Raw genomic sequence first — 57,671 nt, forward strand, 5'->3', positions numbered from 1 at the left:
GATAATAACAACGAAATCCCGCTTCCGGCAGAAGCGGGATTTTTTTATAATATATATACGAATGAAAAAGATAGCAATACAAGGTGTACCGGGCTCATATCACGACATCGCCGCCCACAAGTTCTTCCCCGGGGAAGAAATCGAACTAATCTGCTGTTCCACGTTCGAAGAAATCTTTGCGAACATGAAGCAGGATAGTAATGTGATTGGTATGCTCGCCATCGAGAACACCATTGCAGGCAGCTTGCTGCACAACTACGAGTTACTGCGCGAAAGCGGAATGACCATTGTCGGCGAACATAAACTGCGCATCAAACACAGCTTCATGTGCTTGCCGGACGACAATTGGGAAACACTGATAGAAGTCAACTCACACCCCGTCGCCTTAGCGCAATGCCGCGAATTCCTGATGCAACATCCCAAGCTGAAAATTGTGGAAACGGAAGATACGGCAGGAAGTGCGGAAGCCATCAAACGGGAAAATCTGAAAGGACATGCCGCCATCTGCTCCAGATATGCCGCCGATTTGTACGGAATGAAGGTATTGGAAGAAGGCATCGAAACAAACAAACACAACTTCACCCGTTTCCTGGTAGTGGCCGACCCATGGAAAGCCGATGACCTGCGTGAACGTTCGAAAGTGAACAAAGCCAACATCGTTTTCTCCCTCCCTCATAACGAAGGAAGTCTGTCGCAAGTGCTCTCTATCTTTTCTTTCTATAAAATAAACCTGACCAAAATTCAATCATTACCGATTATAGGCCGCGAATGGGAATATCTGTTCTATGTAGACGTGCTCTTCAATGATTATTTGAGATACAAGCAGTCTATCGACGCCGTTTCACCATTAACAAAAGAACTTAAAATATTAGGAGAATATGCAGAAGGAACATCAACCATATAATATTCAGCCGGCAGACCGCCTGGCGAATGTTAGCGAATACTACTTCAGCCGTAAACTGAAAGAAGTGGCACAGATGAATGCCGAAGGTAAAAACGTAATCAGCCTGGGTATCGGAAGCCCTGATATGCCTCCTTCGGAAGAAACCGTCAATGTGTTGTGCGAACAGGCAAAGCGTCCTGATGTGCACGGATACCAACCCACTGTCGGCATTCCCGAACTACGCAAAGCCATGGCCGACTGGTACAAACGATGGTATAATGTAGAGCTTAATCCGGCAACCGAAATCCAACCCCTGATTGGTTCGAAAGAAGGCATCCTGCATGTTACGCTGGCATTAGTCAATCCGGGTGACCAAGTGTTGGTTCCAAATCCGGGCTATCCCACTTACACCTCTTTAAATAAGATACTGGGAAGTGAGATTGTGAACTATAACCTGCGCGAAGACAACCATTGGCAACCCGACTTTGAGGAACTGGAACAGATGGACTTGAGCCGTGTCAAGATTATGTGGACCAACTATCCCAATATGCCGACCGGAGCGAACGCCACCATGGAACTATATGAAAAGCTGGTTGACTTTGCACGCCGCCACAACATCGTGATTGTAAACGACAACCCATACAGTTTTATCCTGAACAAGAAACCGTTGAGCATCCTCAATGTACCCGGCGCCAAAGAATGTTGTATCGAATTCAACTCTATGAGCAAGAGCCACAATATGCCCGGCTGGCGTGTAGGAATGCTCGCCACCAATGCACAGTTCGTACAATGGATATTGAAAATCAAGAGCAATATAGACTCTGGCACTTTCCGTCCCATGCAACTGGCAGCCGCACAAGCTTACAACAACAGCGTGGAATGGCACGAAGAAGCCAACATCAATGTATATAGCCGCCGCCGTCGGCTGGCAGAAGAGATAATGAAAGTGCTCGGCTGTACTTTTGACTCCAACCAAGTAGGCATGTTCCTCTGGGGACGCATCCCCGATTCCTACAATGATGTGGAAGAGCTGACCGAGAAGGTATTGCACGAAGCACGTGTGTTCATCACTCCGGGCTTTATCTTCGGAAGCAACGGCAAACGCTATATCCGCATCTCGCTTTGCGCCAAAGAAGAAAAGCTGGCCGAAGCGCTGGAAAGAATTAAAAAGATAATGTAATAATACCAATCAAATCCTGTCATTCCGAATGAAATGAACAACTTGAATACGGCCGCTATGTGTTTACAGATTCTTTTCTAATTATTCAGAATGACAAAGACATAGAAGAAACAACAAAACAAGATAACCTTATGGAACTAGAATTAAAACCTATCGAACTTCCGGGAATTGAAAAGAAACGCCCGATGATTATCGCCGGCCCATGCAGTGCCGAAACAGAACAACAAGTTATGGATACAGCCGTCATGCTGGCCAATAAAGGTATTAAGATTTTCCGTGCCGGCATCTGGAAGCCGCGTACCAAGCCAGGTGGCTTCGAGGGTATCGGCGTGGACGGTCTTGCATGGCTGAAACGCGTGAAACAAGAAACCGGTATGTATGTTGCCACCGAAGTGGCTACTGCCAAGCACGTTTATGAATGTCTGAAGGCCGGTATCGACGTGCTTTGGATTGGTGCACGCACCACTGCCAACCCATTCGCTGTGCAGGAAATAGCCGATGCACTGAAAGGTGTGGATATTCCTATCTTGATAAAAAACCCGGTCAACCCTGACCTTGAATTATGGATTGGTGCTTTAGAGCGTATCAACAATGCAGGTTTGAAGCAATTGGGTGCTATCCACCGCGGATTCTCTTCTTACGATAAAAAGATTTACCGTAACCTACCGCAGTGGCATATTCCTATCGAGTTGCGCCGCCGCATTCCCGAACTACCTATTTTCTGTGACCCCAGCCATATCGGTGGCAAGCGCGAGCTGGTGGCTCCCCTCTGCCAACAGGCGATGGACTTGGGTTTTGACGGTTTAATAGTAGAGTCACACTGCAATCCCGACTGTGCATGGAGCGACGCTTCACAGCAGGTAACCCCCGATGTGCTGGACTATATCCTGAATCTGCTGGTTATCCGCAAAGAAACACAGACAACCGAAAATCTGGGTGAGCTGCGTAACCAAATCGATGATTGCGACAATGAGATTATCGAGGTATTGGCCAAACGTATGCGTGTCTGCCGCGAAATCGGTACATTCAAGAAAGAACATGATATGACCATCCTGCAGACAGGCCGTTACAATGAAATTCTGGACAAGCGCGGCGCACAAGGCTCACTGTGCGGCATGGACTCAGACTTCATTAAAAAAGTATTCGAAGCCATCCACGAAGAAAGTGTAAGGCAACAAATGGAAATCATAAATAAATAAACCGATGAGAATATTAATCTTAGGAGCCGGCAAAATGGGCTCCTTCTTTACCGATGTATTAAGCTTCCAGCACGAAACTGCCGTATTTGATGTTGACCCGAAACGTCTTCGTTTCGTTTACAACACCTACCGATATACCACACTCGAAGAGATTGAAGAATTCAAGCCCGAACTGGTTATCAATGCGGCTACCGTAAAATATACATTGGATGCTTTTCATCAAGTATTGCCCGCTCTCCCCAAGGATTGCATTATCAGCGATATTGCTTCGGTAAAAACCGGACTGAAGGAGTTCTATGACCAATGCGGTTTCCGCTACGTGTCTACCCACCCCATGTTCGGCCCTACATTTGCCAACCTTGACAAACTAAGTACCGAAAATGCCATCATCATCAGCGAAGGCGACCATCTGGGTAAAATCTTCTTCAAAGACTTGTACCAGAACCTCGGCCTGAACATCTTCGAATATACCTTCGACGAGCACGATGAGACTGTGGCCTATTCGCTGTCCATCCCATTTGTTTCCACTTTCGTTTTTGCGGCAGTGATGAAGCATCAGGATGCTCCGGGAACGACTTTCAAGCGTCACATGAAGATAGCCAAAGGAGTATTGAGCGAAGACGACTATTTGTTGCAGGAAATTTTATTCAATCCCCGCACCCCTGCACAAGTAGAAGGTATCCGTACAGAGCTGAACGAGCTGTTGGATATCATCAACAACAAAGATGCTGCGGGGATGCGTGCCTATCTTAGCAAGATTCGAGAGAAGATTAAATAACGCATCTGTATAGATGGAAGGGGGTGCCACAGTTCCAACCAAACTTCTGGCATCCCCCTTTCTTATTTCATCAATACAAATAACTTATCAACATACGGCACAACACATCACCGCCCAAAATGCCGACAAGAGCCACTGCCCACAAATGCCAGCGCTTCAAGTTGCACGACACTTTCAGAGCGTTAAACAGCCACACAAGGGTAAGCAGCAGAAACGGAATACCCAACAATGACAGAATCATAGCCGGCAGGATAAAAGGCTGCGCCAGCAGTTCCTGAGGAGACATGCTCATGTCCATGTTTGCCATCATCTGCATGGGAGGTGCCAAATAAATTAAAGTCATCCCGAGCAAAGGCAGCTCTGCAAACAATACGGTCCCCAACACATCGATGGGCCGAATGCGGGAACGCGAGAATATTTTGCCGCCCAGATAAAACAACAAAGCAGGTATCAGCCACACTATCAGATGCTCTGCCAGATAACACCACCAGGCAGGGTTGGGCGCCTGACCGAAATGAAGCAACCCATGATAATGATAGCCGGCATAATAACATATTACAGTAGAAACCACCAGCCCCAACGCTCCCCATGCCAATGCCCGCGCACCGGCAATCTGTATAAACGGATTCACCGCTTTGTCTATCATTTTATTTCCCATTATTCATTCATTTTAGAAAGTTTGTCAATTAAATCGTCCAAGATATTTCTCACCGTGGGATAACTGACGCCCATGCTTTTCGCCATGTCCTTCAAGCTTCCGCTCGATTTGACAAAGTCAAGAATAAACTGTTGCTCTTTATCCGAAAGCCGCGCCAGCACAGGCAGTTCAAAGTCTCCGCACACCTCCGTATGGCACTCCTCGCAAAAAAGTCTTCCCACCCTCAACGGCGCATCGCACGCAGGGCATTGCAACGGCAGACGTTTCTTCATTTCTCCCATATCATTTCAGACCTTTCACAAATGTGCTGACAGAAGTTATCAAAGTACTGTTCACCGGCAGAGAAGGATTTCCGTAAGTCGGCATCTGCTGCTGCATGGCCTTCGACTCACAGTCTTTCAACACATGGTTCATCTTGTCAATCAAAACCACCTCGGCAGTCGGGCAACCCTTCTTCAGAAGTTCGGCATCTTCCACCGCTACCTGAATATCATTTTTACCCTGAACGATGAGAACCGGCACTTTGACAGAAGCAATCACCGTCTGGGGATTATACTTGAACCAGGAAATCATGTAGGGCTGGACAGAAGCCCGATATAATGATTGCAGATAAGCCGGCACGTCACTCACTTCCTTACCGTTTTTCAAGGCCTCGTTGATGGATGCCACCTCTTTCTGCACCGTTTCCGGAGTCTGTTGAGCGGCCACTTGCGCCTCTATTATCTCGTAGGCAGGACGGCCCGCACCGGCAATCGAGATATAGCCTTTCACCTTCGGCCGGTTCTGACAGGCCAGCATTCCAATCAACGCCCCTTCACTGTGCCCCGCCACCGTGATTGTAGTAAAACGTTTCTCTTTCGACAGGTAATCAATCCAGCCCGTCACATCATTCACGTAATCTTCAAAACGAAGTTTCGCTTCCTCCTTACCTGCCGACGCACTGGTTCCTATCCCGCGCTTGTCAAAGCGCAAAGAAGCGATGCCGTTTGCCGCCAAACCTTCTGCAAGGAACTTCAAGGAATTATTTCTCAAGTTGCCAACGGCTGAGTTACCGTCCATATCCGTAGGTCCGGAACCGGCTATGACAAGCACCACCGGACAGGTTTTCACCCCACCGGGAAAAAGCAGTTTCCCTTTGATTTGTCCTTCCTTGGTGTTCAGCACCACATTTTCTTCCAAAGGAAGCACCTGCGCCCGACCATAAAGGACGCACAAGAGAAACAGACCAGCTAAAATTAAATTCAACTGTTTCATATATTTCACATTTAAAGATGATTCATTGGACAAATGTACCTATTATATTGAATAAAACAAATTAATAATTGAATATTATTAACCACCAGTTTAATTATATTCAACACGGTCCGAATTTATCTTCAGTATGAACTGACAATTATATCTGCGCGACTAAGCTGTCAAGACGAAGACATCTTATCGTTTCAGCCGGGTGACACTGTCGTTCCACCCGGCTGAAATTATCATGTCACCAAGGTGAAACGGCAGTTCTACCCGGCTGAAACGGCGAAGACATCCTAATAAACCGAGAAAGGCTTATTATTAGACTGCCAAAAACTTGTATATATCCCATTTTATTACGAATATTGCAACCGCAAAAGAACTTGATAAGACTATGATTACACCTCGAAAGACCCGTATCCCCTATTTGGATTTCTTAAAATTCTTCGCCATTGCCAGTGTATTGTTGGGACACTCCGTGGAACAAACCACCGGAAATGATTTTTGGGACAACCCCATCTGGAGTTTCATTTACACCTATCACATGCCCTTGTTCATGTTGCTGTGCGGGTATTTCTTCGGTTCCTCGCTCAACTTATCTTTCGGTGAGTTGGTGAAGAAAAAGTTTGTCCAACTGGTCATCCCTTCCCTTTCCGCTTTCGTCATCATGTATGTGTTTGTCACACTCAGCGGATACAATCCCTGCCCCGAACTGATGGACTTCAGTTGGCTCGGCTTCTTCAACACGATATGGTTCCTCAAGTGCGTCTTTTTCTGCTACCTTATCGGCTACATTGCCCTCAAATCCTTACGCCGCTTATGGGCGGCAGTCCTGGTTTCCGTTGTCCTTTTCACCATCCTGCCCTTGGGCAATGTAGATAACATCAACTTCATGCTGCCCATGTTTTGGCTCGGTTACTTCTGCCAGAAAGAACAAGAAGTGATTAACCGGCATCGCAGCCGGTTGCTGATTGCAAGCCTCATCTCCTTTGCCGCCCTGCTTCCTTTCTGGTCGGGCAGACTCACTGTATATATGGTTCCCATCCAAGTGGTGGACTGGGCTAACGGCACTGTGGACTGGACAAACTTAAATATCACCGTCTACCGCATGGTTATCGGCATGGCGGGCAGTATGGTCTTCTTTTTATCGGCACCGTGGGTGTACAGCAAGATAGAACACGGGCGCCTCACCCCTACATTGAACAACGTAGGAAAATGCACTTTGGGAATCTACTGGGTACAAACCTTCCTGCTGGAGTGCACGCTGCACGGACTGGGCTTCTACATCGGCACCGCCGGAAGCTTTATTGTAGGTCCCACGGTAGCGACACTAGAACTGATTCTTTGTTATCAAGTAGTTTTGCTGCTGAAAAAGAACCGTTACACCCGCCTGCTCTTGCTGGGGGAGAAATAAACCTGCAACGGATTAATTCATAAGAAAGCAAATTTTCATCATTTTCCTTTTCTTATTCATCCAAACAAACTATCTTTGCCACGTTTTGTTCCGCATACCTCCGACCGATGCGAGGAAGCGGATGAAAAGGGAATCAGGTGCAAGTCCTGAACAGTCCCGCTGCTGTAAGCTCCATCTACCCTGAAAAGATAGGTTTACTTATCACTCACGCCACTGCTTGTATATATAATAAGGTGGGAAGGCAAGTAAACAGGAGTAAGTCAGAAGACCTGCAAAACGTAAAGTCATCGACCGTCGCTTTCGAGGAAAGAGCAGCGGTAAGAATGCGGTATTTATTCATTAATACTTTTTTAAAATGAGAGAAAACAACCAGGCTTATAAGCTATGGCTTTGTCTATTTTGCAGCTTTCTCCTATTGCCGTTTGATATGCAGGCACAGGAGAAAAGAGATTCCATTACCGGAAAGGTGCATAAAATAGATGAAGTCACGGTAACTGCCAAACGTCCGCCTGCCAAAATAACAACCGGCAGCCCTGTACAACTTATCAACAAGGAAGATATAAAGAACCTGGGATTACAGAACATGGCAGATGCCGTAAGGCGTTTTGCCGGAACCAACGTCCGCGATTACGGAGGCATAGGCGGTCTGAAGACCGTTTCCGTCCGCAATTTAGGGGCTGCACACACAGCTGTCAGCTACGACGGAGTAGTTGTCAGCAACAGTCAGGCAGGACAAATCGATATAGGGCGTTTCTCCCTCGACAATGTATCCTCTCTGTCATTAGCAATCGGACAAGATGAGAATCTGCTGCAACCGGCCCGTCTGTATGCTTCGGCAGGAGTACTCAGCATTGAAACAGAGAAACCCGTCTTCGAGAACGGGAAATCCTCTCTGTCACAAATACAAATCCGGGGAGGAGCCTTCGGCCACATAGCCCCATCCATACGCAGATGGCAAAAGTTGGGAGAACACACCAGCCTGTCGGCCGATGCATCCTTTATGCGTGCCGACGGTAATTATCCCTTCACACTAGAAAACGGAAAATACATCACTCAAGAGAAAAGAAACAATTCGGATATTAATACATGGCAGGGAGAGGCCAATCTGTTTCATACTTTCCATGACGAAAGTACGTTGGATGTGAAAGCCTATTATTTTTATTCCAAACGAGGACTGCCCGGTGCCGTCATTCTATACAACCCAAAGGCAGAAGAACGCTTGTGGGACGAGAATTTCTTTACCCAAGCCCGCTATAAGAAAAGCTTCTCGCCCAAATGGACTTTGCAGGCGCAAGCCAAGTTCAACCATTCATGGAACAAATACGAAGATACAGATGTGAAGTATGAAAACGGGAAGCAGACCGACATCAACCGTCAGGATGAATATTATCTGTCCGCCGCCGTACTTTATCGTCCCGTCAAAGGTCTGGAATTATCGCTCGCGCAAGACGGATTCATCAATACCCTTCACACCAATATCAACGACAGCCCCAACCCGGTGAGATACTCCTCACTCACAGCCCTCAATGCACGTTACCAATGGAGACGTATCAAGCTATCGGGAACATTGGTGGGGACTTTCATTACGGAAGAAGTAAAAGCAGGGAATACTCCCGACGACCGGAAACGCCTGTCGCCCACCCTGTCTGTTTCCATTCAGCCATGGAAAGAAGAACAATTATACGTCCGCGCAATGTATAAGAATACGTTCCGCGTACCTACCTTCAATGACCTTTATTATCTACGCATAGGAAATACCTCCTTACGCCCGGAAAAGGCACGCGAATATAATATAGGTGTCACTTGGAACGGCAAGCCGTTTTCGTTCACCGATTTCCTTTCTGTCACTCTCGACGGATATTATAATGAAGTAACCGATAAAATAGTGGCCTTTCCCAGCACTTATGTATGGAAAATGCAGAATTACGGCACGGTACATATCACCGGACTCGATGCGACAATTGCCACCTCCATACCGGTCTGCCCTCACATAAACGTAGGATTAAGCGGCAATTACTCTTGGCAAAAAGCAATAGATATGACAAATCCTGATGCCAAGAATTATAAAGACCAACTGCCCTATACGCCTCAGCATAGCGGCAATGCTTCGGCTACTATCGAAACTCCCTGGATTAATGTGGGATACAGTCTGACAGGAGTGAGCGAACGCTATTACATGGCACAGAATATTCCGGTGAATAAGATAGACGGTTATGTAGAGCACACAGCCACTTTATGGCGGGAGTTCCCGATGAAAGGCTGTCACCTCCGCCTTCAGGCAGAAGTTATCAACCTCACTGACAAACAATATGATGTTATCAAATATTATCCCATGCCCGGACGTTCCTGGCGCATAACGGGAGTATTAAGATTTTAAACAATATAAATGTCTAACTTTTAAATATTAATTATGAAACTAAGAAGTCTATTTTTTGGTACACTGTGTATGTTAATGCTGGGTGTTTCATTCACCTCATGTAGTGATGATGACGATGACAGCAAAAAAAACGATGAAGGTTCGAAGGTGGAATTGCCTGAAAACCGTGTCTATATTTTGAATATGGGATCTTATCAAAAAAACAATGCCGGCATCACATTCTATGCTCCGAACAAATCCCTAGATGTCATTGATGACATTTTCTTCAAGCAAAACAATGCCAAATTGGGCGATACGGGACAAGATATGATAAGCTACAATAACCATATCTACGTGGCTGTGTATGGTTCAAAATACATCACCAAACTGAATGAGGCTTGTGTAGAACTGAAACGCTATGAATTTACAGATGAACAAGGGCAGCCACGCTGCATGGTTGCCGAGAATGGAAAAATCTATGTAACCCTGACTAGCGGAAATGTAGCGCGTTTGGATGCCAATACATTAGCCTTCGAAAAGATGGTTGCTGTCGGTAAAAATCCGGAAGGCATTATTGAAGAAGATGGAAAACTGTATCTGGTAAATTCAGGATTCGGCTATGACAACCGTTTGTCTATTATTGATATCAATACATTTGATAAAGCAGAAAACATTGAAATATTCCAAAATCCGAAAAAGATTCTGGAAGCAGGAGACAAACTGTTTATTCAAGGTTACGGTAGCAATGACTATAACAATTATCCTTATCCTGTGGTTCTCTTCGACCCGATAACCAAGACGTATAAAGAAATAGGTAAAGGCGTCTATATGGCAGAACATGACGATATAGTATATGTCATCTATTCTGAAACGAACTATGCAGACAACACTTCCACACACACATTATACTCTTACAATGCCAAGACCAACGAGAAAGTAGAAAAAGCATTCGTGCAAATGCCCGATAAGCTAAAGACAAGCATCATCACCATGTTGAGCATTAATCCTGAAAATGGAGATTTCTACATTGGCGCAGGAGACTATACCACCAACGGAGACATCTACCGTTTCAAAAAAGATGGTACTTTCATTGAAAAGTTCGAATGTGGCATAGCTCCTAAAGCAGCCTTATTTATTGACTAACCAATGAAACAATATTCTCTCTTTATTCACCTGATGCTTTCGGTCTTGCTTCTTTCCGCCTGCGGCGGAAGAAGCAAGACTTCTTCTGCTTCTATTACAGAAGAAGCAATTCCTTTGCGTTATGCAGAGAACCTCAGCCTGTCTGCAACCGAAGACTATACCATCGCCCGGCTGCGTAATCCATGGGATACGACCCGCATACTGCATACCTACGTCTTGGTTGACAAAGAAAAGCCCCTGCCTGCCGACTTGCCGGAAGGGACGCTTGTCCGCACTCCATTGAGCAAGGCCGTTGTTTACTCATCCGTACATTGCGGATTGCTCAATCAGATTGGCGCTTTGAAAAGTATCGGAGGAGTCTGTGATTTGAAGTATATCAAACTGCAAGAAGTGCAGGATGGCTGCCGCACAGGAAGCATCGCCGATGTAGGGGACGGCATGAACCCGGATATAGAAAAGATGATTGACCTGCACCCCGATGCCATTATGCTCTCCCCCTTTGAGAACAGCGGCGGATACGGACGAGTGGAGAAACTCAACATTCCCATTATCGAATGTGCAGACTATATGGAAACTTCGGCATTGGGACGTGCCGAATGGACACGCTTTTACGGACTTCTGTTCGGGCGGACGCAACAAGCAGACAGCTTGTTTGCGGAAGTGGAAAAGAACTATCAGGAGCTGAAAGCATTGGTTGCCCCCCTTTCATCCGCACCGAGTGTAATCAGCGAACTGAAAAACGGTTCGGCATGGTATGTTCCGGGAGGGAAAAGCACTTCGGCGCAGCTATATGCAGATGCAGGAGCCAATTATGTGTTTGCTGCAGACGAACATAGCGGTTCCGTTCCTCTTGCTTTCGAAACGGTATTTGATAAAGGCCAGAATGCTGACTTTTGGCTCATCAAATATAATCAGGCCATTGACAAGACTTATAAAGAATTGAAACAGGATTATGCTCCATACGCCGGCTTCCGTGCTTACAAGGAACGGAAGATTTACGGATGCAACACCAATAAAGTCTCCCTTTATGAAGATTATCCTTTCCATCCCGACTGGTTGCTGAAAGATTTGATAAAAATCTTCCATCCTACGCTTTTAGAAGGGTATGAATTAAAATATTTCACTAAATTAGCGGAGTAAACTTCTGTGGAGCAGGTTTTGCCTGTCCGAATGCATTCCCGAATGTATCTTTCTGTATGCATTCGGGAATGCATTCGGACACATGGGTCCGCCCCTACGGTAACAAAACAAAATGAGAAATAAAGGAACGAAATACGGCATCATACTGCTGCTCCTTATCCTTGCATTGATAGGAGCTAACCTGCTGTTCGGCTCGGTGAACATCCCTGCCGAAGCGGTGGGACACATCCTTTTGGGTAATGAAGTAGAAAAGGCAAGTTGGAGTTTCATTGTCTGGGAATCCCGCCTGCCACAAGCCATCACTGCCCTGCTTTGTGGAATGGCACTCGCTACATCGGGACTGATGTTGCAAACCACCTTCAATAATCCATTGGCCGATCCTTCCATTTTGGGTATCAGTTCGGGAGCCAGCCTGGGAGTAGCGTTGGTCATGCTGGCGGGAGCCGGTACAATCACTGCCGGCGCGTTTACCCTCTCCGGTTTCATTTCTGTCATTATCGGCGCATTCATCGGTTCCATGATAGTGATGGGGATTATTCTTTTCTTCTCCACCTTGATAAAGAACAGCATCATGCTGCTTATTATAGGAATTATGATTGGCTATATCACCTCGTCTGCCATTTCCCTGCTCAATTTCTTCGCCACGGCAGAAGGAGTACACTCTTATATGATTTGGGGGATGGGCAACTTCGGAGGAGTATCCTTACAGCAACTTCCCTTCTTTTCCGTAGTCACCGCAGCGGGGCTGCTGATTACCATCCTCTTGATTAAACCCCTGAATGCCCTGTTGCTGGGCACCCGATATGCCGAAAACCTGGGAATCAACATCCGTCGCACCCGCAACCTGCTGCTTATCGCCACCGGACTGCTGACAGCCATCACCACCGCTTTCTGTGGGCCTATCTCTTTTATCGGACTAGCTGTGCCGCATATTGCCCGCCTGATGCTGGGAACATCCAACCACAACTCGCTGCTGCCTGTCACCATGCTGACAGGAGGAGCCATTGCACTGCTCTGCAACTTCATCTGTATTCTGCCGGGCGAAGCCGGTATCATTCCGCTGAATGCCGTGACTCCTGTCATCGGTGCGCCCATTATCATTTATGTTATCGTAAACCAACGTAAAATTCAATATTTCAATTAATGAAGAAGCATGCAGTCATCACCGCAACGGATTTATGTATCGGTTATCGCACCCATAAAGAAGAAAAGAAAGTGCACGAACATCTTTCTTTCCGACTCTATCCGGGCGAACTGACCAGCCTGCTTGGAGCGAACGGAGCCGGCAAATCAACTTTACTCCGTACATTGTCTGCCTCGCAACCCTCATTGGCAGGAGATTTGCAATTACTGGACAAACCTTTACACCACTATTCAGAAAAAGAACGTTCACGCACCATTGGCGTGGTTTTGACAGACAAGACACAGGCCGGAGGATTGACCGTATATGAACTGGTAGCCTTGGGACGCCAACCGCATACAGGCTTCTTCGGACGCTTGCATCGGCATGACCATCTCATTATCAAAGAAGCATTGGAAGCCGTAGGCATTGCCCACAAAGCCGAAAGCTATACTGCGGAGCTTTCGGACGGGGAACGGCAAAAGGTAATGATAGCCAAGGCATTGGTACAAGAGTGTCCGCTGATTATATTGGATGAGCCGACTGCTTTTCTGGATGTGGTAAGCCGTATTGAAATTATGACCTTGCTGCACAAACTGGCTGTAGAGCAGAACAAAGCGATTCTGCTGTCTACCCATGACATTGAACAAGCCTTGGTGCTGTCCGACAAACTTTGGCTGCTGTCCAAGGAACAAGGATTGCAATGTGGAACGACGGAAGATGTGATTCTCAGCCATCGAATGGAGACTTTATTCTCACATGAGAATATTCTGTTTGATTACAATCACGGCATCTACTATCCAAGAGTGGATGGGAAGAAAGGAATCAGGGTAGAAGCCAGGAATGATACTCTGCTGCATTGGACAATCAATGCACTGAACCGCCACGGTTATACCTGTCTGCTATCCAAAGAAAAGAACCCGAACACGCCTCACCTCCTTGCATTATCGCCTGACAAGCTGGTACTTACATGGGAAGGGGAAACACAAACGTATTCCTCCTTCGAAAGTTTATTGACACAGTTCTATTAAAAGATTCAAATTCTTCAGACTGCCTGAGGTATTCCAACAGGCAGACCAAGCCTTTTCTGACTAAAGATTAAGGGATTACTTGCAGTCACCTACTATGTGTCCCACTACAGCATAACATACGTCCTGCTACAGTGGGATGTACGTCCTGATGCAATGGAACGTAGTAATCTTCCGTATAAGAATCCTTAGCCCACCTATAAGAATCCCTTAACCTGACCGGCACAGGAACTAATCCAACTCATCATCCAACGCTTCCCGCATTGCTTTTATTTCTCCCTTGATTCGTCTGCGGACTCTAAATCCTATATACAGACCGATTAGCAAGCCACAAAAAGCACCATAAAGGGCATAGACTTCATGTAACAAATACAACTCTACTATAAAGCAGACCAGCACCGGAACAGCCAGGGATATTCCAAAAAGCATGCCCGTCTTTTGATATTTCTCTAATTTATAGGTGGCAATCAAAGCCTCTTTCACCGTCATCCGTTTGTAATCCAAGCGGGCGAGTTTCCACCATATAAAGCCTTTGTGGGCAGCCATGACCATAAAGAACACAAAGAACATATATACTGTCCAGTCCGGAAATCCTTCCACATTTCGTTGTATCATCACTATCCAGAATGGAGTCATCAGGCATATACTTGTCATCATCTGATATTCCCTTATCAACCGTTGCTGTGAAGAGACTGCACGATTCTGTGTAATCCGACTCACCGGCGCCTCGTTCTCCGATTCCAGTTTATCCATCTGTTTATCCATCATTTTCCAACCTTTTTTCAATTCTTCCAGTTCCATAGTTACTCCTTTCTATTGATTTGCCAATCCATTTAATTTTTCCTTAATCCGCTTCAATTTCGAAGCAATATTATTGCGCGAGATACCGGTGATTTCGGCAATCTCTTCATACGACCGTTCGTCCAGCCACAACAGAATGATGGCTTTCTCCAAACGGTTGAGCTGACTGATGAGCCGGTACATCTCGCGCAGATGTACCGCTTTCTCATCGCTCTCATCAATCATCAAGTCGAACAGGCTTTCCAACGACATAGTATCCGTAATCTTACTGTGTTTGCGATAGAATGATATACAAGTATTCAGACTCACCCGATAAATCCAGGAGGAAATCTTCGCTTCTCCTTTAAAACTTCGGAATCCTTGCCACAGGTGTATCAAAACCTCCTGATGCAAATCTTTCAAATGCTCCTCGTCTGTGGCATAGAGATAGCAGACCTTGTAAATCAGTCTTCCATACTCTTTTATCAGAGTCAGAAACGCTTGCTCATTCTCCTTTTCTCCTTTCATATTCTCCTTTTTTACATAAGACGCAACCTTTCCCGAATAGTTGCAAAGGGGGGTGTCAAAACAAAAATGCCCCTTCCGAAAAGTGACAGATTGTAACTGCCAAACTTAAAAGAGCCATATCGAACTCTATTTCGAGTAATGATACGACTCCTTCTCTTGCTTTTTAGGATGCCCAAGTTTCAGATTAAAAGTCCTTCTTTGGTTTAACTTAGTTTTGATACACCCTCCCTGTTTAGTTTATAAACAACTTCGCATAGAGTATAAACAGACAGATGACAAGTGTCTGGGAAAAGCCCAAACGGTTAGTTGACCGTATTCCGGAACAAATAAAAATCCTTCCGCCCCTCTTACCGAACAGCGGTATAAAATGAAGTATCTTAAACTTTATCGGCAGGGAGAGTGAACACCATCCGGCAGCCTTCCTTATAATCAGAGTCAATCATAATCTGTCCTCCCAATAATTGTGCAGCCAGCCGACTGATAGCCAGTCCGAGCCCTGTACCCTGAGTAAATTCATCTACTTTGGTAAAACGCTCGAACACCCACTCCTGCTTGTCTTCGGGTATGCCGATGCCGGTGTCTGTCACCACTATCTCTATATGCTGTGCATCCATCGACAAATGGCAATCCAACGTTATTTTCCCTCGAGTAGTAAACTTGATTGCATTCAGCAATAAATTATCAAGTACTGTCGCTATCAGTTTTGAGTCAGAACAAACAGGATATTCATTTTTCCAAGAGTCGAACAACAATTCCACCTCTGGCTTTAAGTCGTCTTTCACACGTTTCAACGCCAAAGAACATAAATCGTTTATGCTGACCGGAATCTTCTTAATCTCTTTATCCATTGTATCAAGAGTAGAAAGCTCCAGAACATCCCCTACTAGTTTCAACAGGTTATTACTGTTTTCCGTTATCACGCTTGCATACGTTTTCATGTCCTCCTGACCTCTCAGTTCCTCGACAAGCACTTGTGAAAAACCTACAATAGAGTTAAGAGGCGTTCTTATCTCATGACTCATGTTTTGAATAAAAGCACTCTTCATGCGACTGGCATTCTCGGCACGCTCCTTCTCTTTGACAATAATCTTATCAGCTTCAGTCAATGCCATATTCTTCCGGCGCAAATCAAACTCAGAATGACGCAAACGCCTGTTCAGTCTCCACAGCTTAAAAGTAAACACACACATCACTAGAATAAAGATTCCCAATCCTATCAAAGATACATAGGTCGTATGCAACTTATGTCTGCTCATGGCAAGCTCCAACTCACTGTTTTCTTTATTAAGACGTGAAACATCCATGATTGTCGCAAACTCTTCCAAAGACACTTGGGCATCCCGTCTTTCCAGCGAATCACGCAACTGAATGTATAAACTGTATTGCTCATTCGCTTCCTTTTCACGACCGGGAACCATTTGAAGAGCTTCCGCTTTTACCTTTAAAAAGCGCAACTGATCCACTCTGCTTTTATCATAAGACGACTCATATAATTCCACTATTTTACTATACTCTCCGGTCAACCAATAATAATATGTTTTAATATCACACAAATCATTGCCCATATCAGGAAGGTTTAAAGCTTCCGCCTTCCGGATAAGCTGTTCTACTTGCCGCGCATTTCCTTTCTTCCACCAATAAAAAGCATCACTTTTCATGACTGAAAACTCTTGGGAAGGACGTTTCACCGCTACGTATGCTTTTTCCAATATGGGCTTGGCTTCTTCTGTCTTATTCAGATTTATCATATCATGAGCCAAAGTAGCGTATATCAGACTAAGGTTAAAGTCTTCAATGTCGTATTGTTCTATCAGTTCTACCACCTTCTTTTGATATTCATAAGCCAATTGAACATTATTTTTCAGGCTATAGACATTCCTCATTGACTTATAACAAGAAATCAGTCCGGGCATATAATTCTCTTTTGTGGCTTCTTCCTGCATAGTTTTCAATTCCAGCAAAGCCAAATTGAATTGTTTCTTTATAATATAGCCCTCTATGTATCTTCCCCATATCCAATAATAATACTTAGGCTGACCGGTCTGTCTGGCAAAATGCTTCACCTCTTCCGAATAGTAGCGAAGGCTGTCCATATCCATTCCACAGAAATAAAAATAACTGGCCTTATGACACAGGGCGGCCGCCTGCGTACGTTTATCTCCCAATTTTTCAGCCATTCTAAAAAGAGTATCAGCCGCTTGAAGAATCCCGGGTGTCCTGCTGATTCTCTCACACCTTTGATAATAAACAAAGAGCGTACTGTCCATGTTAAACTGATTATTTTGTGCAGTCAGAGAAAATACACAAAGCAGGAATATCAAAAAGGGGAATAACCTTTTCATAAAACAATGATTTTAGTAAATTCACAAATGTAGTTAATATTAAGAGATTACCATCCTCTTTTGCATAAAAAAAGACTCCACCACTTTATTTACATTCTGCTGTGAAGTCTTTTCCTAATATATATTTACAGAGAAATTATTCTTTCATCAAATAAGCCTTGAAGCTATCAAAGTCTTTATCCATCGGAATACTCTGCTTGGTTCCTTTCATGAACTCCTGCAGCTTGGCGGGAATCTCCACTTTGCCGCCAATGATAGCTTCCACTGTTTCAAGGAACTTTGCCGGATGCGCCGTTTCAAGAAAGACACCGGTCTCGCCCGGTTGCAAGCTTTCCGAGAGGGCGCGATAACCACAAGCTCCGTGCGGATCGAGCAAATAGCCTGTTTCCCGATAGGCTTCCTTCACTGTTTCGCGAATCTGTTCATCTGTATAGGTCGCACCCGAGATTTCCGCTGTAATGGCAGCGTGATTGTTATCGTACAATGCCAGTACGCGAGCAAAGTTACTGGGGTCGCCCACATCCATTGCATTGGCAATGGTAGCGATGGAAGGACGCGGATTGTATTTTCCGGTCTGCAAGTATTGATAGAAGATATCGTTCCGATTGTTGGCTGCTATAAAGCGTTTCACAGGCAAACCCATACGCTTTCCGAACAGACCGGCCGTAATATTGCCAAAGTTACCGCTAGGCACACATACCACCATCTGATTCGCCTTTCCTTCTTTCTTCAACTGCGCGTATGCATAGAAATAATAGAATGCCTGAGGCAGGAAGCGGGCCACGTTAATAGAATTTGCCGAAGTCAGTTTCATGTGCGCATTCAAGTCAGCATCCATAAACGCATTCTTTACCAATGCCTGACAATCGTCAAACGTACCGTCCACTTCCAAAGCCGTAATATTCTGTCCCAGCGTAGTGAACTGCTTTTCCTGAATTTCGCTGACCTTTCCTTTCGGATAAAGCACATACACATGGATACCTTCCACTCCGAGGAAGCCATTGGCTACTGCACTGCCGGTATCTCCCGAAGTAGCGACCAGGACATTCACCTGCTTCTGCCCTTCTTTTTTAATGAAGTAACCCAGCAAACGGGCCATGAACCGTCCGCCCACATCTTTAAAAGCCAAGGTAGGGCCATGAAACAATTCCAATGAGTAAATATTATCCTTCACCTTTACGGCAGGAACATCAAAACCCAACGTATCATAAACAATTTGTTTCAATGTATCGGCCGGCACATCCTCGCCAAAGAAAGCATCAGCTACCCGATAGGCTATTTCCTGAAAAGACAGGTGTTCTATGTTATCATAAAATTCTTTCGGCAACATTTTAATAGCTTCGGGCATAAATAAACCTTTGTCGGAAGCCAGCCCCTTCACAACAGCTTCTTCCAATGAAGTAGCCGGGGCCTGATGATTGGTACTATAATATTTCATAATATAGATTGTTTTTTAATCGTTATGCAGCGCAGGGGCTGCCATAAACTCGTTCATAAACTCATCTTCTTTCATCACTCCGTAACTGCCTTCCACACAAGCCACCTCGTCAAATGTCTGTACATTGTCCGGCTCTATGCCCGGATAATAAATGAGGAAAGGCACCGGCTCAGCAGTATGTGTACGCAGTTCGCAAGGTGTGGGATGATCGGGAAGCACAGCTATGGCAACCGGTTCCGTCCAATCTTTTACCGCCTCATAGATAGGACCGACAGCCCGCTTGTCCAGATTTTCAATCGTGAGCTGCTTCAACTTAAAATCCCCCTCATGCCCCGCCTCGTCACTGGCTTCGATATGCAGATATACAAAGTCGTCTGTCCGAAGCGCTTCCAATGCGGCGGCAACCTTGTTTTCATAATTTGTATCATAGAGCCCTGTTGCCCCTTGCACTGTGATGCGGCGCAATCCGGCATAATATCCGATTCCGTTAATCAAATCGACAGCCGAAATGACCGCACCTTTCCTGATGTCCGGATACTTCTCTGCCAATGGTTCCATCTGCGGACGATAGCCCGGACTCCACGGCCAAATGCTGTTGGCGGGGTCTTTACCTTCGGTTATACGCTTCTTGTTAATGGGATGTTCAGCCAGCAATTCTTGAGATTTCAGGATAAGGGCATTTATCAGTTCTGCCGTTTCCTGTGCTTCCGGCACCTCGGCCTTCACCATCAGCGGACGGAAAGGTTTCAACGGAACGTCATGGGGAGGCGTGCAATCCAAATGCTTATTGCCTCCTTTTATCACCAATAAATGACGGTATTGCACCCCTGTATAGAAATGAATGCGGTCTGTGCCCAACTTCTCTTCCAAATAGTTAATCAACACATCAGCTTCTTCGGTGGTGATATGACCGGCAGAATGATTCTTTATATTATCTCCTTCAATGCAGATAATATTGCAACGCATCGCCATGTCACCCGGTTGCAGGTCTACTCCGATGCTCGCCGCTTCCAACGGACCGCGCCCTTCATACACTTTCGGCAGATTATAGCCCATAACCGACATATTCGCCACTTCGCTGCCCGGATGGAAACCCGGTGCAACGGTCATCAGCCTTCCGGTACGTCCCATACGGGCAAGCTTGTCCATATAGGGTGTAGCAGCATATTGAAGCAATGTTTTATTTCCCAATGATTCAGCCGGCCAGTCGGCCATACCGTCACCCAGAATAATAATGTGTTTCATAAGCCTAAATGTTTGCGATACTCATGATGTCGGCAAATACTCCGGCAGCAGTAACACTGGCACCGGCACCGTATCCTTGTATCATCATTGGATATTCTTTATATCGTTCGGTGGTAAGCAGGATAATATTATTACTGCCTTCCAATCCATAGAACGGATGTTTGCTGTCTACTTCCTGCAGAGACACGCTGCCTTTACCGTTTTCCAGTTTCGCAACGAAGCGCCAACGCTTATTCTCGTTTTCCAACTTCTGACGACGAGCCTCAAAATCAGCATCCAGCGACGGGACTTTCTTCCAGAACTCTTCCAAAGCCCCTTCAAAGAAATCATTCGGTACAAAAAGATGTTTTTCCACATCTGTCTGTTCCAACTTGTATCCGGCCTCGCGCGCCAAGATAACCAACTTGCGGATTACGTCTTTTCCACTCAGGTCGATGCGCGGGTCAGGCTCCGAATAACGTTCTTCCTGTGCCATCTTGATGGTTTGGCTGAAAGGCACGTCTGCACTAATCTTATTAAAGATATAGTTTAAAGTTCCACTGAGCACCGCTTCTATCTTCAAAATCTTATCACCACTATTTATCAAGTCATTGATGGTATTGATAATCGGCAGCCCCGCACCCACATTTGTCTCAAACAAGAACTTCACTCCCCGTTTGCGAGCTATTTGCTTCAACTCGCTATAAATGGAATAATCCGATGAAGCGGCAATCTTATTGGCTGCCACTACAGAGATATTATGCATCAGGAACTCTTTATAAAGAGAAGCTACTTCGGCACTTGCCGTACAATCCACAAAAACAGAATTGAAAATATTCATGCCGATAATCTCGTCATGCAGCACACCGGCAGAAGACGGAATTCCTTTTTCTTCCATCTCTTCCCTATAGGAAGCAAGGTCAATGCCCGCACGTGTGAAGAGTGCACGATGCCCATCGGCAATGCCCACTACCTTCAGCTTCAAACCACGTTCCTGCATCAACTTCTGTTGCTGGCAACGGATTTGTTCTATCAGGCTGCCGCCTACCGTACCGGTACCACAGATAAACAAGTTCAATACCTGATACTCCGACAAGAAGAACGAGTCATGAATGACGTTCAAAGATTTGCGAAGAGACTTAGCCTCTACCACAAAAGAGATATTGGTTTCGGAAGCACCTTGCGCACAAGCTATCACGCTGATACCGTTACGTCCCAATGTTCCAAAGAGCTTTCCGGCAATACCCGGCGTATGCTTCATGTTCTCGCCTACAATTGCAATAGTAGCCAAATTCATCTCAGCCACCACCGGACTGATTTCACCCATTTCTATCTCTTTTGCAAATTCCTCATTCAGCACCTCACAAGCCAATGCAGCATCCTGATTACGGACACCGATGGAAGTGCTGTTCTCTGAAGAAGCCTGAGACACCATGAACACACTGATGCCATTCTGCGCCAATGCCTTAAAGATGCGAAAGTTGACGCCGATTACTCCCACCATGCCCAAGCCTGTCACCGTAATCAGGCTGGTATCATTGATAGACGAAATACCTTTAATGGCCTTTGAGCCTGAATCGACTTCCTGCTTGATAATGGTTCCGGGGGCCTCGGGGTTAAAGGTGTTTTTTATCAGAATAGGAATATTCTTGTGACACACCGGATAGATAGTCGGCGGATAAACCACTTTCGCACCAAAGTTGCAAAGCTCCATAGCCTCTACATAACTCAGCTCATTTATGGTATAAGCAGTGCTGATGACACGCGGGTCGGCAGTCATAAAGCCGTCCACATCCGTCCATATCTCCAGACTGCCGGCATTCAGAGATGCGGCAATGATGGAAGCTGTATAATCCGAACCGCCACGTCCCAAATTAGTCACTTCTCCGCTATTCTTGTCAGTAGATATAAAACCGGGCACCAGTGCCACCTGCGGAATTTCATCAAATGTTTCTTTCACCAACGAAGTGGTCAGTTCCGAATCCAGAATATGCTTGGCATGTTTCTTCTCAGTCTTGATAAAGTTGCGCGAATCATACCACACAGCTCCCTTTATCAGCGTTGCCGCAATAATAGACGACAAACGTTCACCGTAGCTCACGATAGTTGCAGAAGTCTTGGAAGACAAATCTTTAATCAGATAAATACCTTGAAAGATATCTTTCAACTCGCTCAGCAGTTCATTGACCTTATCCAGCAATACGGTGCGTCCTTCGCCCGCCGGAATAACGGTGTACACCATCTCAATGTGACGGTTCACTATCTCACGATACTCTTTTTCATACTCCGCATCGCCATTAGCTGCCATTTGCGAAGTATTGATTAACTTGTCAGTGATGCCACCCAAAGCAGATACCACTACGATTACAGGCTCTTCGGCAGCCTCTACTATCTGTTTGACTTTTAAAATACTGTCCACGGAACCTACGGACGTTCCGCCGAATTTCATTACTTTCATGCAATTACCTATTTTGTTCCGGCTCTTTTCCCCTGCATTATCATCTCCTTTTCAGTTCAGGACACTATATAACACGTCTTCAGTAACGGAATAAGCCGTATCTGTTTACAATAAAATAAAATTAAATGCTGTTTTTGCTTACGTCCGTAAGCGTGTATCACGTAGAAACACTATATACTATCCTTAACCCCGAGGGGTCATTGTTGTGGATGTAGACATGGAGGTCATCATGCGCCCCATCCCAAAAGTAGTTGTATGCAGATAGTACATTGTCATTTTATAACCGTTCTTTCCTTTTTGTTTGAACGATGCAAATATAAAAACTATTTCTTACAATCTATCACGAATCTCGTTTTTTTTGAGAAAAACAGTAAGAATTACTCTTTTAATAACAGAAATAAGACAAAAAGAAGTACAAAAACCGTCTTTCACAAGCGTTTTTATTGTGAAAGACGGCAATGACAACCAAGCAATGAGCAAATCACTTCTTCAGTTTACCGATAAACATGACATTGTTATCGTTTTCGTCCAATGATTCAAGCAAGCCTTTCAGCAACTCTTTGTCTTTGTCGGTACAATCGGGTGCGGCCATACGTTTTTCTATGTTTTCCATCAGCACTGCCGGCTCATACATGGCAAAGAACCAACCGTTAGTGAAATTCATCGGTGCAGGAAGACCGCCAAAATAGTCATTCACCAACTTCACATAGTGTGAATTATTGTTCTTGTTGTCTACCACAATAGTTCCTTTACCCCAGACCGTAGCAAGATATTTCCCGGGAAGTTCATCGTAAATCAGGAATACATCTTCTCCCACAGGAGGATTGGACAAGGCAAACTGTGCTTCTATCTTGTTGGCAGCAGCATTATAATTATATAATGTATCGACAGGCATCATCATGTATTTGAAGCCTTCCACATTATTACAACTCCATATTTCGTTATTAAAGCCAACGAAGCTACCGTTTTTATCACGTGGATTTATAGCCTGCCCAGCCGTCGGTATATACTTGGTGATAGTGCTATCCGGCGTAATAACAGCCCCCATCATTTCACTCATACCCTGAAAACAGAGATGAACAAGAGATATACTTCCATCGGGGTTGAGTGACAGTTTAGGTTTGTTGAGCCTTTCCCCTAAATCATAATCTGTCACAAAGGTGCCGTCCAGGTTATACTTCAATATTTTAGTGCTTCCGGCAAACGGGGCAAGGTATATCGCCTTATTCTTCTCATCAATCAATTCACTATACAACGAGCCTGCATATTCGCCGGGCCCCTGTCCCATCGCTCCTATGTCATGCAGAAATTTCCCTTTATGATTAAACAACTTAAATACGCCTCCGCTTTGGCGGATTCCGATATAGTTGTCGGTGATAGCCGGCCACCACATTTTAAACAGTGCCGTATCGACATTTTCAAACCTCACCAACTGGCAATCTTCCACCCACTCGCTCAGAGGCACATTCAGGGTATCCTTTACTTTCGCAAAATCACATAGTGTGAGTGTATTGCCATTCTGTTCTAATCTTGTAATGGTGCCATCGTCTTTCGATGACGGGCCACAAGCTGCAAGAAGGGCGGTCGCCAGTATTGCAGTACTCATCAACAACTTTGTTCTTTTCATAATAGTACGATTTTTTAGTAGATTGTCCAAATGTAAGAAACATATTCCGAAGAAACAAACAATTATCGCTTTTTCTTCATACATTAATTATAAAAGCCAAATTCCTGTTTCTATTTTCAAATCTCTGACTGTCTGTTTCTTACTTATCCCTTAATTATTCCGGCAAAGCATATCATCGTCCCGCCAAGCACGTTTCTGCAGAATCATTGAAACAGAAATAGTTCGGTTGTCTGCCTATGCTCTCCTATCGTTTCTCGTCCTATACCGTTTGCCAGACGAACCGTTCAGTATTGCTTCGCCACGGAGGTGAAGAGATTTAACCACGGAGGTGGTTAACATTAATCACAGAGGTGGTTAGACTTAACCACCTCCGTGGTGAAGCAATATCGAACTAAGATGACAGACTTAAGCATCGTACAAAGATAAAAAGACGGATATATACGTTCGAAGACAGGCCGTTTGTCTGGTATTATAGTAACAAAAAGTTTTTTGATTGAATGAATTATCGTAATTTTGTGTGCATATAACAGATTTCTCTCTGAAACCTATAATCATTAAACACATAATATAAAAGATGAAGCACTATTATTTTATTTCCTTATGGTTTATCATGTCACTGCTATGCACCGCCTGCCATTCCAATCATCCGCAGATACAAGCTGCGTATGACTTGATAGAGCGTGTCACACCCGGATATGGTAACCAGTTCCAACTGGAACTGATTGATTCTGAGAATGGAAAAGATGTCTACGAGATAGGCAGCCAAAACGGAAAAGTACTATTGCGGGGTAACAATCCGATAGCACTTGCCACAGCCTACAACCAATATTTAAAATATACTTGCAATGCACATGTGTCTTGGTTTGGCGACCAACTCAAACTGCCGGCAACATTGCCTCTCCCGATTGAAACAACCCATAACACCATCAATGGCAAGTATCGCGTTTACATGAATTATTGCACCGTGAGTTACTCGGCTGCATGGTGGGACTGGGAACGATGGCAACGCGAACTGGACTATATGGCAATGAATTCAATCAATATGCCTTTGTCTGTCATCGGTCTGGAAGCCGTATGGTACAACACACTGCTGAAACATCATTTCACGGATGAGGAGGCACGGCATTTCCTTGCAGGACCGGGTCATGCTGCATGGCAATGGATGCAAAACCTGCAAGACTATGGCGGACCGCTTCCCAAATCATGGATAGATTCCCACATCCGGCTGGGCAAACAAATCATACAGCGTGAACTGGAGCTGGGTATGCAACCCATCCAACAAGGTTTCTCCGGTTACGTGCCACGCGAACTGAAAGATAAATATCCCCATGCCAAGATACAGCAACAGCCTTCTTGGTGCGCTTTTACCGGCGTTGCACAGCTCGACCCCACCGACTCGCTGTTTCAAGTAATCGGGCATGATTTTCTGGAAGAGCAAAAGAAGCTTTACGGTGCCCACGGAGTGTATGCTGCCGACCCATTCCATGAAAGTGCCCCACCGATAGATACTCCCGAATACCTGTCGGCTGTGGGAAAATCCATTCACAAGTTATTCAAAGATTTCGATTCATCGGCTGTATGGGCGATGCAGGCATGGAGTCTGCGTGAACCAATCGTGAAGGCCGTTCCCAAAGAAGACCTGTTAATTCTTGACCTCAATGGTGCAAAGTGCCGAAAGGACAGCGCCTTTTGGGGATATCCCGCCATTGCCGGAAATCTGCATAACTTTGGCGGACGCATCAATCTGCACGGCGATTTGCCGCTACTGGCATCCAACCAATACGCCACTGCCGCAAAACGCTCACCGAATATCATCGGTTCAGGTCTCTTTATGGAGTCCATCGAACAAAATCCTGTCTATTATGACCTTGCATTCGAGATGCCCCTGCACCGTGACAGTATCAATGTGGAAAAGTGGCTGGCAGAGTATGCGCAACGCCGTTATGGAGCTGTCTCTCAAAATGCCGAGACTGCATGGAGTGTCTACTTACTTCATTCGGCTTATGCACGAGGTACAAACGGAACAGAGTTCAGCTCCATCATTGCCGCACGCCCCGCACTTGATGTGAAAAAGTCGGGACCGAATGCCGGCTTTGCCATTCCTTATCATCCGGCCGACTTGATACGTGCAGAAGCCCTTCTCCTGCAAGATGCAGACAGGTTGGGAGACTCCCGCCCCTATCGTTTCGATATTGTCGACATACAACGCCAAATCATGTCAAACCTGGGACAAGCTATTCACAAGCAGGCGGCAAAGGCATTTAAAGAAAAAGACAAGACTGCCTTCCGCCTCCACAGCCAACGCTTCTTGGAACTATTGAAGGATGTGGATACCTTATTACGCACCCGCCCCGAATTTAACTTCGACAGATGGCTCACTCAGGCGCGCCGTTGGGGAACGACTCCCGAAGAACAAGACTTATATGAAAAGGATGCCACAGCCCTGTTTACGATATGGGGGGGCAGACAAAGACCCTTTCATCTTTGATTACGGTTGGAAGGAATGGGCAGGACTGATAGACGGCTATTACCTGAAACGGTGGGAGAAGTTCTATGCCATGCTTGAAGAACATCTGGATAAAGGTACGGAATATTCGGAGAAAGGTTTGCCACTCACGCATAACCGCGAGGCTTTCCGCGCCAATGAGTTCTATAGTTCGCTGGGCGATTGGGAACTTCAGTATGTATCGACTCCCGGAAAGGCGCGTATTCCTGTCACCGAAGGTGATGAAATAGAGACCGCGCAGAGGATGTACCGCAAGTATACTGCCTTGGCCGACGAATATTATCGGGAAGGTGTGCAAAGCGATGAAGTGAAAGAAGAAAACAGATTTGAGAATTTGGGAAAGAAATAAAGAAATATTTCCATACCTTTGCTGTATGAAAGAAAAGACTGTATATATATGTAGCAACTGCGGACAAGACTCTCCCAAATGGATTGGCAAATGCCCTTCTTGCGGTGAGTGGAACACGTATGTAGAAGAAGTGGTGCGCAAGCCGGCAGCCGGCACCCGTCCGGTGTCGGGGCTGGAACCTGTCAAGAGCAAGCCTGTCATCCTCAGCGAAATAACGGGTGGCGACGAACCGCGCATCGATATGCACGATGAGGAGTTGAACCGTGTGTTGGGCGGCGGTCTGGTTCCCGGATCGCTGGTCTTGCTGGGCGGAGAACCGGGAATCGGAAAGTCCACCCTTGTGCTGCAAACCGTTCTGAGGCTGCCCGAAAAGAAGATACTGTATGTTTCCGGCGAAGAAAGCGCACGGCAGCTGAAGCTGCGTGCCGACCGCATCCGCCATAACTCCTCGGACTGTCTGATAGCATGCGAAACATCTTTGGAACAGATTTATGTGAACATCAAAAATACGCGGCCCGACTTGGTTATCATCGACTCCATACAAACGATATCGACCGAGACGATTGATTCTTCTCCCGGAAGCCTGGTACAAGTGCGCGAATGTTCTGCCTCCATTCTCAAATTTGCCAAGCAGACAAACACGCCAGTCATTTTGATTGGACATATTAATAAGGAAGGAAGCATAGCCGGTCCGAAGGTTTTGGAACACATCGTCGATACTGTCTTGCAGTTCGAGGGCGACCAACATTATATGTATCGCATCCTGCGCAGCATCAAGAACCGTTTCGGCAGTACTGCCGAATTAGGCATCTACGAGATGCGGCAGGATGGATTGAGGCAAGTAAGCAATCCCTCCGAATTGCTGCTGAGTCAAGACCATGAAGGAATGAGCGGCGTAGCCATTGCTTCTGCCATCGAGGGGGTTCGCCCATTCCTCATTGAAACACAGGCGCTGGTCAGTTCTGCTGTCTACGGTAATCCTCAACGTTCTGCCACAGGCTTCGACCTGAGAAGAATGAACATGCTCCTTGCCGTACTGGAGAAACGGGTCGGATTCAAGCTGGCACAGAAAGATGTCTTTCTCAATATAGCCGGCGGACTGAAGGTCAATGACCCTGCCATCGACTTGTCTGTCATCAGCGCTATCCTGTCAAGCAACATGGATGCGGAAGTGGAACGAGATACCTGCATGGCGGGTGAAGTGGGGCTGAGTGGCGAGATACGTCCGGTGAACCGTATCGAACAACGAATCGGGGAAGCCGAAAAACTCGGATTCAAGCGTATCCTTATCCCCAAGCACAACCTTCAGGGAATGGATACCAAGAAACTGAAGATAGAAATCATTCCGGTCAGAAAGGTGGAAGAAGCGTTCCGGGCCCTATTCGGATGAGATACATAAAACTGTTTTTAAACTAAAGAACCTACATCAATGACTAACGATAATTCATATACCCCAAGTTGTGTGGACTGCGGAACACAGAACTGCAAGTTCAAAGACCGTACATATCCCGAATTCTGCCTGACGACCGGTCTGGAGAAAGACGATTTGGAGTGGGCATTGGAACGCTATGACGAAGGACAAAACCACGATGTCATGGTGGCCAGCGCCGAAGTGGAGTTTGAAGGCTATTGCCGACTCACCCGTGTGGAAGAAATCATGACCTTTGCACGCAAGATGGGATATCAGAAAATAGGTATTGCCAATTGTATCGGATTAATGAATGAAGCGCGAATCTTTGCCCGAATTCTGAGGGCCAACGGATTCGAAGTTTATTCCGTGATATGCAAAGTGGCGGGAGTGTCCAAATCATCCGTCGGTATCCCTCAGGAATGTGAAGCCATCGGAGCTGCCATGTGTAACCCTATCCTTCAGGCACGCCTGCTCAACCGCGCGCATACAGACCTGAATGTAGTTATCGGACTTTGCGTGGGACACGACAGCCTGTTCTATAAATATGCAGACGCCTATTCCACTACCTTGGTAACAAAAGACCGCGTCACCGGACACAATCCGGCAGCAGCCCTCTATACGGCCAATTCATATTATCGCAAGAAACTCATGCCCGACAACAAATAAAAAAAGATATGATACAGGAATTCCAACTGCGGGCATTGCCCGAACAGGCAGTCAATGAACAAGCGCTCAAACAATTTATCGGACGTGAAAAAGGGTTGGACATACGCACCATCCATTCCGTTCGTGTCTTGAAAAGAAGTATTGATGCCCGCCAACGTACCATTTATGTCAACCTGAAAGTGCGTCTCTATATCAATGAGATTCCTCATGACGAGGAATTCGTCCGCACGGAATACCGCAAGGTAGAAGACAGGCCCCAGGTAATAGTGGTAGGGGCAGGTCCCGGAGGATTGTTTGCCGCCCTACGGCTGATAGAATTAGGACTGCGTCCCATCGTGGTGGAAAGAGGAAAGAATGTGCGCGACCGCAAGACTGACATCGCACGCATCAGTCGCGAACACAAAGTAGACCCGGAGAGCAATTACAGCTTTGGAGAAGGAGGGGCGGGTGCTTATTCGGACGGCAAGCTCTACACCCGAAGCAAGAAACGCGGCAATGTAGATAAAATATTAAACGTATTTTGTCAGCATGGCGCCAGCTCTTCGATTCTGGTAGACGCCCATCCCCACATCGGAACGGACAAGCTGCCGAGGGTCATCGAGAATATGCGTAATACCATTATCGAGTGCGGAGGAGAAGTGCACTTCGAGACACGCATGGATTCATTGATTATAGAAAAGGATTGCATTGTCGGTATCGAAACAAATACCGGAAAAATATTCAAAGGTCCTGTCATACTGGCTACAGGACACTCGGCACGCGATGTCTATCGCTGGCTGCACAGTCATGGAGTGCAGATAGAAGCCAAAGGCATTGCAGTCGGCGTGCGCCTTGAGCATCCTTCCATGCTGATAGACCAAATTCAATATCACAACAAAAACGGACGCGGCAAATACCTCCCGGCGGCCGAGTATAGTTTTGTGACTCAAGTGGACGGACGTGGTGTGTATAGTTTCTGTATGTGTCCCGGAGGATTTGTCGTACCTGCCGCCAGCGGGCCTCATCAGATTGTGGTCAACGGGATGAGCCCAAGTAATCGCGGTTCCAAATGGAGCAACTCGGGCATGGTGGTAGAGATACGTCCCGAAGATTTGCAAAACGATGAATTGAGAATGAAAAACGAAGAGCTGGGCTTTGCCGATGATACGGATTCTGCATTGTCGATGATGCATTTTCAGGAAGCACTGGAAGCTGCCTGTTGGCAACAGGGGAATATGCGGCAAACAGCTCCGGCACAACGAATGGTTGACTTTACCCGAAAAAAGCTGAGTTACGATTTGCCCGACAGTTCGTATAGCCCGGGCTTGGTTTCGTCTCCTCTTCACTTCTGGATGCCACCTTTCATAGCCAACCGTCTAAGCAAAGGATTCCAACAGTTCGGCAGGACCAGCCACGGTTTCCTTACCAACGACGCAGTGATGATTGGAGTAGAGACGCGCACCTCTGCGCCTGTAAGAATTGTCAGAGACAATGAAACTTTGCAGCACATTACGATACGGGGGTTGTTCCCTTGTGGCGAAGGGGCAGGATATGCAGGCGGTATTGTGTCGGCAGGCATTGACGGTGAGCGATGTGCCGAAGCGGTGGCAGCTTACTTCGGACTATCCGTCCCTCAAAATCGGTTTTAACTTCATCTTCGAAACGAAGAGGGAGATGCACATACTAGAAATCGTTAAGGAGATGTGTCGAAACTCCCCCTTTAATCGAAAGGGAGTGTGTCAAAACTAAACCAGCCTATCCAATCGTCAGCTGTAGGGGCAGGGTTTGCCTGCCCGAAGACACAAGGTAAACTGTTTTCGGGCGAGCGAACCTCGCCCCTACGAACCCAATAACAGCATTGCCAATGTTTTGCCCCTTTACAAGACAGATACACCCACATCATGGGCTAAAACAGGAAAACACTATTTGCCTTTATCCGAAGCAAACTCTTCTTTTATTTGCTTGCACCAATCGGCAACACGTTTGGCTGTAAGTTGCGGTTGATTTTCCTGGTCGATAACCAATCCGCAGAATTTTCCGTCGCGCACAGCACGAGACTGACTGAAAACATATCCGTCTGTTGACGTATAGCCCACCAATTCCGCACCAGCCTTCTGAAAAGCATCGGCAAGAATCCCCATACCATCCACAAAATTATCGGAATAGTTCTTCTGGTCGCCAAGCCCGAAAACAGCAACTTTCTTTCCTTTCAAATCAAGTGTCTCCAACTCGGGTATCAACTCATCCCAGTATGTAGGGAGTTCTCCGTCGAACCAAGTGGAAGCACCGACTATCATATTGTCGTACGCCTGAAAGTCATTCTGCCAGGCACGTTCTATTAATACCACTTCCGTCACCTTCACACCGCCAAGGTCTTCACGTATTTTCTCGGCAATATGGGAAGTCTTGGCTGCGTTCATCGCATAAAATAATCCTATTGTTTTCATTCTTAATCTATTTAAAATTCAGACATCTTCTTTTTAGCTATCAATATGCCAATAGTGTTTTGGCTGCCTCATAAATCTTGTCTTCTGAAGGAAGGATAGCTTTCTCTAAGACAGGATGGAAACCTACCGGCGTAAATGTAGACCCTATACGCTGCACAGGCGCATCCAGATAGCGGAACATCTCCGTACCGATGCCGGCGGCAATCTCTGCACCAAAGCCGGAAAACACTTTGTCTTCGTGCACCACCATCGCTTTGCTTGTCTTTTTCACCGACTCATAAATGGTCTCCTTGTCCAAAGGGATAAGGGAACGGACGTCAATCACTTCCACACTCCAGCCCTCTTGTGCCAAACGTTCTGCCACCGAAAGACAGAAATGGGTCGTGTTACCATAAGTTATCATACTCAAGTCTGTTCCTTCGCGGCGGATACGCGCTTTACCAAACGGCACTTCAAAGCCCTCGGGAACGATGGCAGACGCCTCAACGGAATTATACAATGCTTTCGGTTCAAGATATAAAGTGAAGCCACGCGAACGCATAGCGGTGCGTAACAGTCCCGCCGCATCATCGGCAAAAGACGGACAGACGATACGCGCACCGGGCAGTGTGGTCAGTGCCCCCTCTATATTTTGCGAATGGTACAGACCGCCGCCGATATAACCGCCCGACGCCAGTCGCAGCACGATATTGGGAACAAACTTGCCGTTGCTGCGCCAGTATTCGTGAGTACACTCCACATATTGCTCGATGGCAGGCCAAAAATAGTCGGCAAACTCAGCACCTTCCACCACAACGTGAATCTTAGGGTCGAAACGGCACATGCCGTTGGCTGTGCCCACAATATAGTCTTCGGCAATGGGGGCACTGAACACACGGGCATCGCCAAACTCCTGTTGCATTCCCTTTGTTACATTGAATACCCCGCCTTTGTCTTTATTGGCCACATCCTGCCCCCAAATAAAAGTATCGGGATTATGGCGGAACTCTTCTTTCAGCGTAGTATTGATGGCAGTCACCATGAAAGCCTTCTCGCCTTCGGTATGGTCATGGATACCGTCTTTATATTTCTGCGGCTGGTAAGGTTCGGGCAAGACATAATCAAAGATGCTTTTCGGATCGGGATCAGGAGCAGCAAGAGCCTTGCGATTGGCTGCGGACAGTTCTTTCTTGGCAGCAGCTTCTATCTGTTGGAGTTCCTCTTCTGTCAGTCGTTTGTAACGAAGCAACATCCGGCGGAATTTCATCAGCGGATCGGCCTCCTTGACATAAGCCAACTCGTTTTCATCACGATACAGAGAATGGTTGTCCGAATTGGAATGCGAACCGATACGCACACAGTTGGCATGCACGATGACAGGCATACGGTTGGCTATGGCAAACTCGCGGGCTTCCGTCATGGCATTCATTGAGTCGAAGACATCTTTACCGTTGCAATGAATAATCCGGAGGTTCTTGAAACCAGAAAAGTTGTCGGCTACTTTTCGGGCGGCTGTCTGATCTTTCTTCGGAACAGAGATGCCATAACCATTGTCTTGCCACACAAAGATGACGGGCAAGCGTTCCAGACAGGCACCGTTCACGGCTTCGTATACATAGCCTTCGGAAGAGGCCGACTCTCCGTGTGAAGTGATTGCCACTCCTTTATGTCCGTAGTAAACCATCGAACGCGCTACGCCCGCCGCATGCAAATCATGCGTTCCGGTAGCGGAAGAAACATTTTCGATATGCCATTCGGGTTTGGCAAAATGATTGGACATGTGGCGTCCGCCGCTACTTGGGTCTGTGGCTTTTGAAATGCCGTTCAAGATAAGTTCTTCTACACTCATCCCCGCAGAAAGCACGGTAAGCATATCCCTATAATAAGGGAACAGGAAGTCTTCTCCCCGACGGAAGACCTGCCCGATGGCCAGTTGAATGCCATCATGTCCGGCATAAGGGGCATGATACGACCACCCCAGTGATTGCAACAGATAGGAAGGTGCTTTCTCGTCGAGTGCACGCCCCAATACCATCAGATGATACCACCTCTTCAGGGTATCGGTATCCGTGGTCTTTATATTATATTTTTCCATACTCATTACTTATTGATATTAGTCTTTCCAATTTTCCAGATACTCCTTGACGGCATAGAGGAATTGCCCTCCCAACATACCGTCCACCACACGGTGATCATAAGACAAGGAAAGATACATCTTATGACGGACCGCAATCACATCGCCTTCGGGTGTCTCGATTACCGCAGGCTTCTTTTCGATATACCCCACACCCAGAATGGCCACTTGCGGCTGATTGATAATCGGTGTGCCAAACAGAGACTTGAAGGTTCCGAAGTTGGTTATTGTAAAGGTTCCGCCCGAAATGTCATCAGGCATCAGTTTATTGTCACGCGCTTTGCCGGCCAATGTATCGATAGCCACGGCAAGACCGTTCAGATTCAAGCGGTCAGCGTCATGCACGACGGGGACAATCAGATTTCCGTCATTCAACGAAACGGCAATGCCGATATTGATATGCTTCTTGAACAAGATATTATAACCTTCTACAGAAACATTTACCTGCGGATAAGCAGCAAGCGCCTTGGCTACGGCTTCCGTTATGACAGGCATATAAGTGAGTTTCACGCCTTCCCGACGGAAGAACGCATCCTTGTTGGCGGCACGCCACTTCACCAGTCTGGTAACGTCTACCTCCACCACATTGGTCACGTGCGGAGAAGTGTGTTTGGACATAACCATGTGGTCGGCAATCATCTTACGCACGCGGTCCATTTCCTTCACTTCCACATCGCCTGCGGCCGGGGAGACAGGAACGGAGTTTGTTTTTGCCGCACCCGCCGCTGGAGCAGGAGTAACCGGAACCGTTTTAACAGGTTCTGCCGGAGCTGTCTGAGCCGGACGCGATACACCTCCCTGCTCCTTCTGCATGATATAATTCTTTATATCCTTCTTGCTCAACCGACCTTCATATCCTGTGCCCGGTATCTTGTCCAGTTCTTCTTGCGACAGATGTGCCGCTTGTGCCAACCGGAGTACAATCGGCGAATACCAACGTTCGTCTTCCTTCCGGACAGCCATCGCCTTCGGCACTTCCTGTCGGACAACAGAAGCCGCCGCTTCAGGGGTTTCCGGTTCGGACGACTGAGGAGCTTCATCCGCACCGGAAGTCTCCGGTTGCTCTTCCTCACCATCCATATCTACAATAGCGACTACCGTACCGACAGGTACCGTGTCCCCTTCCTTAGACAATATCTCCACTACTTTTCCGGCTACCGGAGAAGGAATCTCCGCGCTCACCTTGGCAGTGTTCACCTCAAACAACACATCGTCCTCCTGAACAGTGTCACCCACCTTTACCGACCAGGATATAATTGTTCCTTCGGTAATACTCTCGCCCAGTTTAGGCATTTTTATTTCGAATCTTGACATATAGAGTGAATTTTAGTTTTTGTTTCCCATGACAGACTAACAAGCCACTGAAACATAAAGTTTTAAGTTAAATCTTTTTTTAAGGCTGACCGATGGAATATCCATCCCTCATCCGCATATTTATCTGTCCGAATCGCTTCTATGGCATGACGGTCTTCTGCGGTAAAACGGTAAATGCCGTTTGACTCTTCTTCAGCAAGGAAATAGCGGAACAGAAGACAGATGAAGCGTTTCAGGCTTACCGTGCTATCTACAAAATGACTGAGATTGACCACTTCGCTATGCACAGAAGAAATCGCACGCGCCTCCCGCAATCCGGGAATCCGCCCGTCTCCCTTCGGTCTGCTCCTTAATACGGCATTCAATGCAACCAAATCTGTGGAAAACAATAAAGTGCAATGATACATTACCCTGTCCTTATGAATGCACTGGGCACTGCCCGAAACCTTTTTGTTGTCGACATAAATCCCCATCCGTTCATCGGCATCAGCCCTTATCCCGAGATAATCCAGGAAATCGATTACCCGTTGCAGATAGTATTTAAAGTCAGGTCGGGAATCTGTTTCTATAAAAGTGAGGTTTACATTTCCCAAGTCATGGTAAACAGCCCCGCCTCCCGAAAAGCGGCGTGCCGGACGGATACCGTTCATCTGCCTGAAGTCCTCGTCCACTTCCATCTGCAGAGCCTGATTTTTACCTATCACCACCGATGGCTCGGACTGCCATATCATAAAATAGTCCTCCTCCTTCCGCTTCAAGAGATATTCTTCAGCCGCCAGGTTAAAATAAACATCCGTGCAGCGGTTATCAATGCAAAACATCAGGCAAAGAGTGTTTCGTGGTAAATCTCTCCCACCGTGGGATGCGGAAAAACTGTTTTCTGAAACTCTTCTGCCGTAAAGCCATGCTGAATGGCAATGCCTGCCACAATAATTATTTCGGAGGCAGGATTCCCCAACAGATGACAGCCGATTACCCGGTCATTCTCATCCAGAATCAGTTTGCACAGTCCGTTCCCTGTTTCATTTTCAGCAACGAAACGTCCCGAATAAGCCATGGGCAATTTCTGTATATGAAAACGTATACCGGCAGCTTTCAACTCCTCTTCGGTCTTTCCCACTCCGGCAAGTTCGGGATTCGTATAAACCACTCCCGGCACACAATCATAGTTCATCCGGTCTGCCACCCCCAAAATATGATTAATGGCGACTTCGCTTTCACGAATAGCAGTGTGTGCCAACATGGAATGCCCGGTAATATCACCACAAGCATACACCCGCGGATGAGAAGTCTGCATGTGTTCGTCCACCTTTACCCCATTGCGCAAAAGTTCAATATTCAGTTTATCCAAACCCACCTTATTTATATTGGCCTTCCTGCCGACACTCACCAATATCTTATCCGCCGCTACAACAGACGACTTGCCCTCTTTCTCAATGGTAACACCGGCACCGCCGACTTCCGTTACCTTAGAACCCAGATAAAACTTGATTCCTCTTTTCTGATATTCAGTCCGCAGCATGGCACTGGTTTCTTTATCCATCGCCCCCAATATCTCGGGCATCATTTCAATGACACTGACCTTCACCCCCATACTATTATAAAAAGAAGCGAATTCCATCCCTATCACTCCGCCGCCAATAATGGCAAGCGACTGAGGCAGAGAAGTGCTCTCCAGAGCCTCTTTGGAAGTCCAATAGTCAAGTTCTGACAAGCCTTTTATGGGTGGAATGACCGTCTCCGAGCCGGTACACACCAGTAAATAAGTCACTTCATACACTTCACCACCGGCAACAATACGGATATTCCCATTACTTTCACCCTCGATAATCGCTTCCTTCTCCACCAATTCGGCGCCATAAGATTGTACGGTCATTTTCACTCCACCGGTCAACTTCTTCACCACCTTGTCTTTACGGTCAATCATCTTCTCCATATCAAACCCTACCCCTTCGGGCACGGAAATGCCGTATTTTCCGGCTCCTTTGGCATAATCAAGTAGCTTGGCCGAATACAGAAGTGTTTTGGTGGGAATACATCCTTCATTCAGACACACACCGCCAATTGCCTTTTTCTCGAATACAACAGTTCTCAACCCTCCGGCTGCCGCACATTCCGCAGCAGTATATCCGGCAGGCCCTCCGCCTATTATTGCTATATCATATTTCATAATGTTAAGGTTTTAAGTTATATTATTGATATAATAACAAATAAGAGAGAGAGTAAGTTGCACAAATTCACCTGCCCGAGTAACATTTCTCCCATTCACAGATTATTTTAACTAAAAGATATGTATCTTTGCAACAAACAATGAATATGCCCCATCCCGAGATAGCCATAATAGACCCTAATACCCTCACTTGTCTGGGGTTACAGAACATTCTGCAAGGAATGATTCCGACGGCTGTTATCCGTATCTTCCATTCTTTTGGCGAACTGGTGGACGATACGCCGGACATGTATGCGCACTATTTCATCTCCGCTCAAATTTATTTTGAACATACCTCCTTCTTTCTTCCCCGCAAGCCTAAAACCATTGTATTGGCAGGCGGTGACAGTCAGCCCCAACTAGCCGGTGTACCTAAGTTGAACATCTATCAGGATGAAGAATCGTTGATAAAAGATATCCTCCAACTGCGCAAGTATGGTCATCAGGCAAGAACCCATGCCGCGCATCCGGAAACACAAATGCCTAAAACGGAGCATGAATTATCCGCCCGTGAAATTGAGGTGCTGATACTCATCACCAAAGGACTCATCAATAAAGAGATAGCCGACAAACTAAACATCAGCCTGACCACCGTCATTTCCCATCGCAAGAATATAACAGAGAAACTGGGCATCAAGTCTGTATCCGGACTCACCGTCTATGCCGTAATGAACGGCTATATAGAAGCCGACAAAATTTAAAATCCTAATAAATGAGGATTGTACAAACCATTCGTTTGCCCTTACTTTGCAAATGAATTACAATACTACTCAAACCAAACAATAAATATGAAAAGAAACCTATTACTGGCAACGACTTGTCTACTGTCTGCGACAGCGCTCGCAGAAGACATCAACACACTTCCCAAAGATACAACTAAAGTGATTGATATTGAAGAAGTGGTCGTCATTGCTTCACCCAAAGAAACCGGCAAGCTAAGAGAGCTTCCCAATGCAGTCTCTTTGATTTCACAGAAAGACATGCAAGCCAATCAGATTACGACACTGAAAAATGTAAGTGCTTTGGTTCCGAATTTCTTTATGCCCGATTATGGCTCAAAAATCACTTCCGCAGTCTATATCCGTGGAATCGGTTCACGCATCAACACTCCGGCTGTAGGATTGTATGTAGACAACATTCCTTATATAGACAAGTCTGCGTTCGACTTTAATTTCTATGACATAGAACGTATCGACATCCTTCGCGGACCTCAAGGTACATTATATGGACGCAACACGATGGGGGGGCTGATTAAAGTACATACCCGTTCGCCATTCTCTTATCAGGGGACTGATGTGAAACTGAGTTACGGCAGCAAAAGCAATTACCGTAGCGCCTCACTGACACATTATCACCGTTGGAATGAACACTTTGCTTTCTCGGCAGGGGGCTATTATGAAGGTTCGGACGGCTTCTTCCGCAATGCATATAACGGAAAGAAAATTGATAACATGGAAGCCGGAGGCGGACGAATCCGTGCCATCTGGCTGCCTTCAGACAATTTAAAACTGGACTTTACGATTGGTTACGACTATAGCGATGAAGGCGGCTATCCTTATTACTATACGGGAGCCCTGAATAAAAGTAAAGAAGAATACAAAGAACATATCGGAAAAATCAGCTATAACCGTGACTGCGGTTACCGCCGCGGACTGTTCAACACTGGGCTGAACATAGAATATCAGGGCAACAGTTTCATCATGAATGCCGTGACAGGATATCAGAACCTGACCGACCGTATGTATCTGGATCAGGACTTCCTGCCTGTCGACATCTACAACATAGAACAAAAACAACGTATCAATACCCTGAGCGAAGAGATTACCTTCAAGAGCAAAAAGAACCAACGCTGGATTTGGGTAACCGGTGCAAGCGGCTTTTATCAATGGCTGCATACCGATGCTCCTGTCACCTTCCAATCCGAAGGAATCCAATGGCTGGAAAATAATATCAATAAGGGAATGGCCTCATCGGGGATGCCCATCAACTTGAAGATATTGAGCGAGACAATGCCCGTACCCGGCATCTTCGACACTCCGGTATTGGGGGCAGCTATTTTCCATCAGTCCACTTTCAACCATTTATTATTCGAGAATCTGTCTGCTACCGTTGGGCTGCGTCTGGACTACGAAAAGAACAAGATAGACTATAATTCTTCGGCAGCCATGAACATTCAGATGTATATGGCGGGAAAGCCGATGGGAAAACCGATGGAACAGGCAGCTGAGTTTATAGGCAAGCTGGATGATGACCATGTACAGTTGTTACCTAAATTCGCTTTGAAATATGACTTTAACAAGCAGAATAATATCTATGCGACTGTCAGCCGTGGCTTCCGCAGCGGCGGTTACAATATACAGATGTTCTCCGAGTTATTGCAAAGCGCATTAAAACAACGTCCGGGTGCAGGAAGTGCTGTCAGCGACGATGAAATAAAAAACCTCGTAACCTACAAGCCCGAATATAGTTGGAACTACGAAATCGGTTCACATCTCAGTCTGTTCGGCGGTAAGTTGAAAACTGACCTGGCCGCCTTCTATATGGATACCCGCGACCAGCAGATTGCCAAGTTTGTAGAAAGCGGACTGGGACGTATGATGGTCAATGCAGGAAGCAGTGAAAGCTATGGTGCGGAAGTCAGCCTGACCGCATCCGTCAATAGAAATCTCAGTTTGAACGGAAGCTACGGATATACTCACTCTACCTTCAAGAAGTACGATGCCGGAAAGAGCTCGTCAGACGAGAACATCGATTATAGCGGCCATTACGTTCCATTCGTCCCACGCCATACCATGAATGTGGGCGCCAATTACAGTTTCTTCCTTGGTGGAAACAAGTGGGCACAGAGCCTGACTGTCGGCCTCAACTATACCGGTGCCGGAAAGATTTACTGGACAGAAAAGAACGATGTATCACAAAGTTTTTACGGTACCTTGAACGGACGTATCTCTTTACAGGCAAAAGCTTTACAGATAGACTTTTGGGGACGCAACCTCACCAATAAAGATTATACCACGTTCTATTTTGAAAGTATGGAAAGAGGTTTTGAACAAAGGAGCAAACCATTGCAGCTCGGCGTAGACGTGCGTTATCACTTCTAGGAAGTTCAACATCAAAAAGATAAAAGTTCCAGGGGTGTCAAAACTAAGTTAAACCAAAGAAGAACTTTTAATCTGAAACTTGAGCATCCTAAAAAGCAAGAGAAAGAGCCGTATCATTACTCGAGACAGAGTTCGATACGGCTCTTTTAAGTTTGGTAGTTACAATCTGTAACTTTTCGGAAGGGTTATTTTTGTTTCGACACACCCTCGTTATCTTATTCATTGATAGCACCGCAATGGGGACAGACACCTTTCGATTTCATCTTTGCACCACAATTTCCGCAACTGAACTTATAATGAGAAGCACGTTTGATACTTCTGAATATCCATACGGCGTAAACCACCAGACAAGGATATCCAATGTAGTAATAAGTGGTAAATGTAAAGAACAAGTACAGAAAGATACAACAAGACATCAATCCCAATAAATAAAAGAAAGCCGCCTCTACGCGAACTTGATGAAACAACTCGTCCAATGTTGCCAGCCCGACCAGAACAATGCCCCACACATTAAACATAAACAACGAAAGAATAAACGGTAAATCCAAAGGATTAAGGGAAGGAGCATAATAAAACTGCTCCCATGTGCCCGGCACAAAATGCTGAATACTGCTATAAAGAGTAGCGGCTGTAGCCATGAGCAGTGTCAGTATATTGGGAAAAACACTATCGATATCATTAAACCAGATGAGCTGCAAACGCTTTTTACGTATCGCCCGATACAAATATCCCATGCCAAACAAAGCCAGAACAATAAAGAAAGCTACCGTATGGGAACTGCTGAACAGGTGAATGAACTGTGAAATAGGATCAACCGGAACCACTTTCTTGAGTAATTCCCCCTCGCGAATCCACCCCATTGTCTCTTGGTCGCGAGCCACCTTAACCCACACCGAATCCACCGTATCGGCAGCCTGAACCATAAACTCCGCCACCACCAGCTTCTCTCCTTTATAAACCGGCAGCACATCTATCAACGGCAATTGCTGCAATAACAGAGAATCCGAAGTCACTTCGAAATTACTATTCAACGTATAATAATGCTCCATCAAATAGTCCACAGAATCTTTTGTCTTCTGCGAGGCTCCTTTTAAAGAAAAGTCAGGCACCTGATATTGGCAGGAAAAGAAAAAAGAAAAGAGTACTGACAACGGAAGCAGCCATACCCATTTCATCCCCACTATATTCCCTGTCGGAAACTGGAAGCCCGATTTCTTCAGATTCGGTTTATAGCGGAGAATGTTCATGGTATATTAATGAGAAGAAGAAACTTTCGGCTCCCCCGAAGCAGAAAGCACCTTCATTTGACAATGCTTACAGTCAAACTCCAGACGGAAACGTTTTCCATCCGCACTGACCAAACAGTAAGGTTCCTTATAAGGAGAACGCACCTTATGATAAGTGGGACACCATCCCATGCTATATCGTAAACAGTGTTTACAGAACATCAATACGGCATCCTCAACCGGAACTTTCTCAAAAGCGGGAGCAATGCGTTGCACCCCATGATTCTGATAGAAAGAATAAGCTCCGTCATTCATCACATTACCCAAATAGGTAAGTTCTGAAACCGGAAAAGAATGATGTGTCTCCGGCAATTTATATAATTCCCGGCGATAATTGATGCGGCGGGCTTCCAAAAGTTTCTCTACTCCCGAACGGCGCAATTCGGCAAGGACAGAAGCAGGGATAAACCAATTCTCACTAAAGTCGATATCAATGCTTGTCGGTTCGAAAGGCGTATTTCCCAATTTGCCCAACTGGGTACGAAGATTATCGGTCTGCGGAGTGCGCGCCAATTCTTTCTCGCGCTCCAATACCACACTGACACTGTTATCATCTTCATCCGTCAATGTCAGCGTAAAACCGAAATTATTCTCCGCCAATACCAGAGCAACCGACAACTTGCGTTCGGCGGATTTGCGTTGCATCTGCTTGTCAAACTCCTGATCAAAGTTACGGTAAAGCAGCGTGCGGGGCTTGATACGAGGCATCTCCTGCGGGAACAGTTTATTGTTCTCCACCCTATTAATGCGGAAACCCTGCAATTTTCCGGCTTCATCCAGATAACACACCCCATCACCGTTATTGAACGATTTCACCCCGGCCACAGTCAAATAGTTTCCACGGATTTCCTTTACCGTCCCCATCTCCTCGCCCAGCGACTTCGGAGTATCAAAAGAAAAGATATCCTTGTTGCGTTCAAACAGGAAATAATTAGTAAACCCGCGACTGAAACTCTTGTCCAACTGTGGCTTAAAGTCCGTTTTCACCGTTCCCGACGAAGCACGGATATATTCTGTGCGACGTTTAAAGACAGCATCCAATTTCTTGCGATAATAAGCCGTCACATTCTTCACATACGAAACATCCTTCAAACGCCCTTCTATCTTCAAAGAAGAAGCACCGGCGTCCAGCAACTGTTCGAGTTCTTCACTCTGATTAAGATCTTTCAACGAAAGCAAATGCTTATTACGCACAATGACTTTCCCATCCGCATCCACCAGGTCGAACGCCAAGCGACAGAACTGTGCACATTCTCCCCGATTGGCACTGCGCCCGAAACAGGACTGGCTGACATAACACTGCCCGCTATAACTGACGCACAGTGCTCCGTGCACAAACACTTCAAGCGGCACTTCGGGAACCACCTCATGTATCTTGCCAATCTCGGGCAACGAAAGTTCACGCGCCAACACAACCTGACGAAACCCCGCCTCTGCCAGAAACTTCACCTTTTCGGGGGTACGGTTATCCATCTGCGTGCTGGCATGAAGAGGAATGGGCGGCAGGTTCAACTCCAACAGTCCCATATCCTGCACAATCAGTGCATCCACACCGGCACGATACAACTCCCATATCATTTCTTCCGTATCCTTCAACTCTTCATCGCGAAGGATAGTATTGACAGTCACATAGATTCGCACATTATACAAATGAGCATACTGCACCAATACCGCTATGTCTTCCAAAGAATTTCCGGCCGCCGCACGTGCGCCAAAACGGGGAGCGCCGATGTAGACAGCATCGGCACCATGGTCGACAGCCGCCATACCGCACTCCAGGTTCTTGGCAGGAGCCAGCAATTCTATCTTTCGTTGTCTAATCATCGTATCTGAGTTATATCAAATGGAGTTTCCTGATATACGTAATAATTCAGCCAGTTGGAGAACAATAAGTTGGCATGTCCGCGCCAGCGCACCAAAGGCGCATTATCCGGGTTGTCTCCACGGTAATAGTTTCTCGGCATTTCAATAGGAAGCCCTTTGCCCAAATCGCGTTTGTATTCCGTATCGAGCGTATAAGGCGAATATTCGGAATGTCCGGTGATAAAGAACTCACGGCCGTTGCGGGCCATTGCCATATAAACTCCCGAATCATCCGATTCGGCTATCAACGTGAGGTCTTTCACCTTCATAATATCTTCACGGCGCACTTCGGTGTGACGGCTGTGAGGTACAAAAAACACATCATCGAACCCACGGAAGATAGGCAATCCCTGCACATTGACATGATGTTCAAAGATGCCGAACATCTTTTTATCCAACGGATATTTAGGTACTCCATAAAAATGATAAAGCCCTGCCTGTGCCGCCCAACAAATATAAAGCGTAGATGTGACATGAGTACGCGCCCAATCAAAAATAGTCGTGATTTCGTTCCAATAAGTCACCTCTTCATACGGCATCTGCTCAACGGGAGCACCGGTCACAATCATGCCGTCATACGTTTCGTTACGCATCAAGTCAAAATCACGATAGAAGGCTTTCATGTGCTCCACCGGTGTATTCTTTGAAGTATGACTTTTGAGTTTCATAAACGAAATTTCCAACTGAAGCGGTGTATTGGAAAGTAAACGCACCAAATCCGTCTCTGTGGTTATCTTCAACGGCATCAAATTCAATATCACAATCTTCAACGGACGGATATCCTGTGCATTGGCACGCGAATTATCAATAACGAAGATATTCTCTTCTTTCAGTAATTCGATGGCAGGTAGTTTATCGGGTAAATTTAATGGCATTTTCTTATCTGTTAATTAGTTGCAGGTGCAAAATTAAAAAAATCCCGCCACATATCCTTGTTAAACCGACATTTGAAACAAACAAAATAACCATAATTGATATTTCGTTACCTCTGTGCAGCCCAACGGACGGAGCCCATGATATCAAATCCAACAGTCCGTGCAATAAAGAAATATTGCAGAAATTCTTTAGAATATTACTCCAATCATTCTTTTTCCATAAATTTACAGCGGATATCTCTATAATACCACTGCCTGCACCGGTATAAGGAAGAAGATAGATGGCATTGCCGAAGAGGAAGTTATTACGAGGCATCGAAGTGCCATTGGTTATATCTTCCACTTGCAAGCCGTTGGGCAAAGTGCCCGGACGGTGAATCTCCACTCTGAGAGATACCTTCTCCACCCTATATTCTATGATAAACCTCATCGAAGGGAACTCTGCCGCGTTCTCCCCAAATACCTTTGTTTCCGTCCCGTACGCCGCAAGGTATGACCATATTAATACCTGCACCATGAGGCAGTTTCAATAGTTTCTTCATCCGTCTGCTGTCAAAACCTTCCAACGGACAAGTATCGTATCCTTCGTTCGCCATGGCAATCATAAAGGTTTGGGCGGCAAGTGCACAGGATTTATTTACGGTCACACGCATGTCACACTCGGATACTTCCAGCATCATAGGTCGGAACAGACTGATAGTTCTTGCCAAGATTACCCTGAAAAGCCCCAACAGGCCAAAGAACCGGGCATAGATAAAGGGCATGAGTTTACCATAATACAACTTTCTGTCCCTGATGCGTTTCTCTTGGCGTTCCTTCGGGCTGTTCCGCCGGATGTTCCCTTCTTCAAAGTCAAGGACGAAGTGGGCACGTTTCTTATATAAATCCTGACGGGTGACAAAGACGACGATTTCGGAAGCCGTAGCCGCTGCCGACTGGTCAAGACAGGCATGAGTTATTTTCGCCATCAGTTGCGGGTCCGTTATTTGATAGAACTCCCACAACTGCATATTGGAGCTATTGGGAGCCAGCGCAGCCAGTTCCAGACAATGTCTTACCTTTTCCGGATCTACCGGTTTGCTTTTGTCAAACTTCCGCACAGACCGGCGAAAGTTCAATACTTCTTCTAAATTCATCTCCTAATCATTTTTTATATTTTACTTACTGAACCGATAAGATAAGTTTTAGGGGCGATGTCAACTATAACATCCCCCCTACACTGCTATATCTCAGCGAATATTAACATCCTACAGGTTGTTCTTATAGATATTCGCCATCACCTTCTGGTATTGGTTCTCTATCTGCATATACGCCTGAAGATTCTTATAAATACTTTCTGTTTCCACAAAATATTCAATCAATGAAATTTGTCCTTCGGTCAATGCCTGCTTCAACAAGTCCAGAGAACGGTACATCAAGGGGACATCATACGCTTTTATGGCATCCTTCAACTGCTGCATTTCATTGAAAAGAGACATCAGAGAAGCCTCAACCTGATCTTTAGCGTTCTCTTGCATCAACTGTGCACTGATAGCCTGCGCCTTGGCTATCTTTACCTTTTTACGGTTCTGAAACAAAGGCAAGGAACCCCCTACCACAAAACCATTCATTGAAGCCACATCATCCGTGTTACGACGGAAACCGACTTCCAGTTTAGGCAACCAGCCTTGGCGGTCTACCGAAACCTGCTTCTCGGCGGCACGAGTAGTGGCAGCAGCGGTCTGCAAGTCAAGGTCTGATGCCACCACTTCATCCCGCATGGTATTGTAATCATTGATTTCCTGTATGGAAGGATAAGTGGTTTCCGCAAATTCCAAAGGCATGTTGCCGTTCATGGCAAGCAGAGATTGCAAAGCAGTACGGTGGGCCGCACTGTTTTGGGCAACTTCCGTCTGCACATTCATACGCTCCATCTTGATTTTGTTTACTTCCAGTATGTTCGCATCACCGGTGGTCAGGCGCTTTTCATAAAGCGCCTGCAATTCATCGGCATTCTTCATGCGGATATCCATCAATGTCTTTTCCTGATTCAACAGAATAAGGTCCAGACAGAGGTTTTTCGCATTCAGCAGGATATCCCTGCGGACAGCCTGTTGCTGCTTGTCCACCGCTTCGTTCTGCAAAGTAGCCTGACGGTTGCGGGTGATGTACTGGGTAGGAAAATCAAAGCCTTGCGAAGCGACAAATTCCGTACCATGACCGCCTTCGGCGGCATTGCTGTAGAAAGAACTGTAGCTCACCGTAGGATCAGGCAGATTGTTGTTTGTACGGTTTTCCATCTTGGTCGCATCGGCGGCGTGCTTCTGTGCCTTGAGTTCTTTATTGTTCTGCTCAATGCTTTTCAAGATATGGTCGATGCTTTGAGCCTGCACCAGCAAGGGGGAGCAGAGGGCTATTATAAGTAAAATTCGTTTCATATTATTTTCTTATTAAATTGGGACTCTATTTGAAGGTCAAGCTAAGGAAAACATCCATCGTATGGGCAGCCCCATGTGTCTGCCCATAGTACGAAAATACCATTTCCCGACTTGACAGCTATGGCATCCAACTCGCCCCACGATGATATATTATTTCTTCTTTCGGTTCATCAGTTCATAAACAATCGGAATGATGAAAGCGTTCAGGAAAGTCGAAGTCAAAAGACCTCCCAAGATTACTTTCGCCATCGGACTTTGTATCTCATTTCCAGGCAAATCACCACGGAACGCTAGCGGAATCAAAGCCAAAGCTGAGGATAAGGCGGTCATCAGAATGGGATTCAGACGGTCCAGAGAACCATGCAGAATACTTTCCTTCAGCTCCATGCCACCGGCACGCAGGTCATTATAATGACTGATGAGCAACATACCGTTACGGGTAGCGATACCAAACAGGGAGATGAATCCGATAATGGCCGGAATACTGATTTCACCGGTGGTAATCACCAAAGCAAACACACCGCCAATCAATGCCAAAGGCAGATTCAACAGAATAACTCCACTCTGCGCGGCGCTGCGGAACTGTGTATAAAGCAACAGGAAGATGACCACGACACTCATAAATGAGGTAAGCAGCAATGTGCGGCTGGCCGCCTGCTCACTCTCAAACTGGCCGCCATATTCCACATGATATCCTTCGGGCAATTTGATTTGTCGGTCAATACGTTCCTGAATATCATTCACCACGCTGCGCAAGTCACGGCCGCTGGTATTGGCGGAAATCACAATCTTACGCTTTACGTTCTCACGGCTGATAGTATTCGGGCCCATGGCAGAAACCACATCGGCTACATAGTTCACAGGAATCTTCTGACCGTCGCCGGTATCAATCATCAAGTTACGCACCTTCTCCATTTCATCGCGTACCTCGTCTTTGGTACGGACAATGAGATTAAACGCCTTGCCTTCCTCATATACCTGTGAAACGACTTCACCCGCCATGTTTACAGATACAAACTCGGCAAAATCCGGCAAGGAAATACCGAATTTGGCAAGCATCTCCCGTTTGGGAACAATCTTGAGCTGCGGACGCTCTATTTGTTGTTCCACATTCAAGTCGGCAATGCCTTCCACGCTGCTGATGGCATCCTTTATCTGATTACCGATGGCAAACATCTTGTTCAAATCATTACCAAACAATTTGATGGCAATATTGGCCTTCGTACCCGAAAGCATGGCATCGATACGGTGGCTGATGGGCTGGCCTATCTCAATATTCGCACCGGTGATGGTAGAGAGTTTGGCACGTACATCGGCTACCAATTCCTGACGGGAACGGTCTTTCAACTCAAACGGAGCCTCGATTTCACTCACGTTGACCCCAAGCGCATGTTCATCCAGTTCGGCACGTCCTGTCTTGCGGGCTACGGTCTGTATTTCGGGAATAGACATCAGCAACTCTTCCGCACGATGTCCCATCTTGTCGGATTCTGCCAAGGAGATGCCCGGTAACGAACTGATATTGATGGTAAACGAACCTTCATTGAAAGACGGCAGGAAGCTGCGCCCCAATGTAAAGAATACAACCAACGCCACAGCGAACAGTGTACCCGTAAAACCTAATACAACGGATTTATGATTCAACGACCATAACAAGGCATTGCGGTAATGCTTTTTCATCCATACGGCTATAAACGCTTCTTTCGGCAACTCCTTACCTTTATTATTACCCAACAGATAACTGCACAGCACCGGAGTCAGCGTCAAAGCCACAACCGTAGAAGCAAACAACGCTACGATAAAGGCTATGCCCAGCGGAACCAGCATACGGCCTTCCATTCCGGTGAGGAAGAACAAGGGAACAAAGCTGACTACAATAATCAAGGTAGAGTTCAAAATAGGCATACGCACTTCTTTCGAAGCATTAAACACGACTTCAATCACGCTTTTACGTTCCCCTTCGGGCAACAAGCGGTTTTCACGCAGGTGCTTCCATACATTCTCCACATCCACAATGGCATCGTCCACCAACGAACCGATGGCAATGGCCATGCCACCCAAACTCATGGTATTGATAGTGAGTCCCATATAGTGAAGGGTCAATATGGATACAATCAATGACAACGGAAGAGTAACCAATGAAATAACCGTGGTACGCACATTGGCAAGGAACAGAAAGAGGACAATCACCACAAAGATGGCGCCTTCATACAAGGAATCCTTCACATTGCCGATAGAACTTTCGATGAAACGGCTCTGACGGAAAATATCCGTAGAAACGTGTACATCCGCCGGAAGATTCTTCTGCAAGTCCTTTAATGCGGCTTCCAACTGCTCCGTCAGTTCAATGGTTCCTGTTTTAGGTTGCTTGGTCACGGTCATCAGCACAGCCGGTTTCCCCCTCTCCGAAGCAGTACCCAGTTTCGGTTCCTGCGAGCCGATCTTCACATCGGCAATATCTTCCAAGGTAACAGGCACGCCTTCCACCGTCTTGATGACGGAACGTGACAATTGTGCCACATCATGGCTGGAAAGCACTCCGCGGACGATATATTCATTTCCATATTCATAAATTACCCCACCGTTGGCATTCTGATTCATGTTACGGGTGACATTCATCACTTCGGCCAACGTGACATTATAATGTTTCATGCGGGCAGGGTCGAGCAACACCTGATATTCTTTAATATCACCTCCCAGTACGGCAACCTGTGCCACACCTCCTGTAGAAAGCAGTCGCGGACGGATAGTCCAGTCTGCCAGCGTACGAAGGTCGAGCATGGAAGTGGTATCCGAAGTCAATCCGATAATCAGCAGCTCACCCAAAATAGAAGATTGAGGACCCATTGTAGGCTTACCCACATTTTCGGGCAGTTCCTCGCTGACCAAAGAAAGTTTCTCACTGACAATCTGACGAGCCAGATAAATATCGGTATCCCATTCAAATTCCACCCAAACGACAGAGAAGCCATTGGTGGAAGACGAACGCACCCTACGCACATGGGTCGCACCGTTTACGGCAGTCTCTACGGGGAAGGTAACCAATTGTTCCACTTCCTCGGCGGCCATACCGTTCGCTTCGGTCATAATCACTACAGTCGGCGCATTCAAATCGGGGAACACATCGACTTCCGTATGAAAAGCCGTGTAAGTACCGCCGATAAGCAGCAGAACCGACGCTACCAGAACCAAGATACGGTTATGGAGCGAAAAATGTATAATCTTATTTAGCATAGGTACGGCTGATTAATGTTCATGACTATGGGCCGGAATCGCATTGCTGGCCGATGCCAACTTCACTTGATAGGCTCCCTTTGTTACCACACGGTCACCGGCTTTCAAACCGGTCAGAATCTGCACTTCCTTTCCGTTGCTCGCTCCCAAAGTTACCTCCTGTTTCTTATATCCCTCCTCATCCACTTGCTGATAAATAAAGTACAGGCCTTGTTCCTCGGTCAATGCCGTAACCGGTAAAGTCAGTACATCAGGCATTTCCGACGAGAGCAGATACACCTCCACATACGAGCCGGGAATCACATCTCCCCGATTATCAAATTCGAAAGTTACAGGTACATAGAAAGAAGTACCCCCGGATGCCTTACCGTATGAGAGCAGACGTCCTTTCAGTTCACCCAACTCATATACCTTATTATCGTATGGAGTCTTGAAGTTGGCCGACTGGATGCTATGCAGATAACCATAATATTTCTCGGAAACATCGGCCCGCAGGAACAGACGACGGTTCTGGGTGATACTTACCAAAGGCTGGCCTACCGATACATAGTCGCCTTCCTGTACCAGACAATTCTTGATGTAACCACCCAAAGGAGCCGTTACCGACACACCGTTCTTGGTCTGGTTCTTCGAAATAGCCTCGTATGCCAATTGCGCATTTTCATAACTCTCCTTGATGGTGTTGAAATCCTTCTGCGATATAATCTGGCTTTCTACCAACTTGGCAGCACGTTCATATTCTTTCTTTGCAGTCTCGTATGCAATGCGGGCACGTTTTACGGGGTCTCCGTCCGGCATGTTCTCTGCAGAGATATTCAGGATAGGAGCACCTTTGCTTACACTCATACCGTCCGTTACCGGATGGCGAAAAGACACCACACCGGCTACATTGGCAACGACTACACTCTCATCGCCTTGTGCAGCCTGCACCTGTCCGCTGGTGGTTATCACCTGACGGAATGCTTTAGGTTGGATAATTTCCGACTCTACCCCGGCCGCTTTCGCTTTTTCGGGAGTCAAGATGATTTCGTCAGAGTGACCGGCTACAGCAGCTTCCGCTTCATGGTTATGACCTTCGTGACCTTCATTCTCATGGTCGTGGTTTTCTTTTTCGTGGTCATGTCCTTCGTGATTATGGTCATGTCCTTCGTGGTCGTGATTATGTGCTTCCTCCGTTCCATGATTGTGTCCTTCGTGGTCATGGCCCGATTTACTGTTGCAAGAGCCTAAAAGGAACAAGCCCAAGACTCCCATAAAGATAAGTTTCTTCATGATGATATTATTTGTTCTTACTTTTTTAATCTGATGACAAAATTAGGATAATAAAGATGCAACAAAGTTGCGGATAAAAAGGTCGTTTCTATCTGTTAAGCAAGAACATAAGGAGGAGCACGCAACCCCTTGACATGAGGGAGGCATGTGGAATGAAGTTTTTCTAAATAATAAATATCTGGAATCGTATTGTGTTCGGTAAGCCGCAATGAAAGCAACAGAATGTCCGGCACCATATAAAGCAATGAACAGAAGGAATAGTCCGGTGAAACGCTATTCTGCACCTTATCGGGAGTAATACTCTTGAATTTGGTCACACAACCGGCATTACAAGTGTGCTCGTCATGCGATATATCGTGGTTGTGATGTTCCCCCGAACATTGACAGCCACAGACCGCAATATCATGTTGTAAACAAAGTATCTCACGGTGATGATGATGCGGCAAGACAGATGCCGTTAACATAATGATGCTAACAAGTATCAAAAAATATGCTATGTACCTTCTCCGTTTCATCGCCCGCAAAAATAACGGTTTATTGATTAAAATCCAAATAGAAAGAGAGTTATATCAAAAGAAAAAATATCCGCCGTAGAGGGAAGATTCCCAATTTCACTGTTTTCCGATTAAACTTGTGAAATTCCCAACCTACCCTCTACCGGCGAATATAAAGAATATCTTACCAAATAGAAACCCGTTTCTCCGGTGCCAAATACATCGAATCGTTTTCGGTTATATTGAACGCCTCATACCATGCTCCGATTTGAGGAAGTGCCCCATTCACACGCCATCTGCCCAAAGAATGAGGATCTGATTTTGTCTGTAGACGAATCTGCTCATCGCGTACATTACCCGCCCATACTCCGGCGTATGACAAGAAGAAGCGTTGTTCGGGTGTAAATCCGTCCACCACTCCCAAAGGAGCATCTTTTGTTGCATTCTTAAATGCCTGGAAAGAAACCTGCAAACCTCCATGGTCGGCAATATTCTCACCTAAAGTCAAAGAACCGTTCGCATGTAATCCCGGCAATACCTGAATGCTGTCGAAGAAGTTCACCATTACCTGGGCACGTGTATTGAAACGTTCCGCATCTTCCGGTGTCCACCAGTCTTTCAAGTTACCGTCCTTATCGAATTGACGTCCCTGGTCATCAAACCCATGAGTCATTTCATGTCCGATAACCACACCGATAGCTCCGTAATTGAAAGCATCATCGGCATTCATATCAAAGAACGGATACTGAAGGATACCGGCCGGGAAACAAATTTCATTGGTAGTGGGATTGTAATAAGCATTCACCGTTTGCGGAGTCATTCCCCACTCGTCGCGGTCTACCGGCTTGCCGGCTTTTGCCAATTCATAATCGAGTTCAAACTTAGTGGCACGTTTCACATTTGCCCAATAAGAGTCTTTTTCAACATCCAAAGCCGTATAATCTCTCCACTTATCGGGATAGCCCACTTTCACATAGAAAGAATTCAACTTCTCGATGGCTTTTGTCTTGGTGCTGTCGCCCATCCATTCCAAGTTCCGGATACGTTCGCCCAAAGCAGTCTGCAGGTTCTTGACCAACTGCACCATACGTTCTTTGGCCGCAGCAGGGAAATATTTTTCCACATACATCTGTCCTACCGCTTCACCCAGCATACCGTTCACAGTGCCTACCGCACGTTTCCAGCGCGGCTGGTTTTCTTTTCTTCCCGATAAAGCTTTGCCATAGAAGTCAAAATTCTGTGCCACAAAGTCGTCGCTCAAATAACCGGCAGCCCGATTGATTAACTTCCATTGCATATAAGCAACCTGCTTTTCTACAGGCATGGTATTGATTATCTTTTCCACTTCCTTGATGGGTTCCACTTGAGACACGCTCAGTTCCGTAACACCTTTTACTCCCACCCCACTGAGAAATGCATCCCAATCGATGCCCGGAACAGATTTCTTCAATTCATCCAGCGTCATCTTATGATAATTGGCAGCAGGATTACGCTGTTCCACAGCACTGAAAGAAGCTTTGGCTATGCGTGTTTCGATTTCAAGGACTGCCTCCATATTCTTCCGGGCGGCAGATTCATCAAAGCCCGCCAACTGGAACATCTTTACAATATGTTCCTTATATTTATTACGAATATCTGTTGTAGCCTCATCGGTATCCAAATAATATTCTTTCTCACCCAAACTGATACCTCCCTGATATAACTGAAACAAATTGCTCTTACTGTCCATAATATCGGCATCAACAAAGAAAGTAAAATAAGGGCGTATGCCGATATGAGACAATTCAGCCATCATCGGAACAATCTCCGCCTTGTCTTTTACCGAAGCGATTCTCTCTAAATCAGCTTTGATAGGCTCTATCCCTTCTGCATTCAGTTTGGCACTGTCCATCGCCAAATTATAAATATCGGCAATCTTTTGAGCTACCGTGCCTTTCTCATTTTCCTGTCCGGCTATTTCCGTAATCAGCCCTTTTAACTGCTCCCGATTGTTCTCGGCCAGCATATCGAATGAGCCGAAGCGTGAATACTCGTCTGTCAACGGATGTTTTTTCATCCACCCGCCACAAGCATATTGAAAGAAATCCGCACCCCGGACAACCGTTGTGTCCAAGTTGCCTAAATCTATTCCTGAAGCCATCACAGCCTCTTTCTTGCTTTCACAACCGGCAGCTATCGTCAGCGCCAGTGCAGCCATAGGTAAATAATGTTTTGCTTTCATCTGAATTTATATATAAAATTATATTTTATTGTCAGCCCTGTGCCTCTTCCAGTTCCATGGAAACACTCTCCCATTCCTCTACCACTGCATCCAAGTCCTTCTTCAACTGTTGGTGCTGCTCGTAAAGGCTCATGTCCGACGCTCCTTCAGGAGTTGCCATCTTAGCTTCTACTCCGGCTATCTGCGCTTCCAGTTTCTCTATTTTCTGCTCGCAGTCCGCCACTTGTTTCTCCAGTTTACGCAACTTCTTATTCAGTTCTTTCTGAGCTTCATAAGACAGTTTGTTTTCACTTACCGGTTCCGGCTCTTCGTTTTTCACTGCAGAAGCGGTAGGAGAAGAAGACAATTGCAGTTCATTCAAGTTCTCTATCTTCTTTTTCTGCAAGAAATCATAGATACCTCCGATATGTTCTTTCACCACACCGCCGCCAAATTCAAACACTTTCGTTACCAGCCCATCCAGAAACTCACGGTCATGTGACACCACCACTACCGTACCGTCAAACTCTTTAATCGCTTCCTTCAGTACGTCTTTCGAACGCATATCAAGATGGTTGGTAGGCTCATCCAAGATAAGAAAGTTAACCGGTTCAAGCAGCAGTTTAATCATAGCCAATCGGCTGCGCTCTCCTCCCGACAGCACTTTTACTTTCTTGTCCGATGCCTCGCCTCCAAACATAAAGGCTCCCAATATATCTCTGATTTTTAAACGGATATCCCCTTTAGCTACATAATCAATGGTGTCAAATACCGTCAGATTCTCATCCAACAATTGAGCCTGATTTTGAGCAAAATATCCTATCTGCACATTGTGTCCGATAGTCAGTTTGCCTTCGTATGGAATCTCGTCCATGATACATTTTACCAACGTAGACTTACCTTCACCGTTCTTTCCCACAAATGCCACCTTCTCACCGCGGTTAATAGTTAGGGTCACATCATGGAATACGACATGGCTGCCATACGCTTTCTTTACCCCTTCACAAATCACCGGATAATTGCCCGAACGCATGGCGGGAGGAAACTTCAGACGCAATGCCGAATTATCTTCATCGTCAATCTCAATAGGAACAATTTTTTCTAATTGTTTGATGCAACTTTGCACTTGTACGGCTTTAGTAGCTTTGTAGCGGAAACGTTCTATAAAATCTTCCGTATCCTGAATTTGCTTCTGCTGGTTTTCATAGGCACGGAGTTGCTGCTCCCGACGTTCTTTGCGCAACACGACAAAGTCATCATAAGCTACCTTATAATCATAGATTCGTCCGCAGGATATCTCAATGGTACGGTTGGTCACATTATTAATAAAGGCACGGTCATGGCTGACCAATACCACAGCTCCGGCATTTACCTTCAGGAAATTCTCCAGCCATTGGATACTTTCAATATCCAAATGGTTAGTAGGCTCGTCCAGAAGCAATACATCCGGGCGGCGCAAAAGCAGTTTAGCCAGCTCGATACGCATACGCCAACCACCGCTAAACTCGGAAGTGGGACGGTTAAAGTCTTCACGGCAAAACCCCAACCCCATTAATGTACGCTCTATTTCAGCCTTATAGTTAGTGCCTCCCATCATCAGGAAGCGTTCATTATCGTGAGTGAATTTCTCAATCAAATGATGATACCCCTCCGAATCATAATCTGTGCGGTCTGCCAATTCCTGATTCATCTTTTCAAGACTTTCCTGCATCTCGAAAATATGTTCAAATGCCATCTCAGCTTCTTCCATCACAGTATGCTTATCGCTAAGTATCATCACCTGAGGCAAATAACCGATACTTACCTCCTTTGGAACAGAAACCGTGCCCGAAGTAGGGGCTTGCATACCGGCCAAAATCTTCAACATGGTGGATTTGCCTGCACCGTTCTTTCCAACCAGCGCAATGCGGTCTCTTTTATTAATTACATAAGATACATCCTCAAACAAGGGTGTAACTCCAAATTCTACCTTTAAATTATCTACTGAAACCATTCGTTTTTTATCCTTTTGCAAAAGTGGCAACAAAGATACGGTTTTATATGCAAAGAAGATGAAAAAGAAGCAGATAAATAGCTTCTCGGCTTTAACAAACAGAACAATTCTCTTAAAACATGTTAGAAAACATACTTTTTTGCTTGTTTTATTTGCATATTTCGCTAAAGTCCGTACCTTTGCATTGTGTTTTTCATAGTATTAGATTTAAGGTTAACAAAGGTTGGAGCAAGGCGTTGCTCCTTTTTTTATTTTATACCCTCCTCCTTCCCCATCGCTATTCATCACTTAGAAGGCACAAGGCTGTAAACCGGGTCAGTTATTATTCTTGGTGATTTAATATATCAAGCAAATACCTGTCACCGGTGTTGGCTCCTCCGGTTTTTAAACTCTGCATATCTTTTAAATTCCCTAAGTCGCTTCATTAGCCAGACTAAGCCTTTTCGTCCTTTCGATTATGCCTGTATATAGGTCAGATTACTACAGTCTCCGACAGTGGACTGTATAGTCCGTTACGGTAGACTGTACGGTCCGTTACGGTGGACTGTACAGTCCATTGCCGCAGTCTGTAATAATCTTCCGTTCAAAAGGGCTTGGCTGACCCTATGAAACGGCTTACCCTTCCCTTCGTTGGTGATACATCAGTTATAAGGAGATAAAACGATGATTTACGTCCCCCAAGAAAACAATGTGACCCTGTAAACTCCATCACATGAAAGGATTTATAACACTCTCTGATTGTTTAGAGCTTCACTTGTTAACAAATCCGTCGGCATGATAAACCATGTTATAATGCACGCCGAGTTGACTCTAAAACTTGCATTTCCAATAAATCTCCGTATCTTTGCAATGTGTTTTTCATAGTATTAGATTTAAGGTTAACAAAAGATTGGCTGTCTGGGATAGATAGCCATTTTTTATGCCCATACGCGAACGGTATCCGAACCACTCCCCTTGGAATAAAGAAATAAAAAAAGCCTTGGAAAAACCAAGGCCTAAATAATAACTTTGTTACCCTAAAAAACATCTCTAACACCTAGAAAACTCACAAATGTTTAGCGTTCAACTTTTAGTACATAATCTAAATGTCTTAATGTGCGTGCAAAGATAAGTAATCATCCCTATCCGGACAAGAGATACAGATGTACAAACGCCGCTTCTATATACATATTGATTATCAAATAATTAAGCTTATTTTTCAGGCTTAAATTCAACTCAGATGATGTACAAAAACAATTTTCTTTCTTGAAACGGATGTTTTTAGAAGTTTTTGATAAACTCATCAAAGCTCATATTCTCAATACCGATTTTCTCTTTCAGCCTCATCTTTTTACGTGAAATGCTTCCTTTGGCTATATGATAAATTTCAGAAAGCAGCGCAATAGGCAATTCCATTTTCACAAGACAACA

General features: G+C 45.9%; 41 protein-coding genes, 2 pseudogenes and 1 riboswitch (1 of these 44 running past the window's edge). Of the genes and pseudogenes, 16 read left to right on the forward strand and 27 right to left on the reverse strand.

The features are described 5' to 3' along the window. Nucleotides 1-61: 61 nt before the first annotated feature. The 4 genes from QYT14_RS14135 (at nucleotide 62) to QYT14_RS14150 (ending at nucleotide 4,040) form a co-directional block, all read left to right on the forward strand. Nucleotides 62-904 (forward strand): prephenate dehydratase, encoded by an 843-nt coding sequence (locus QYT14_RS14135; protein ID WP_237039661.1) that lies wholly within the window; start codon nucleotides 62-64, stop codon nucleotides 902-904. Then, the gene (locus tag QYT14_RS14140) at nucleotides 879-2,063 is read left to right on the forward strand and encodes an aminotransferase class I/II-fold pyridoxal phosphate-dependent enzyme (protein ID WP_288325264.1); all 1,185 of its coding nucleotides are present in this window, start codon (nucleotides 879-881) and stop codon (nucleotides 2,061-2,063) included. Before QYT14_RS14135 ends, QYT14_RS14140 begins: the two co-directional genes overlap by 26 nt. Before the next feature lie 131 nt (nucleotides 2,064-2,194). Beyond that, nucleotides 2,195-3,262 (forward strand): bifunctional 3-deoxy-7-phosphoheptulonate synthase/chorismate mutase type II, encoded by a 1,068-nt coding sequence (locus tag QYT14_RS14145; RefSeq protein ID WP_237039663.1) that lies wholly within the window; start codon nucleotides 2,195-2,197, stop codon nucleotides 3,260-3,262. A gap of 4 nt (nucleotides 3,263-3,266) precedes the next feature. Next, a complete protein-coding gene (locus QYT14_RS14150; protein ID WP_237039664.1) occupies nucleotides 3,267-4,040 on the forward strand; it encodes a prephenate dehydrogenase/arogenate dehydrogenase family protein in 774 nt (257 codons plus the stop codon). A 70-nt stretch (nucleotides 4,041-4,110) separates the two neighbouring features. Here QYT14_RS14150 and QYT14_RS14155 read toward each other — a convergent pair whose 3' ends face one another. The 3 genes from QYT14_RS14155 to QYT14_RS14165 are packed head-to-tail and all read right to left on the reverse strand — an operon-like array spanning nucleotide 4,111 to nucleotide 5,952. Further along, entirely contained in the window at nucleotides 4,111-4,698 is a 588-nt protein-coding gene (locus QYT14_RS14155; protein ID WP_288325266.1) for a hypothetical protein, read from the reverse strand. Then, nucleotides 4,698-4,979, reverse strand: coding sequence for a DUF2089 family protein (locus QYT14_RS14160; RefSeq protein WP_288325268.1), 282 nt, complete (start codon nucleotides 4,977-4,979; stop codon nucleotides 4,698-4,700). Before QYT14_RS14160 ends, QYT14_RS14155 begins: the two co-directional genes overlap by 1 nt. Before the next feature lies 1 nt (nucleotide 4,980). Next, nucleotides 4,981-5,952, reverse strand: coding sequence for an alpha/beta fold hydrolase (locus QYT14_RS14165; RefSeq protein WP_288325269.1), 972 nt, complete (start codon nucleotides 5,950-5,952; stop codon nucleotides 4,981-4,983). Nucleotides 5,953-6,328: 376 nt separating this feature from the next. Here QYT14_RS14165 and QYT14_RS14170 point away from each other — a divergent pair, with 376 nt between their 5' ends. The 6 genes from QYT14_RS14170 (at nucleotide 6,329) to QYT14_RS14195 (ending at nucleotide 14,138) form a co-directional block, all read left to right on the forward strand. Beyond that, nucleotides 6,329-7,348, forward strand: coding sequence for an acyltransferase family protein (locus QYT14_RS14170; RefSeq protein ID WP_288325271.1), 1,020 nt, complete (start codon nucleotides 6,329-6,331; stop codon nucleotides 7,346-7,348). Between the two features lie 68 nt (nucleotides 7,349-7,416). Then, nucleotides 7,417-7,640, forward strand: a riboswitch (cobalamin riboswitch). 63 nt (nucleotides 7,641-7,703) lie between these two features. Then, complete coding sequence (locus QYT14_RS14175) at nucleotides 7,704-9,725, forward strand: TonB-dependent receptor (RefSeq protein WP_288325272.1); 2,022 nt, start codon at nucleotides 7,704-7,706, stop codon at nucleotides 9,723-9,725. A gap of 33 nt (nucleotides 9,726-9,758) precedes the next feature. After that, on the forward strand, nucleotides 9,759-10,847 hold the full coding sequence (locus QYT14_RS14180) for a hypothetical protein (RefSeq protein WP_288325274.1): 1,089 nt from the start codon (nucleotides 9,759-9,761) through the stop codon (nucleotides 10,845-10,847). Between the two features lie 3 nt (nucleotides 10,848-10,850). Further along, complete coding sequence (locus QYT14_RS14185; RefSeq protein WP_288325275.1) at nucleotides 10,851-11,987, forward strand: ABC transporter substrate-binding protein; 1,137 nt, start codon at nucleotides 10,851-10,853, stop codon at nucleotides 11,985-11,987. Nucleotides 11,988-12,099: 112 nt separating this feature from the next. Continuing rightward, nucleotides 12,100-13,131 (forward strand): iron ABC transporter permease, encoded by a 1,032-nt coding sequence (locus QYT14_RS14190; RefSeq protein ID WP_237039672.1) that lies wholly within the window; start codon nucleotides 12,100-12,102, stop codon nucleotides 13,129-13,131. Beyond that, nucleotides 13,131-14,138 (forward strand): ABC transporter ATP-binding protein, encoded by a 1,008-nt coding sequence (locus QYT14_RS14195; RefSeq protein ID WP_288325276.1) that lies wholly within the window; start codon nucleotides 13,131-13,133, stop codon nucleotides 14,136-14,138. Before QYT14_RS14190 ends, QYT14_RS14195 begins: the two co-directional genes overlap by 1 nt. A 228-nt stretch (nucleotides 14,139-14,366) precedes the next feature. Here QYT14_RS14195 and QYT14_RS14200 read toward each other — a convergent pair whose 3' ends face one another. From QYT14_RS14200 to QYT14_RS14230, 7 genes are all read right to left on the reverse strand, one after another. Beyond that, nucleotides 14,367-14,936, reverse strand: a complete 570-nt coding sequence (locus tag QYT14_RS14200; protein ID WP_288325277.1) for a hypothetical protein — start codon at nucleotides 14,934-14,936, stop codon at nucleotides 14,367-14,369. A 12-nt stretch (nucleotides 14,937-14,948) separates the two neighbouring features. After that, nucleotides 14,949-15,443, reverse strand: a complete 495-nt coding sequence (locus QYT14_RS14205; protein ID WP_288325278.1) for a sigma-70 family RNA polymerase sigma factor — start codon at nucleotides 15,441-15,443, stop codon at nucleotides 14,949-14,951. Between the two features lie 377 nt (nucleotides 15,444-15,820). Continuing rightward, nucleotides 15,821-17,785, reverse strand: a complete 1,965-nt coding sequence (locus QYT14_RS14210; RefSeq protein WP_288325279.1) for a HAMP domain-containing sensor histidine kinase — start codon at nucleotides 17,783-17,785, stop codon at nucleotides 15,821-15,823. A 136-nt stretch (nucleotides 17,786-17,921) separates the two neighbouring features. Beyond that, nucleotides 17,922-19,223, reverse strand: coding sequence for a threonine synthase (gene thrC / locus QYT14_RS14215; protein WP_288325280.1), 1,302 nt, complete (start codon nucleotides 19,221-19,223; stop codon nucleotides 17,922-17,924). Between the two features lie 15 nt (nucleotides 19,224-19,238). Further along, a complete protein-coding gene (locus QYT14_RS14220; protein ID WP_288325281.1) occupies nucleotides 19,239-20,468 on the reverse strand; it encodes a cofactor-independent phosphoglycerate mutase in 1,230 nt (409 codons plus the stop codon). 4 nt (nucleotides 20,469-20,472) lie between these two features. Then, entirely contained in the window at nucleotides 20,473-22,905 is a 2,433-nt protein-coding gene (gene thrA / locus QYT14_RS14225; protein ID WP_237039679.1) for a bifunctional aspartate kinase/homoserine dehydrogenase I, read from the reverse strand. A 481-nt stretch (nucleotides 22,906-23,386) separates the two neighbouring features. Continuing rightward, nucleotides 23,387-24,532 (reverse strand): 6-bladed beta-propeller, encoded by a 1,146-nt coding sequence (locus tag QYT14_RS14230; protein ID WP_288325282.1) that lies wholly within the window; start codon nucleotides 24,530-24,532, stop codon nucleotides 23,387-23,389. Between the two features lie 610 nt (nucleotides 24,533-25,142). Here QYT14_RS14230 and QYT14_RS14235 point away from each other — a divergent pair. The 4 genes and pseudogenes from QYT14_RS14235 (at nucleotide 25,143) to QYT14_RS14250 (ending at nucleotide 31,092) form a co-directional block, all read left to right on the forward strand. Beyond that, nucleotides 25,143-27,387 (forward strand): annotated as a pseudogene (locus tag QYT14_RS14235) (alpha-N-acetylglucosaminidase). Between the two features lie 25 nt (nucleotides 27,388-27,412). After that, complete coding sequence (gene radA / locus QYT14_RS14240) at nucleotides 27,413-28,777, forward strand: DNA repair protein RadA (protein WP_237039681.1); 1,365 nt, start codon at nucleotides 27,413-27,415, stop codon at nucleotides 28,775-28,777. Nucleotides 28,778-28,816: 39 nt separating this feature from the next. Then, complete coding sequence (locus tag QYT14_RS14245; protein ID WP_237039682.1) at nucleotides 28,817-29,464, forward strand: DUF1847 domain-containing protein; 648 nt, start codon at nucleotides 28,817-28,819, stop codon at nucleotides 29,462-29,464. 8 nt (nucleotides 29,465-29,472) lie between these two features. Beyond that, the gene (locus QYT14_RS14250; protein ID WP_288325283.1) at nucleotides 29,473-31,092 is read left to right on the forward strand and encodes an FAD-dependent protein; all 1,620 of its coding nucleotides are present in this window, start codon (nucleotides 29,473-29,475) and stop codon (nucleotides 31,090-31,092) included. 273 nt (nucleotides 31,093-31,365) lie between these two features. Here QYT14_RS14250 and QYT14_RS14255 read toward each other — a convergent pair whose 3' ends face one another. The 5 genes from QYT14_RS14255 to lpdA all read right to left on the reverse strand — a co-directional run bounded on the left by QYT14_RS14255 (nucleotide 31,366) and on the right by lpdA (nucleotide 37,487). Next, the gene (locus QYT14_RS14255; RefSeq protein WP_288325284.1) at nucleotides 31,366-31,890 is read right to left on the reverse strand and encodes a flavodoxin; all 525 of its coding nucleotides are present in this window, start codon (nucleotides 31,888-31,890) and stop codon (nucleotides 31,366-31,368) included. Nucleotides 31,891-31,930: 40 nt separating this feature from the next. Then, complete coding sequence (locus QYT14_RS14260; protein ID WP_288325285.1) at nucleotides 31,931-33,964, reverse strand: alpha-ketoacid dehydrogenase subunit alpha/beta; 2,034 nt, start codon at nucleotides 33,962-33,964, stop codon at nucleotides 31,931-31,933. Nucleotides 33,965-33,982: 18 nt separating this feature from the next. Then, nucleotides 33,983-35,317 carry a dihydrolipoamide acetyltransferase family protein gene (locus QYT14_RS14265; RefSeq protein ID WP_288325286.1) on the reverse strand — a complete coding sequence of 445 codons (1,335 nt, stop codon included), beginning with the start codon at nucleotides 35,315-35,317 and terminating at the stop codon, nucleotides 33,983-33,985. 62 nt (nucleotides 35,318-35,379) lie between these two features. Beyond that, nucleotides 35,380-36,138 carry a lipoate--protein ligase family protein gene (locus QYT14_RS14270; RefSeq protein ID WP_237039687.1) on the reverse strand — a complete coding sequence of 253 codons (759 nt, stop codon included), beginning with the start codon at nucleotides 36,136-36,138 and terminating at the stop codon, nucleotides 35,380-35,382. Next, entirely contained in the window at nucleotides 36,138-37,487 is a 1,350-nt protein-coding gene (lpdA, locus tag QYT14_RS14275) for a dihydrolipoyl dehydrogenase (RefSeq protein WP_288325287.1), read from the reverse strand. Before lpdA ends, QYT14_RS14270 begins: the two co-directional genes overlap by 1 nt. A gap of 146 nt (nucleotides 37,488-37,633) precedes the next feature. Between lpdA and QYT14_RS14280 the strand changes: the two genes are divergently transcribed. Both QYT14_RS14280 and QYT14_RS14285 read left to right on the forward strand, forming a co-directional pair. Next, the gene (locus tag QYT14_RS14280) at nucleotides 37,634-38,227 is read left to right on the forward strand and encodes a LuxR C-terminal-related transcriptional regulator (protein WP_237039717.1); all 594 of its coding nucleotides are present in this window, start codon (nucleotides 37,634-37,636) and stop codon (nucleotides 38,225-38,227) included. An 87-nt stretch (nucleotides 38,228-38,314) separates the two neighbouring features. Further along, nucleotides 38,315-40,627 (forward strand): TonB-dependent receptor, encoded by a 2,313-nt coding sequence (locus QYT14_RS14285; RefSeq protein WP_288325288.1) that lies wholly within the window; start codon nucleotides 38,315-38,317, stop codon nucleotides 40,625-40,627. 215 nt (nucleotides 40,628-40,842) lie between these two features. Here the strand turns inward: QYT14_RS14285 and QYT14_RS14290 are convergent, their stop codons facing one another. From QYT14_RS14290 to QYT14_RS14345, 12 genes and pseudogenes are all read right to left on the reverse strand, one after another. Continuing rightward, complete coding sequence (locus QYT14_RS14290; RefSeq protein WP_288325289.1) at nucleotides 40,843-41,874, reverse strand: hypothetical protein; 1,032 nt, start codon at nucleotides 41,872-41,874, stop codon at nucleotides 40,843-40,845. Between the two features lie 6 nt (nucleotides 41,875-41,880). After that, nucleotides 41,881-43,737 carry a U32 family peptidase gene (locus QYT14_RS14295; protein WP_288325290.1) on the reverse strand — a complete coding sequence of 619 codons (1,857 nt, stop codon included), beginning with the start codon at nucleotides 43,735-43,737 and terminating at the stop codon, nucleotides 41,881-41,883. Then, on the reverse strand, nucleotides 43,734-44,651 hold the full coding sequence (metA, locus tag QYT14_RS14300; protein ID WP_237039692.1) for a homoserine O-succinyltransferase: 918 nt from the start codon (nucleotides 44,649-44,651) through the stop codon (nucleotides 43,734-43,736). Before metA ends, QYT14_RS14295 begins: the two co-directional genes overlap by 4 nt. A 244-nt stretch (nucleotides 44,652-44,895) precedes the next feature. After that, nucleotides 44,896-45,039 (reverse strand): annotated as a pseudogene (locus tag QYT14_RS14305) (ATP-binding protein); the annotation flags it as partial. 19 nt (nucleotides 45,040-45,058) lie between these two features. Then, nucleotides 45,059-45,787, reverse strand: a complete 729-nt coding sequence (locus tag QYT14_RS14310) for a nitroreductase family protein (protein WP_288325291.1) — start codon at nucleotides 45,785-45,787, stop codon at nucleotides 45,059-45,061. A 111-nt stretch (nucleotides 45,788-45,898) separates the two neighbouring features. Further along, nucleotides 45,899-47,068 (reverse strand): TolC family protein, encoded by a 1,170-nt coding sequence (locus tag QYT14_RS14315; protein WP_237039695.1) that lies wholly within the window; start codon nucleotides 47,066-47,068, stop codon nucleotides 45,899-45,901. A 150-nt stretch (nucleotides 47,069-47,218) separates the two neighbouring features. After that, a complete protein-coding gene (locus QYT14_RS14320) occupies nucleotides 47,219-50,302 on the reverse strand; it encodes an efflux RND transporter permease subunit (protein ID WP_288325292.1) in 3,084 nt (1,027 codons plus the stop codon). 12 nt (nucleotides 50,303-50,314) lie between these two features. After that, complete coding sequence (locus QYT14_RS14325) at nucleotides 50,315-51,574, reverse strand: efflux RND transporter periplasmic adaptor subunit (RefSeq protein WP_288325293.1); 1,260 nt, start codon at nucleotides 51,572-51,574, stop codon at nucleotides 50,315-50,317. Nucleotides 51,575-51,669: 95 nt separating this feature from the next. Then, a complete protein-coding gene (locus tag QYT14_RS14330) occupies nucleotides 51,670-52,089 on the reverse strand; it encodes a DUF6769 family protein (protein WP_288325294.1) in 420 nt (139 codons plus the stop codon). A 163-nt stretch (nucleotides 52,090-52,252) separates the two neighbouring features. Next, the gene (locus QYT14_RS14335) at nucleotides 52,253-54,289 is read right to left on the reverse strand and encodes a M13 family metallopeptidase (protein WP_288325295.1); all 2,037 of its coding nucleotides are present in this window, start codon (nucleotides 54,287-54,289) and stop codon (nucleotides 52,253-52,255) included. A gap of 31 nt (nucleotides 54,290-54,320) precedes the next feature. Then, nucleotides 54,321-56,261 carry an ABC-F family ATP-binding cassette domain-containing protein gene (locus tag QYT14_RS14340; protein ID WP_288325296.1) on the reverse strand — a complete coding sequence of 647 codons (1,941 nt, stop codon included), beginning with the start codon at nucleotides 56,259-56,261 and terminating at the stop codon, nucleotides 54,321-54,323. A 1,260-nt stretch (nucleotides 56,262-57,521) separates the two neighbouring features. Next, on the reverse strand, nucleotides 57,522-57,671 hold the 3' end of the coding sequence (locus QYT14_RS14345) for a hypothetical protein (protein WP_288325297.1). It continues 1,446 nt past the right edge of the window; only the last 150 of its 1,596 coding nucleotides appear in the window; its start codon lies beyond the right edge, outside the window; its stop codon occupies nucleotides 57,522-57,524.

It is taken from the genome of uncultured Phocaeicola sp. (assembly GCF_948499155.1).
GTDB classification, from domain to species: domain Bacteria; phylum Bacteroidota; class Bacteroidia; order Bacteroidales; family Bacteroidaceae; genus Phocaeicola; species Phocaeicola faecalis.

Excerpts from the sequence above, each read along its gene's own strand:
- QYT14_RS14205 (WP_288325278.1), bottom strand. The coding sequence starts at position 15,443 with ATGAAAGGAGAAAAGGAGAATGAGCAAGCGTTTCTGACTCTGATAAAA.
- QYT14_RS14330 (WP_288325294.1), bottom strand. The coding sequence starts at position 52,089 with ATGAAACGGAGAAGGTACATAGCATATTTTTTGATACTTGTTAGCATC.
- QYT14_RS14180 (WP_288325274.1), top strand. The coding sequence starts at position 9,759 with ATGAAACTAAGAAGTCTATTTTTTGGTACACTGTGTATGTTAATGCTG.
- QYT14_RS14245 (WP_237039682.1), top strand. The coding sequence starts at position 28,817 with ATGACTAACGATAATTCATATACCCCAAGTTGTGTGGACTGCGGAACA.
- QYT14_RS14230 (WP_288325282.1), bottom strand. The coding sequence starts at position 24,532 with ATGAAAAGAACAAAGTTGTTGATGAGTACTGCAATACTGGCGACCGCC.
- QYT14_RS14185 (WP_288325275.1), top strand. The coding sequence starts at position 10,851 with ATGAAACAATATTCTCTCTTTATTCACCTGATGCTTTCGGTCTTGCTT.
- QYT14_RS14315 (WP_237039695.1), bottom strand. The coding sequence starts at position 47,068 with ATGAAACGAATTTTACTTATAATAGCCCTCTGCTCCCCCTTGCTGGTG.
- thrA (WP_237039679.1), bottom strand. The coding sequence starts at position 22,905 with ATGAAAGTAATGAAATTCGGCGGAACGTCCGTAGGTTCCGTGGACAGT.
- QYT14_RS14290 (WP_288325289.1), bottom strand. The coding sequence starts at position 41,874 with ATGAACATTCTCCGCTATAAACCGAATCTGAAGAAATCGGGCTTCCAG.
- QYT14_RS14285 (WP_288325288.1), top strand. The coding sequence starts at position 38,315 with ATGAAAAGAAACCTATTACTGGCAACGACTTGTCTACTGTCTGCGACA.
- QYT14_RS14270 (WP_237039687.1), bottom strand. The coding sequence starts at position 36,138 with ATGTTTTGCATTGATAACCGCTGCACGGATGTTTATTTTAACCTGGCG.
- thrC (WP_288325280.1), bottom strand. The coding sequence starts at position 19,223 with ATGAAATATTATAGTACCAATCATCAGGCCCCGGCTACTTCATTGGAA.
- QYT14_RS14195 (WP_288325276.1), top strand. The coding sequence starts at position 13,131 with ATGAAGAAGCATGCAGTCATCACCGCAACGGATTTATGTATCGGTTAT.
- radA (WP_237039681.1), top strand. The coding sequence starts at position 27,413 with ATGAAAGAAAAGACTGTATATATATGTAGCAACTGCGGACAAGACTCT.
- metA (WP_237039692.1), bottom strand. The coding sequence starts at position 44,651 with ATGCCATTAAATTTACCCGATAAACTACCTGCCATCGAATTACTGAAA.
- QYT14_RS14250 (WP_288325283.1), top strand. The coding sequence starts at position 29,473 with ATGATACAGGAATTCCAACTGCGGGCATTGCCCGAACAGGCAGTCAAT.
- QYT14_RS14140 (WP_288325264.1), top strand. The coding sequence starts at position 879 with ATGCAGAAGGAACATCAACCATATAATATTCAGCCGGCAGACCGCCTG.
- QYT14_RS14160 (WP_288325268.1), bottom strand. The coding sequence starts at position 4,979 with ATGGGAGAAATGAAGAAACGTCTGCCGTTGCAATGCCCTGCGTGCGAT.
- QYT14_RS14155 (WP_288325266.1), bottom strand. The coding sequence starts at position 4,698 with ATGGGAAATAAAATGATAGACAAAGCGGTGAATCCGTTTATACAGATT.
- QYT14_RS14170 (WP_288325271.1), top strand. The coding sequence starts at position 6,329 with ATGATTACACCTCGAAAGACCCGTATCCCCTATTTGGATTTCTTAAAA.
- QYT14_RS14340 (WP_288325296.1), bottom strand. The coding sequence starts at position 56,261 with ATGGTTTCAGTAGATAATTTAAAGGTAGAATTTGGAGTTACACCCTTG.
- QYT14_RS14175 (WP_288325272.1), top strand. The coding sequence starts at position 7,704 with ATGAGAGAAAACAACCAGGCTTATAAGCTATGGCTTTGTCTATTTTGC.
- QYT14_RS14260 (WP_288325285.1), bottom strand. The coding sequence starts at position 33,964 with ATGGAAAAATATAATATAAAGACCACGGATACCGATACCCTGAAGAGG.
- QYT14_RS14295 (WP_288325290.1), bottom strand. The coding sequence starts at position 43,737 with ATGATTAGACAACGAAAGATAGAATTGCTGGCTCCTGCCAAGAACCTG.
- QYT14_RS14320 (WP_288325292.1), bottom strand. The coding sequence starts at position 50,302 with ATGCTAAATAAGATTATACATTTTTCGCTCCATAACCGTATCTTGGTT.
- lpdA (WP_288325287.1), bottom strand. The coding sequence starts at position 37,487 with ATGAAATATGATATAGCAATAATAGGCGGAGGGCCTGCCGGATATACT.
- QYT14_RS14190 (WP_237039672.1), top strand. The coding sequence starts at position 12,100 with ATGAGAAATAAAGGAACGAAATACGGCATCATACTGCTGCTCCTTATC.
- QYT14_RS14280 (WP_237039717.1), top strand. The coding sequence starts at position 37,634 with ATGCCCCATCCCGAGATAGCCATAATAGACCCTAATACCCTCACTTGT.
- QYT14_RS14265 (WP_288325286.1), bottom strand. The coding sequence starts at position 35,317 with ATGTCAAGATTCGAAATAAAAATGCCTAAACTGGGCGAGAGTATTACC.
- QYT14_RS14165 (WP_288325269.1), bottom strand. The coding sequence starts at position 5,952 with ATGAAACAGTTGAATTTAATTTTAGCTGGTCTGTTTCTCTTGTGCGTC.
- QYT14_RS14135 (WP_237039661.1), top strand. The coding sequence starts at position 62 with ATGAAAAAGATAGCAATACAAGGTGTACCGGGCTCATATCACGACATC.
- QYT14_RS14310 (WP_288325291.1), bottom strand. The coding sequence starts at position 45,787 with ATGAATTTAGAAGAAGTATTGAACTTTCGCCGGTCTGTGCGGAAGTTT.
- QYT14_RS14255 (WP_288325284.1), bottom strand. The coding sequence starts at position 31,890 with ATGAAAACAATAGGATTATTTTATGCGATGAACGCAGCCAAGACTTCC.
- QYT14_RS14150 (WP_237039664.1), top strand. The coding sequence starts at position 3,267 with ATGAGAATATTAATCTTAGGAGCCGGCAAAATGGGCTCCTTCTTTACC.
- QYT14_RS14200 (WP_288325277.1), bottom strand. The coding sequence starts at position 14,936 with ATGGAACTGGAAGAATTGAAAAAAGGTTGGAAAATGATGGATAAACAG.
- QYT14_RS14210 (WP_288325279.1), bottom strand. The coding sequence starts at position 17,785 with ATGAAAAGGTTATTCCCCTTTTTGATATTCCTGCTTTGTGTATTTTCT.
- QYT14_RS14220 (WP_288325281.1), bottom strand. The coding sequence starts at position 20,468 with ATGAAACACATTATTATTCTGGGTGACGGTATGGCCGACTGGCCGGCT.
- QYT14_RS14335 (WP_288325295.1), bottom strand. The coding sequence starts at position 54,289 with ATGAAAGCAAAACATTATTTACCTATGGCTGCACTGGCGCTGACGATA.
- QYT14_RS14325 (WP_288325293.1), bottom strand. The coding sequence starts at position 51,574 with ATGAAGAAACTTATCTTTATGGGAGTCTTGGGCTTGTTCCTTTTAGGC.
- QYT14_RS14145 (WP_237039663.1), top strand. The coding sequence starts at position 2,195 with ATGGAACTAGAATTAAAACCTATCGAACTTCCGGGAATTGAAAAGAAA.